Origin of the sequence: Pseudomonas sp. S31 (assembly GCF_016648105.1) — a bacterium.
In the GTDB taxonomy this organism is placed as follows: domain Bacteria; phylum Pseudomonadota; class Gammaproteobacteria; order Pseudomonadales; family Pseudomonadaceae; genus Aquipseudomonas.
Window position 1 is genome coordinate 115,344 of the sequence record NZ_JACVVE010000005.1, and the last position, 57,671, is coordinate 173,014.

Sequence of the window (57,671 nt, forward strand, 5' to 3'; positions counted from 1 at the left end):
TGCCCAGCTCCATGATCGCGGGAGGCATGAATGCTAATGCAACGGCTGATTTCATTTGACTAAAGCGAGCCATTGAGCGCGCCTGGAGTTCGGCTGCGGTGGTTTTTCGTTGATCCCAAGGCTTGAGCATGACAAACGCCATACCTGAGTTTTGCCCACGCCCAGCGAAATTCCAGCCATTTACGGCAAACACTGAATCAACAGTTTCGCCTTCTTCATTCAGAAGATAAGATGTTACCTCCTTCAGCGCGGCGTCTGTCTGATCTGCCGTACTGTTTGCTGGTAGCTCTACCTGAGCCAAGATGAAACCTTGGTCTTCATCCGGCAAAAACGAGGTAGGCAGTAGCGGGAACAGCAAGCCTAGGCCGGCAACGATTAGGATGAATGCGCTGAGTGACCGTTTTGGGCTTTTAAGGACACCAGAAATACCGCGCTCGTACTTATTGGCACTCTCTTCGAACATCCGGTTGAACCAACCGAAGAAACCTTTTTTCTCGTGATGTCCATGGGCAGGTTTCAATAGAGTTGCGCAAAGTGTCGGCGTGAATATCAACGCAACGAATACGGATAGGGCCATTGCAGTGACGATAGTGAGGGAGAACTGTCGGTAAATCACTCCAGTTGATCCGCCAAAGAACGCCATCGGAATAAATACTGCTGACAATACTAATCCGATGCCCACCAATGCCCCTGAAATCTGCTCCATCGATTTGCGGGTAGCTTCTAATGGTGAAAGACCTTCTTCCTCCATAATGCGCTCTACGTTCTCAACAACCACAATTGCGTCGTCGACTAGTAGGCCAATCGCTAATACCAGACCAAACATGGTCAAGATGTTAATCGTGAACCCAAATGCTGCCATTACACCAAATGTGCCAAGAAGTACGACAGGCACTGCCAGCGTAGGAATTATCGTGGCGCGAATATTTTGAAGGAAGAGATACATGATCAAAAATACGAGCACGATCGCTTCGATCAAGGTATGCACGACACCCTTGATAGATTCACTGACAACGGGAGCTGTATCATAGGGGTAGACGACTTTAACGCCGGCAGGGAGTGTAGGTGCGATCCGATCTAGGGTTTTTTTGACAGCAGCTACGGCGTCAAGCGTGTTACCCCCAGCTGCTAGTCTAAGGGCAATGCCTGCAGTAGGTTTGCCATTCGACATGGCGCTAATTGAGAAGTCATCAGCACCCAAGGCCACTTCGCCGACGTCTGCTAATGTTACCTGCGAGCCATCTGCATTCACCTTCAAAAGAATTTGTTTGAATTCTTCGGGAGTGCGCAGCAAGGATTTTCCAATGACTGTGGCGTTCAGCTGTACTTTACCCGCTAGTGGGCGGCTACCCAGTTGGCCGGAGGAAATTTGAACGTTTTGTTCTTGAATAGCCGCAATCACGTCGCCAGGCATCAAGTTATAGTTGTTGAGCTTAATAGGGTCGAGCCAAACGCGCATTGCGTTCTGAGCGCCCAGCACCATGAAGTCCCCAACCCCGGGCGTACGAGTCAGAGGATCTTGGAGTTGAGATACTACCAGATCACCAAGCGCGTAATTATCAAGGCGACCATCCTCGGACACCAAGGCTGCTACCATCATAAAGTTAAGCTTATACTTAACTACGCGCAAACCGATTTGCTGTACTGATGTTGGTAGCATCGGTGTAGCTAGCGCGAGCTTATTCTGCACTTGTACTTGAGCGGTATCCGGATTCACATTTTGCTCAAATGTGATTACGATAGTCGCGCTGCCATCCGTGTTGCTCTCCGAACGGATGTAGCGCAGCCCATCTAAGCCATTTAATTGCTGTTCAATGACTTGGGTAACAGTATCCTGAACGGTTTGTGCAGATGCTCCAGGGTAACTGGCAATAATCCCGATGGCAGGAGGGGCAACATCAGGATATTGATTGACGGGAAGCTTAAGAAGCGATAGCCCGCCGGCTAACATTACTACGATTGCAATGACCCAGGCGAAAACTGGGCGTTCAATAAAAAACTTTGACATGTAGTCCGCCGTTATTCACCGTATTGGGTGGTTGCCAGTTTACTTTCAAGGGCAGTATTCGAAACTTTCACTTTGATGCCGGGCTGAACGTGCTGGATCCCGTCGACCACCACTCTGGCGCCAGGGACTAGCCCACTAGATACAAGCCATTGTCCGTCAATCGACCTTTCAGTCTTGATGCCGCTTAATTTCACAGTGTCGTCAGAGTTGAGTTCATATATTGAAGCCATGCCTTGGCTGTCACGGGATACTGCTCGCTGCGGCACCAGTACTGCGTTTTCAAGAGTACCCTCTTCAAGCTCGGCACGTACAAACATCCCAGGCAGCAGCGTTCCCTTTGGGTTTGGAAAAATAGCGCGTAATGTGACCGAGCCCGTACTTTCGTTGACGCTGACCTCTGAAAATTGGAGTTTTCCTGTGTATTCGTACTTGCGACCATTTTCCAAGACGAGATGGATATTGGCTCGGTCTTCATCATCTGTTTTGAGAAGGCCGTCAGCAATGTCTTGCTTCAGTTGTAGAAGCGAAATCGATGGTTGAACGATGTCCACATAGATGGGGTCGAGCTGCTGAACGGTCGCAAGCGCAGCTGACTGATTGGCAGTAACAAGCGCTCCTTTAGTGACGGTTGATCGACCGATACGCCCAGAGATCGGGGCAGTAATGTCTGTGTACCCCAAATCGATTCGCGCGCTCTCCAAAGCTGCTTGCGCTTGAAGGAACTGCGATCGCGCATCGTCATATTCCTGTTGGCTGATTGCTCGAGACTTCACCAATGTCTCGTAGCGTCTCAACAGCGCTTTGGCAGATTCAAAGCTTGCCTGAGCTCGCAGCATCGCTGCGCGGTATGGAGCGGGATCAATTTTGTACAGCAGTTGACCTTGCTTTACTTCAGCGCCTTCTTGGAACGCTCGGTTCATCAGAACGCCACCAACCTGAGGACGGATTTCCGCAACAACGTTGGCGCGTGTTCGACCAGGGAGAGTCGTCGAGAGCTGGACTGGTCTTGCTTGGATGGTTATCGCATTGACCTCCGGCTCTGGTTGTCTAGCCGCCACGCTTTCGCCCTCACGACAAGCGGAGAGCATTACGCACGCTGCGATGCCGGTAATGCCGATGACCAGCGGTTTGTCGAATCTCATTTTATGTATCACCAGTCTAGGTGGCTTGACCCACCTATAATTTTTCCCTACACCCCGCTGCCTTTGATGGCAGCTTCGAGCGCACTCATAGGAGGAGAGCGGTTTTCAAAAAAAACTAGGTCGCCCGACCCACCTATTTTTAGTGTACACTGATCTGGTTGGTAGGAGGCAAGCTCAGAATCCGCTTGCAGGTCAATGACTGTTGGAGAGCTCAATGGTTGGTAAGAAATCCGGCGATTCCGCAGTGGCGTTGCGCCGTAAAGAGCAGGTGCTGGCCGCGGCGGCAGAGTGCGTGCGCCGAGAGGGTTTTCATCGGACGAGCATGTCCCAAATTTCAGCTGCGGCGGGCATGAGCTCTGGTCACATCCATCATTTTTTTGGAGGGAAGGAGGGCATTATCGAGGGGGTCGTTGCCCGAGAGCATAGTGAGCTCGGTGATTTCGTCGATGAGGTGCGTGTAGCAAGTGATGGGAATGACCCGATCACGGCCCTGGTCAACCTTGTGCCGAAGTGCGCTGAGCGCTACATGGATAGTAGCAATGCAGCACTGGCGATTGAGATCCTCGCAGAATCTACTCGCAACCCCAAGGTTGCGTCGCTCCTCAAAGAGAACGATGTGAGCGTGAGTGCGTCTTTCAATGAACTATTTGGTGGTAGTTCTGCCGAGGTAAAATCTAGCTGCGAAATCGTTGCCGCACTTTTCGAGGGGCTATCAGCCCGAGCGCTTCGAAATCCTGAGTCGAAGAGGCGGATCGACATGTCCATGCTGCAGCGAGCGGTTGAGCAAATCATGAGGGTTAGCTGAATGTCTATTCCGAATTTGCGGCATGCCGTGTCTTGATTGCCGTTTAGGGAGGGGTGCGGCTCGGCTCACTCCGCCGTACCTGAGTACCACACCCCTTCGGTTCAATCAGTGTTGGTGCGCTTCTCCAACGAACGTGAGGGTAGTGGACAAGCTCGTTTGTGAGACCTGATTTTCGCCCTCATTCGGTAGTTTGGCTTGTGCTGCTATCACATTAAGGCCGGCATTGCGAACAGTGACAGTCGCTCGACCTCTTGCATCTGTTTTTACTGGTGTAGCATCTGGCATGCCTCGATAGTCATCAAACAGTGCTAAGTCTGCAATTGGCTTCCCATCAATGGTTACCTCGACGGGAAGGCTATGTCCTACGCCCACCTCGGTTGGGTCTCGCAAGGGGCGAATGACCATCCTCAGACGCAGGTTGGCAGGGATATCGGCATGCGGCTGCAAAATTGCCAAGCTGTATTTGAAGCTGTGCGAGGTGCTGATCGCACCTGGAACCTCTGCTTTAGAGGCGTCAACGGACTTACCGTCTTTTGTTTGACTCCAGACGCCGTTGTCCAACGTGACTGTTAAAACCGCGGGCTTGCTGAGGGGGGACAAGCGCGCGTGATCGCTTTCGCGCTGTACAGTAACGGGGATAGTTTTGCCCTTCAGATCATATGCCCAGACTTCTTTGATTTTTTCCGCCGCGTACGGGTCATCTTCAGCACCATGGCCGTAAATCACTTCTAGCTGGCCGTAGCGTTTTTCAGTCCAGATGCCGTGGGCTTCCACTGCCTGGATGCTGAGCAAACTGATGGTGGTTGCGAGGGATAGGGGGAGTCTCATGGAGCTACCTTGTCGTGGTTGGGGAAGGCGTTCTACCTATGAGCGACATCACGCCCCTAAGAAATCAGCCGCTTAGCTTGAAGCATGGATTCGATGGTGCTGCACACTGCAATGTTGTATGGTTAAAGATACACTATAACATAGCATTTGGATGTCATTATGTATCGTTCCAGACGCCCCGCTTGGGCTTGGGCTTTTATCGGTGCCGCGTTGAGCACAGGTTTAGGCGTTTCCGAACCGATTTCGGCTGAAGAATTGGAAGCTGCAAGCGGGATCACAGAGCTCGAGGCGATCCAGGTTACTGGTGAGGGAGGAAGCAGAAAGCACATCGAGCCGCTATCGCGCGGGAAGGTGAGCAATGCTGTTGAGAGTCTGCCAGCGGGGGTGACTTCAATCACGCAGGAGGACATACAAACGCTCAACGTTGACCGAGATATTTCCAATATTTACCGGCGTGTACCCGGAGTAGTGGCCAACAACATCGATCAGGGCGATACCGGTAATGGATTTCGCATGCGAGGCTTTGCTACCAATGGTACGCACGGTGCCGACGTCGCCGTTTACGTTGATGGTATACCTCAGAACATTCCCTCCAGCCAAGGCGGAGCAGGTCATGGCCCCGTATTTCTGGAATGGTTGACTCCCCAAATGATCAGGAGCGCTAATGTCATTAAAGGGCCGGTGTCTGCTCTGTATGGTGATCAGAATCGGGCTGGAGCGGTGGAAATCGAGACACTGGATGGTGGCAGCGTGGCTTCCAGTATCGGTTTGGACGTTGCCAGTTTCGATGGGCGTCGTACTAACCTGGTGTTGGGCGGTGAATATGAGGGCTTAGAATCGCTGTTCATCGTCGACATTTACAAAACTAACGGATACCGAAAGGCCGCTGAAACCAATCGGGACAATTACTTCTGGAAGTTGAGTAAGGTTATCGACGACGTTAAATATTCTGCGCGCTTCAGTCATTACGAATCGGACTTCAAAAATGACGGCTATCTCAACTTGCCCGCGCTTCGAGCAGGTACGATTGGTCGCCGAGATACCGATAATCTGTATGGCTTCGGCAACGCTAATAGGAACACCTACGTATTCAATCGTGCTCCGGCTTATGACGAAGCGGGCCTGTACTACACAGCGTATTACGAGGATTTTAGACGGGTTCGAGCAATTTCTAATGGTACCAATACTCATAATTACGGAAAAGATGATCGCGATATATATGGGGGTCGATTAGCTTATAACTTCGTTGCGAGTGAATCGGCATCATTGATGGTAGGAGCCGATGTCCGGCGCGACAAAGGAGTTGCGTTTCGCCAGCAGTATAGAAACTTTGAGCCTACACCAAATTTCTATTACGACTTCGATATGGATCTCATCACATATGGGGTGTTTGCACAAGGTCAATACAAGCCGATCGATTCAGTTAAGTTGATGGCAGGGGTTCGGTATGATCGGTTCGACTATGATATCGAAAATCTGAAATTCCGTGATGCTGACACGGGTTATAATAGTTCTGTTACGACACCTAAGTTTGGTTTGGCTTGGACACCCATTCGAGAACTGGAAATCTTTACGAATGTAGCTCAAGGGTTCCGCTCACCTGCGGCTGAGTATATTAGCTCTGGCAGCAGCAGTGCCTTAGCGCCTAGTGAAACTGGAGGCCAAGTCAATAGCAGTGTTCGGCCAAGCAAGGTAAAGTCCTACGACATTGGATTCACTGTACGTCCTTCTGACCGTTTATCGAGCACCACAGAGTTTTACTACATCGAGAACGACAATGAAACTGTTCAGACCTCAGCAGGTGTTTACGAGCAGGTCGGCAGTACTACCCGCAGGGGGGCAGAAACTAGCTTCAATTACCAAGCAACATCGACAGTCAGTGCGTATGCCAGTTACGGGCGCATAATTGACGCGAAGATTAATAATCCTTCGCCGGGTACCGGTGCACTCCTTTCAGTCCCAGAGCACACCTACAAGGCAGGGGTTCAGTACCGCAACAGATTCATGGCGGGTCAAGTCACTCTTAACGCCGACGTTTATCACCTGGATGGCATTCCCTACTACATAGGGACTGACAAAAATGAGATGCCGCCTTATACCCGTTACGATTTAAGGGCCAGCTACGACTATAGCGATTACCAGTTTAGCGTATATGGTACCTTCCAGCCGCATCGCTACGGGACTGAAGTTGCCTATGGTACGAGCGGTGGACTTGTGATTGTTCCGCAGCCCTCTACAACGCTTGGTGCTTCGATCAGGTACTTTTTCTGATTTCTCAAGGATCTAAGGTGGTGTCGGGAGCGCAGGGTTGAGTATCGCCTCTGCCCATAGCGACGGTGGAATTCATCATTTGGGGGCTGCAAATTCGTGATGGGAGTAGAATAGGCGGCGTCTCAGTTGGGAGAGCTCTGGGCTGTACATCCCTAACGTAACAACATGTTTTGTCTAATGGCTTAGAACGCTTCGTTAGCTATTAAGCTGTCTGAACTTGAAAAGGGGGGCTTCCAGTTGGATGTCCCTGCAAGGCAGGACTAAAAGGTAAGCGCGTCAGTTATGCCTAACCGGGCGTTGCCTGCAGAGCGAGAGAAAAAGTATTCAGCACGCTTATCACGATGCTTACGCTTTAGGAGGTTATGGATGACAATTTTTACTCTGAATTACCGCCTGAATGATGAACCTAAGGGCTATCAGGTGGTTCTCGAAGAAAAATTTCTTAGTGATCACGAGGCAGCAATTCATCTAATTGAGTTGCATTATGGTGATAGCGAAAGCTGGATAGTGATGCCTGATGCATCGCCAGAAGATATTCTCGCCCAGGCGGAGCTGCTTGGGCTGTGGGAGATCAATATTACTCTTGAGGCGGGGAACTCTCTCTCTCTCGATGAGAGTGCGGGAAGTTTCCCATGAGGAATTAGAGTTCAGTCGTGTGATCAGTACTCTCCATCAAGATCTAAAGTGGCTTAGGGCGAATTGATTAATGCTGATTTGTTAGGAGGTCAGTAGGTGTGTGTGAAGGCGCAGCTCAGTGGCTGAACTGCGCTTTTTTGTAAAGCGGAAAACTACAATCAAACGTCGCAGGTATTTAATGGAAGTCGGGACGCGATGCGGTTATGTATCTCTTCAACAATGTGATCAGACGAAAGCTCATCCGGCGAACTAGCTTCTTTTCGTAACCATTCAATTGCGGAGTTTAAGTCCATCACGCCAAGGTCTTTGCCGTCCCTGGTGCGCAGTGCGATGGTTCCTTGCTCCTGCTCCTTAGTGCCTGCGACAAGGAGGAATGGAATCCGTTGAAGTGTCATTTCTCGGATTTTGTAGCCGATCTTCTCGTTGCGGGTGTCAGTTTCAACCCGCAGGCCCTTGCAGCGCAGCAGTGTGGCGACATCTCGAACATAGTCGGCATGCTGTTGCGAAATAGAGCAAACGACCACTTGGATGGGTGAAAGCCAAGTTGGAAGCTTGCCAGAGTGATGTTCTAGCATGATGCCCGTGAAACGCTCCAGAGAGCCGAAGAGGGCACGGTGCAGCATGACTGGTCGCTTGCGAAGGCCGTCTTCGTCGACGTACTCGATACCGAATCGTTCAGGAAGGTTCATGTCGACTTGAAGTGTGCCGCACTGCCAGTCCCGGCTAATAGCGTCGCGCAGCACGAACTCAAGCTTGGGCCCGTAGAACGCCCCCTCACCTGGATTGACTTGGTACTCGAGGTTCATTTCTTCGAGGGAGTGGATAAGCGCTCCTTCGAGTTGATCCCAGGTTGCGTCACTGCCGATTCGGTTGGCGGGTCGAGTAGACAGCTTGATGCGCACGTCCTCGAAGCCAAACTGGCGATAGATGTCCAGTACTAGACCCACGACGGATCGGCATTCTTCGTTCATTTGTTCGGGGGTGCAGAAGATGTGCGCGTCGTCTTGGGTGAAGTGACGCACCCGAAGCAACCCATGCAGAGAGCCTGAGGGCTCATACCGATGGACTTTGCCGAATTCGCCCATGCGAATCGGCAAGTCGCGATAGCTCTTGAGGCCGTGTCGATAGAGGAGGGTGCCGCCGGGGCAATTCATCGGCTTAAGAGCTAGGGCTCGACCATCCTCGGTTTCGGTCGTGAACATGTGATCACGATAGTTATGCCAGTGTCCGGACGTTTCCCACAGGCTGCGATCCATGACGTCTGGCGTGTTCACTTCGACATAGCCCGCGTCATTCTGTCGGCGTCGCATGTAGGCGATGAGAGACTGAAACACCGTCCATCCCCGCGGGTGCCAGAAAACTGATCCTGGTGCGTCATCCTCGAAATGGAAAAGGTCGAGTTCTCTTCCGATCTTGCGATGGTCACGCTTCTCGGCTTCCTCAAGTCGAACGAGGTGGGCTGACAGCTGCTTTGCATCGGCCCAAGCCGTTCCGTAGATGCGCTGAAGCTGCTCGTTTTTTGCATCACCGCGCCAATAAGCGCCCGCTAGCTTGGTCAGTTTGAATGCCTTCAAGAAGCGAGTATTGGGTACGTGAGGGCCGCGGCACATGTCCACGTATTCTTCGTGGAAGTAGAGCCCCATCTCCTGGGTATCTGGCATGTCCTCGATTAGCCGAAGTTTGTAGTCTTCGTGTCGTGCCTTGAAGATCTGGATGGCCTCATCGCGCGGCGTCATGCGCTTGACGACATCGTACTCTTTGGCGATCAGCTCGCGCATGCGAGCTTCGATGGCTTCGAGGTCTGCCGGGGTGAATGGCCTTTCAAACGCTACATCGTAGTAAAAGCCCTCATTGATCACCGGGCCAATGACCATCTTTGCGGTCGGGTAGAGTTGTTTGAGTGCATGGCCAACCAGGTGGGCGCATGAGTGACGGATGATGTCCAAGCCTTCATCATCTTTAGGGGTGATTACCTGCAATTTAGCATCGCGGTCAATCATCTCGCAGGCGTCCACCAAGCGGCCATCAACCCTTCCTGCCACCGTGCTACGTGCCAAACCGGCGCTGATGGATGCTGCTACGTCGTGGACAGTGACGGGGTTATCGTAGGTACGAATTGATCCATCTGGCAGCGTGATGGAAACAGGGGAGGGGTGTGCGTTATCTGGCATCGTCACAGGCTTCTCGATCTTAAAATACTGTGGGTCGTCCGCTAGCGGACGACCTGGTCATAAATTGGGTGGGCTGCAAGTTCTAGCTGCGAGCACGGCTACTCGCGCAGGGCATCAGCTACACAAACCTTCCAGCTCGGTCTGGATCATGGTGGGCTTCGACTTCACCCGTTCGTACAGCTTGGGGTCAGTCCACTGGGCAGTGATCGCGGGAGAGAACTCAATGAGGTCGAGGTCAATCAAGCCCATACGGGGGTTCACAACATCCTCGCGAAAGCACTGCGCATACCCCGTCTCGGTTTCGTGCACGATCACTGAGTGGAGCTGAACGCCGGATTCACCGTTCTTCATTTCGGTGTTCTCCAAAGCGGCTTCCACCAAGCGGAAGATCAATCTGGAGAACTGCTCAGCACTCGGTGACACGGGGATGAGTACCCAGCGCTCTGAATGCCTGCGAATGGACGCAATGTAATCAGGATCATCCTGTGACCAGATCGCGACGGCGTGATCGAAGGCGTCGATCAATTCACGAACGTCCCCTTTAAGCAGCCCAAAGTCATACACCATCTGCCCGTGATCCAGGGCGTCAGCTTGCAAGAGCAGCTCCACTTTGTAGGAGTGCCCATGAATCGAGTGAGAGCAGCGACGGGTGCTGCAGCCTCGCACGATGTGCGCGTTCTCGAATTTGAATAGCTTACGGATCAGCATGAACCACCTTTTTCTTTGCTGCCTTTCGACGGTACAGGGTCAAATCCACCGGGATGCAGTGGGTGGCAACGCAAGAGCCGGCGTAGCGTCAACCAGCTTCCCATCAGCGCGCCATGAGTTCGCAGTGCTTCTATCGAGTACTGGGAGCATGAAGGGTGAAATCGGCATCGATTGCCTAAGGCTGGGCTGATGAACAGTTGGTAGCCGCGCACCAGTGCAATCAAGATCGCGTTCGGCCATCGCTTCATATCACGCTCCTTGCTACCGGGCGCAGCTTGGAGCCTCCTGGGCTGTCCTCGATGCTGAAGCCAGCTTCTAGCAACTCGTCACGTAGGGCGTCGGCTCTGGCGAAGTCGCGCGCACTACGTGCTTTGTTTCTTGCTTCCAGCAATGACTCAAGATGCTGTCGATGACTCGGGGGTTGTTCCAAAGGCGCTACTGGCGGGCTCAAGGCAGCGAGGGCGGCGTGAGGCTCTTGCTGCAGTAGGCCGACCAGTCCAGCAGATTTGAGCAGCCGTGCTTTACTGAGTGACCGCATTTCATCTGTCTCCGCCTGATCAAGCTCCGCCCTGATTACATGCAGCCGGGCCAGTGCCTCGGTCACGCCCAAGTCATTCTTTAGCGAATTCAGCACTTGGTCGTCCGGCGCCACATCAGCAGGGGCGGCCAGCGAACTGACCTTCGACAGGGAGGTATAGAACCGAATCAGGGTTTGGACAGCAGACTGCAGGCGCTGCGTATTCCAGTCCATCGGGCGGCGGTAGTGGGTAGACAGCAGGGCAAATCGAATCGCTTCTCCAGGTGCCTGAGCAAGCAGGTCTCGGACTAGCAATACGTTGCCCAGTGATTTGGACATCTTCTGACCATCGACGGTAACGAAGCTGTTGTGCACCCACGTGCGGCAGTAGAGTGTACCGTTCGAACAAGCGCCCTGAGCAATCTCATTCTCGTGGTGAGGGAAAATGAGGTCTTGGCCTCCACCATGAATGTCGATGGTATGGCCCAGGTGTCGACCAATCATGGCAGAGCACTCTACATGCCATCCTGGTCTACCTCGTCCCCAAGGGCTGCTCCAGCCGGGCATTTCAGAGGTCGAAGGTTTCCAGAGAACGAAGTCCAAAGGGCTGCGCTTATATGGAGCTACCTCGACCCTTGCCCCCGCCAACATGTCTTTGGGTGAACGCCCTGATAGGTGGCCGTATGCGGGGTACGAGGGGACATGGAAGAGCACATGCTCTTGCTCGACGTAGGCATGGCCGCGATCAACGAGTCGTTTGATCAGCGCGATGATCTCTGGAATATGGTCGGTAACACGTGGTTCCAGGTCGGGCGAGGCGACTCCAAGGGCTGCCATGTCTTCATGGTAGGCATCAATGAAGCGGCTAGTGATGTCCGCTATGGGAGAGCCTGACGCGATTGCTGCCGCATTGATCTTGTCGTCCACGTCCGTGAAATTTCGCGCGTAAACGACCTCGTTAAATTCGTGGCGCAGGACTCTGGCAAGGATGTCGAAAACAACTGCAGGTCTGGCATTCCCGATGTGCGCGTAGTTGTAGACGGTAGGGCCGCATACATACATGGTCACCCGATCAGGCTGCTCTGTGCGCAACGCTTCTTTCTGGCGGGTGAGGGTGTTGTGAAGGTGGATGCTCGACCTCATACGCTGATGCCTTCGATATGTCCTGCCTTGTCTTTAAAGGCTCTGAACGTCGCCTCGATCATCTCTCGTGTCACGTCTTGAGTGATGAAGACCAAGCGGGAACGCCGGTCGTCTGTCGGCCAGGCGGGTAGCGGCGCGGACGGATGGAAGATGTGCTGGACGCCGTGCAGGGCGATCGGCGTGTCGCGCCCTTCGATGTTGAGGATGCCTTTGACCCGGAGAATGTTGCTGCCCAGCAAGGTCATCAACACTTCTAGCCAGCATTCCAGAGCAAGCTCGCTGATGGGGTTGTCGATGGTGAAGCAGAACGCACGAATTCGGTCGCCGTGGCGGTTTACGTCCTGCTGAGGTGCTCGCAAGCCTGCAGAGAGCAATCCTCGACTCATGATGTTTTCGGGTTGAGGCGAGACCTGGAATTTAGGGGCAGAGGTGGCCTTGTATGCGTGCTCGTTTAACCAGCCTTCAACATCGGGCGATTTACCCTCGTGGGTGAACAGGCCGAGGCCCAGAATTTTGCACGCCTCTAAATGACCGATCTGGATTTCCCAGCGAGGTGCTGCAGGGTTGATGTCTGAAAGTCGTTCTAAAAGCTCTGCCCGATGTTCAGGGCTAACAAGATCGCCTTTGGTCAACAGCAATACATCAGCCATGGCGGCTTGCTTGATAGCCTCCTGATGGTGATCAAGCGTAGCCATGCCGGTGGCCAGGTCTACTGTCGCTACTACACCATCAAGGCGATATTTGGTGGCGATCTGTGCATGCGTCATGAGCGTGTGGATGATCGGCGCTGGATCGGCCAGGCCTGTCGTTTCGATCAGCACACGGTCAAACTGGCGGTTGCCCTCCCGCGAGAAACGCCATGTGATGTCTCGCAGTGTCTGGACAAGGTCTCCACGAATAGTGCAGCAGACGCAGCCGCTCCCCATTTCCATGACGATGTTCTCGTTACTGTGGGTAACGAGAAGATGGTCGAGAGCCATCTCACCAAATTCGTTGATGATGATCAGCGTGTTGGCAAATGCTGGCTGTCTCACCAATTGATTTAACAACGTCGTTTTGCCGCTGCCGAGAAAGCCTGTCAGCAGTGTGACGGGGATCAGCGATCTACATGCTTCACCGCTCATGGTGCGAACTCTGTTCAAAAGGTGTAGACCAGGCAGCTGCATCATGAGGATGCAGGCTCTCCAGGTGCCGCACATGAACTTTAGGATTGTTGTACCCCGCGAGTGCTACGCGAATCCGTCGAGCGGCATCCTCGACGAACATCAGGTTCTGGCCATTCAGTGCTGCGAATGCCTGCTCATCAGCCCGTTTGACTGCGGTTTGGACTGGAGTACCTAGTGCACTCTCAACAGCTTCAATCAAAGACAGCAACCCCAGGTTGGGGGAGGTGCGCTCAACCGAAACGCATACGTGTGCTTCGCTGCGCTGGCTGTGGGGTGTTGCGAGAGATGCGTTTACTCGTAGCCAGCTTGCGACAGTGGCCGGATCAACCAATGGCTGTTTTGAAAATGATTGGAGGAAACTTTCCTCGATCAGCTGGCGAGACAGCGCCGCGGAGCAAGGGCATGTCGATGAGTAGTCGACAGTGCACTCAACGCTCAGCGTGAACTCATCGTCCACTAGCGATGCGTTCAGTTGTACAGGGTATGACTTCCACCCCGATAGACCTTCCGTGACGAGAGCTGGGCGACGGATGAGTAGATCAAAGTCGAGCCGAAGCCTTGCACTACGGCTATCACAGTCGTGGTGGCTGTCGACCATGCTGCTCAGCAATGTATGCACATGCATCGGCGAGATGTGTGCCTCTTGTCCCCAGCTGTCTAACAGCCGATAGAGTCGGGACATGTGGATGCCTTTCACCTGGGGCGCAGGTAAGTCGACTTGCACATCTGCTTTGGCGTGAAGCTCACGATGATAGCCCGGCTCGTCAATCGTGACTGGGAGGTCGATTCCTTGCATGCCAACCCACTCGAGGGGGCCAAGCGTCGGAGCAATGTCGGTGACGGAAACGTCGGGAAGTACTGCACTCATGTTCATTATCCGTAGGTTTCTGGCCCTCCCAATCACGGGAGGGCTCTTACAATTCAGTTCCAGCCAGGAAGCGGGTTTTTAAGCTTCATCCAGCCTTTCGGGCCTTGAGCCATCTCATCGTCTGTGAGGAGGCATGCATCAAAGCTGGCTCGCAGCGCGGGCTCATCCATGTCCATGCCGATCAATACGAGCTCTTGTCGTGCATCGCCCACATCTTCGTGCCACTTAGCGCGAATTTGCTCGACAGATTCGGTATCAGTTGGCCAGCGATCTTCTGGGATAGCTGCCCACCAGTATCCGGCGGGGCCGTGGCGTGCTACCGCGCCTGCCTGCGACCAGTTACCGGCCATAGCTGGTTCGCTGGCTAGCCAGAAGTAGCCTTTGGAGCGCACGACCCCCGGCCATTCACTCTCAACCAGCTCATGAAAACGCTCGGGATGGAAGGGGCGGCGAGCGCGGTATACGAAGCTGCTAATTCCATACTCTTCCGTCTCCGGCGTATGGGTGCCACGCATTTCCTGCAGCCAGCCAGGGGCTCGAGAAGCCTCGTCGAAATCGAACAAGCCTGTATTCAGCACGCGATCCAGTGGGACTTTGCCGAATTCGGAGATCTCAATCTTCGCTCGAGGATTCAGGCTATTGAGGATGGCGATCAGTTGCCTATGCTCGTCCTCACTGACCAGATCAATCTTGTTGAGGACGATCACATCGCAGAACTCGATCTGCTCAATCAGCAGATCTACAACTGTGCGGACGTCCTCTTCTCCCAGCGACTCACCCCGCGCCTGCAAGCTATCGCGCGAGCTGTAGTCTCGGAGAAAATTGAACGAGTCCACGACGGTAACCATGGTGTCTAGACGAGCTACCTCGCCCAGGCTGCGACCATCATCACCCTCAAAGGTGAATGTCTCCGCCACTGGTAGTGGTTCAGAAATGCCGGTGGACTCAATGACCAATTGATCGAATCGCCCCTCCTTGGCGAGGCGATCCACTTCGACCAGGAGATCCTCCCGCAGCGTGCAGCAGATGCAGCCGTTGCTCATCTCAACTAATTTTTCATCCGTGCGTGAGAGCTCTGCGCCCCCGTCTCGCACCAGAGAGGCATCGATGTTGACGTCACTCATGTCATTGACGATGACGGCGACGCGTCGGCCTTCGCGGTTGTTCAGGATGTGGTTGAGTAGCGTAGTTTTGCCTGCTCCTAAAAAACCGGACAAGACAGTTACGGGAAGCTTTTTGGCTTCGCTCGGGTTCGTTGGGGCGGTCATCAGGGGCCTCACGGTAATTTATGGCGTAGGCGTACTGCTTGTAGTAGCTAGCCTTTAGAGGTGTGTTCGAGCTTGCAGCAATTGGCACATTTTCCGTGCAGCTCTATCGTTGAGCTGCCGAGCGCAAACACGTTCTGCTTCACCCAGGTACCCAAATACCTGTTAAGCGAAGGCACGATGAACTCATCGACCCGTCCACATGAGTCGCATATCGCAAACGCTCTCACAGCTTTCTCGCAGGTCGAGGACGGATCACATTTCACGTACGCGTTCAGAGATTCCAGGCGTTGAACCAGGCCGCGCTTGGTAAGGTTTCCGAGTGCCCGGTAAATCTGTGTGGGGGCTTTGAAGCCTTCACTCTTCAAGCTTTCAAGGATTTTGTACGCGCTCAGTGGCGTACTTGATTGCTGAAGGGTGGCCAGAACCAATTGCTGATTAGTGGTGAGTCGCATGCAGGCCTCGCGTCGAACGTGAAACTTGAGTCATGTCATCCATAATGTTTACGTTATAACGTAACATAGCGCCCCACGCCACAAAAAATGTCGCGAGCATGCGCGCGTTCTGGGCGGACAGAGGTTGAGAAATGCCGAGTTCCCGCGTGGTTGGATGAGGAAAATGAAGAAATGGAAGGGTGTATGGACAGACGCAGCTTGCTCAAATTTCTACTGGCTGGGTTGGCGCTGCCGGCTTCGCTGACTGCACATGCAGCTCAGGCGGTGAGCCGGGTGAGTGTTAGTCAGTCAGGAGGTGCTACTCGGTTTTTGCTCGATCTGAGCGGCCCGGTGATAGCCAACAGCTTCAGCTTAGAATCTCCGCCGCGCCTAGTGCTTGATCTTCAACAGGCCGTACTAAACGTGCCATTGAGTAACCTAGCGCTTGACGGTACTCCTGTTCGAGCAATTCGGAGCGGGAAGACGCCTACAGGCGATCTGAGGATTGTTCTGGATCTGGCTAATTCCGGAGTTCGTGGAGAGCTACGACCTGTCTCTGCTGGAAGCCACAGATTGGAGCTGGAGTTGGTTGATCCCTCGTTCAGGGTTGCCGCGGCAGCTGGTGCGACCCAGGCTGCACTAGAGCCGCCGAAGGGTAAGTCCAATCGCGATTTACTGGTAGTGATCGATGCTGGGCATGGAGGGAAGGATCCGGGCGCGGTGGGCGCCAAGGGTGAACAAGAGAAGATTGTTGCCTTGCAAATTGCGACATTGCTGGCTAAGCGAGTCAATGCGCAAAAGGGTTATAAAGCTCGGCTGGTGCGCACCGACGATATCTTCATCCCGTTGCGTAAACGAGCTGAGCTGGCGCAGCGATTGAATGCCGATCTTTTCGTGTCTGTGCATGCGGATGCCGCGCCTAGATTGACCGCGTCAGGTGCATCAGTCTTTGCGCTTTCGCAGGGTGGTGCTACCTCCTCTATGGCTCGATGGATGGCTGAGCGAGAAAATGGCGCCGACTCCGTTGGGGGTGGTCTGGCTGTGAAGCTTCGAAAAAACGACCCGATGGTCGCTGGCGTTCTGCTCGATATGTCAATGAATGCGACTATCTCAACGAGCCTGGATCTTGGGCATCAGGTTCTTTCGCAATTGGGAGAGGTGTCGGGCTTGCATCAGTCGAAGGTCGAGCAGGCAGGGTTCGCGGTGCTCAAGTCTGCTGCTATCCCATCAATCCTGGTCGAGACCGGATTCATTTCCAATGCGGGTGATTGTCGTCGACTGCATGACGTGCGGCATCAGCGCAAAGTGGCTGACGCGATATTTGCTGGATTGGAAGGGTACTTCCGCCAGCAGCCGCCGCCAGGCAGCCTGATCGCGGCGATGGCTCGTTCGGGAACGGCCTAAATGTGGCGGAGAGAGCCGTAGTGTGCGCTGTTAGACATGATGGCGCACGATTAGGCTGCTCTCCGCGGGCCTCAATCGCGCTGCAAGCGCTCGGCGGCTTCAATGGCGAAATAGGTCAGCACACCGCTGCAGCCAGCACGCTTGAAGGCCATGAGTGACTCCAGCACGACCTTGTCCGGATCCAGCCATCCGTTATCGATGGCTCCTTTTATCATCGAGTACTCGCCGCTTACCTGATAGGCAAACGTCGGCACGGCAAATGTCGCTTTCACCCGCTGGATAATATCCAGGTAGGGCATGCCTGGCTTGACCATGACCATGTCTGCGCCTTCTTGGAGATCCAGTGCAACTTCCCGTAATGCCTCGTCACTGTTGGCGGGATCCATTTGGTATGTGCGCTTGTCGCCCTTTAGCGCGCTGGATGAGCCGAGCGCATCTCTAAACGGGCCGTAGAATCCAGATGCATACTTAGCTGCATAGGACATGAGTCGCACGTCTGTGAGGCTGGCAGAGTCCAGGGCGGCTCTCAACACGCCGATGCGTCCATCCATCATATCTGACGGAGCAAGCGTATCGATTCCCGCCTGTGCTTGAACTACTGCCTGGCGCGCCAAGACCTCAAGGCTTTCATCGTTAGCCACTAAGCCGTTACGCAGTACCCCGTCATGACCATGGTCGGTATAGGGGTCTAGAGCTACGTCGCCTATAAGGCCCAGTGTAGGGTAGGTCGACTTCAGCAATCGGGCGGCTCGGCACACCAGGTTCTCTGGGTTTGTTGCTTCACTGCCTTCGCTATCTTTGCGATCGGGCGCTGTTGCGGGAAAAAGCGCGATGGCTGGAATGCCCAGGTCTACTGCCTTTCCCACATGGTCGATGAGTTCGTTGAGTGTGACTCGCACCTGGCCCGGCATCGAGGCAACGGGCTCGTGTTTTCCTGAGCCCTCTTTGATGAAGATTGGCCAAATCAGGTCGTTTGCAGTCAGCGTATTTTCGGCTACTAGCCTGCGAGTCCAGTCGTCAGCGCGGTTGCGACGAAGACGTACTGCAGGGAAGTTTCCGAGGCTTGAAAATTGATTCATAGACTTCGCAATTTATGGATAACCGGGGTGAGCATGTTCAACCGCTTCGAGTGGCGAACCTTGGCTCTATCAGGCTTCGATTGACGAGTGGTGACCGGTGATCAGCCACTCTTCATTGATACGTTCGAACGTGAAGAGGAATCGTGCGGGTACAACCCGTTGCTCGCCGCCGTCACGGTAAACGAAGGTATAGAGCCCTCCGACTACGACGGTGCCAAGCTTCCGGCTGACGCGTTTTTTGAAGACCTGGATGTCACACACCAAGCCGTCGTTCGCCAAGAAATTCTCGAAGTAGTTACGGCGGCTGTCGTCGCAATCACGCACTTGGTTCGACAGGGTAGGTACCAAGATGGCGTCAGGGGCGTAGAGCTCGAGAACCTTGTCGACATCTCGAGTGGCCACGGTTGCAGCCCACCGATAGAGAGCGGCCTTTGCGCCGGCGAGGCACGCCAGTTCAGTATCGGCATAGGGTTCGGTGGTGAGGGGTGTGGCAGGGGCTTCGTTCATGACTGCTTACCTATAGGGTTCAAAATTGTGAGGCAGATGCTCAGATTACAGAAAAATCATGATATGTTATAACATAACTAATAGATCATGGGTCATAGATCATGTTCCTCAAGCTCGAGCGGGCAGAGGCGGGAACCCGCTTTGCTCTCAGCGACGTACTCAGTCAGGTGCCATGGAGCCCACAAGGGCTCATAGCGGCGATCGCCCTGCAGCACGACAGCGGGGAGGTGCTGATGCTCGCCTGGATGAACGAGGAGGCTCTTCGGGAAACTTTGGATACCCACCGGGCCTGTTATTGGTCACGTTCCCGAAATGGTCTGTGGCGCAAAGGCGAGACCTCGGGAAATGTGCAGCACGTGAAGGAGATTCGTTTGGACTGTGATGGCGATGCTCTGCTGCTGCTCGTCGACCAGGTGGGAGCTGCGTGCCACACCGGGCGGCGCAGCTGTTTTTATAACGTCATCGAGGGCGACCAGGTCGTGGTAGAGAGCAGCCCGGGAGCAATCAAGCCATGAATCGTATCCTCATCAGAAACGCGCGCTTGGTGAATGAGGGAGAGGTGTTCGATGCCGACGTACTCGTTGCTCATGGTCGAATCGAGAAAATTGCAGGCAGTATCGACGGTGCGAATGCATCCGTAGAAATTGATGCGCAGGGTTGCTGGCTTGTACCTGGAATGATCGACGATCAAGTGCATTTTCGTGAGCCTGGCGCTGCTCACAAGGCAACCATCGCGAGTGAGTCCCGAGCCGCTGTTGCCGGTGGTATTACCAGCTTCATGGATATGCCCAATACAAATCCGGCCACCTTGTCCCTCGCCGCGCTTCACGACAAGAAAGCCCGAGCCGCCGCTTCGTCAGTCGCAAACTTCGGCTTTCATTTTGGCGTCAGCAAGGACAACCTGGATGTGGTCGCCAGTCTTGACCCGCGGCAGGTCGCAGGTGTGAAGGTATTCATGGGCGCGTCGACCGGAGACATGCTCGTAGACGATCCTCGGGTACTCGAACGGCTGTTCGCCAATGTGCCTACTATCCTGCTCGCACACTGTGAGCATACACCTTCAATTTTGGCCAACGAGGCTCGTTACCGAGAGCAGTTTGGTGACTTCATCCCGCCGGCGTTGCACCCCGTTATACGAGATGCGGACGCCTGTTTTCGCTCATCCAGTTTGGCAGTGGAGCTTGCCAATAAATTCAGCACGCGCCTGCATGTCCTGCATCTGACCACGGCGAAGGAGCTCAAACTCTTTGAGCCTGGATCGGTGGCAGGCAAGAAGATCACCGCTGAGGTTTGCGCGCACCATTTGTTGTTCGATGACAGCGATTACGCAAGCCTTGGTAATCTCATCAAATGCAACCCCGCCATCAAAACACGAGAGGATCGTGATGCACTGCGAAAGGCCTTGCTGTGTGATCGCATCGATGTAATCGGTACTGATCATGCACCTCATACATTGGCGGAGAAGCAGAGAGCTTATGCTTCTGCTCCATCTGGGTTGCCGCTGGTTCAGCATGCATTCCCGGCCTTGTTTGAGCTGGTGGAAGAAGGCGTTCTTCCGATTACTCAACTGGTGCAGAAGACGAGTCATGCGGTAGCAGACTTGTTCGCGATTCATGAGCGTGGATATCTGCGAGAGGGGTACTGGGCAGATCTCGCTCTCGTTGAGCGTCTCGATAAGCCACGACCGGTCTCCCATGCCCCGATTCTCGCTCACTGTCAGTGGACTCCATTCCAGAATCATCAACTGCGACACCGAGTGACGACCACGGTGGTTTCCGGCCAACTGGCCTGGCATGACGGCTCCGTCAATGAGAGCTGCCAAGGCCTGCCTTTGGCCTTCGGTGCACAGCGATCCTGACTATCTAAAACTATCGAGTGAGAGTGACCGAGATGACGGAACAAGAGCTGCTTTCTCTGCCAGCTGACAATTACATGGATGCCGCGCAACAGGGCTTTTTCCGAGAACTGCTGCTCTCGCAGCGTACGGAGTTGCAGGAGCGGATATCTGGCGAGTTCCAGCTCATGCGAGAGTTCGAGCCTAGCAGCGATCCTTCTGACTTGGGCACAGTCGAGGAGCAGCGGCAGTGGCAGTTGCGCCTACTCGAGCGAGAGAAGAAGCTCCTCGACAAGATTGATGAGGCCTTGGAGCGGATTTCGCGAGGGGAGTACGGATGGTGCGAAGAGACTGGAGAGCCGATTGGATTACGGCGTTTGCTTTTGCGGCCAACGGCGACGTTGAGCATTGAGGCGAAGGAGCGGCAGGAGAGGAAAGAGCGGCACATGCGTGAAGATTGAGCCGCGTTGCTGCGCTTAAACCACCCGATTCTGAGGTCGTCGCAAGCCGGCTCTTAAATTTTGCGAAATGGGGTTCAATGTGCCACGAAACAAGATGATCTACCTCGATTACAATCTCTTCGAAAGCTACCGGCAGGATGATATCCCGGGCTTGCGAGAAGCTGTGGACGCGATCAAGGATAAGCATGTTCTGCCGTATAGCCCTGCCCACATGGAAGACCTCGCTTCTTCGTTGATGTGGAGTGAGCACCGCGAGGAAGAAATTAAAAGTCTGATGACACGCTGTGAGGATCGCCTGCAGAACATCATCAACATTTCTAAAATGGTTGAGATCTTTCCTGCGCCTAGCCATCAGCCCACGCGGGTCATCCAGGAGCATCCTGGCGAGTGCCTTCTTCGTGTTTTGAAGCATTTCGATCGTAATGAGTTTCTGGACGTTCGCGAGCACAACTTGCTCAAAAGGATGAAGGAAAGCGATGCTGACGGTAATCGTGCCTCTCAGATCTCCAACCTTCCAGTAGGCTTTCTTTCGAGTCCTGAGTACGACGCTTCGATCTTGGAGAAATACGCCGCGGAGCGGGCGCTCATGCAGAAGAAAGAAGAGGCTGGGCTTGCAAACCTCAAATGGCCAGAGATCTCCAAGTCACATGAGGTGCTGGAGCATGTGTTTGAAGTACTGATGAACTATCTGGAGGAGATCCGGTTCAGGCCTGAAGGCGTCAAACTGTCCCGCTCTCGGATGCACGATATTACTCACTCGATCTACGCTACCAAGGCTGATTATTTCATCACTGGCGATGAGCGCTTTTATCACAAGGTGCGAGCTGTCTATGACTATTTAGGCGTGCCAACCAAGGTCTTGTCCCGGAAGGAATTTCTCAATCCAGGCGGGCTGAGCTTCGAGTAATTAAAACGCCAGAAGGGGAGCTTGCTGATGCCGGTGAGGGTCTAGAAAAGCAGGTGGTGGGTCGGTTATCTAACGGCTCAACCCCGTGTCACCTATGGTAGGCCGTAGGTCTCCAAGCGCCCTAGGTAAAAGGTAATAACCTAGGGCGCTTGAACTCACTTCTTTGAAGTGATGAAACAAGGTGCTTGTAGTGTACCCTAGGCTTCGACTGATGCGCTGGTGTAGTGCGGTGGCGTCACGGCCATTTCAAGCGTAGACGCTGGATGTTCTGAGCTGCCAAGCCGAATCCGTTGATCAGAAACTGCGTCGATCAGGGCTTCATCATGGCTGACCAAGAGTACAGCGGTATCGCTTTCCTTTGCGGATTCGACAAGTAGTTCCAGCATCTCCTTTTGGGTAATGAGGTCAAGCCGAGAGCTTGGCTCATCCGCGAAAATGAGCACGGGGTCAATCAAAAGTACTCGCAGCAATGAGAAGCGCTGCAGCTCACCGCCAGATACATTTCCAGGCAGCCGATTTAGCAGTGACTGCTCCAATCGAAGTCGTTTCAGCAGAGGGCCTATGCGATTGGCATCAAGGCCATGGAGGTGTACGAGATCTGCCAGATTTTGGGCTAGTGTCACCGTCGGCGGGAAGGCGGCGACTGGATCTTGGAACAGCTTTTGGAACGCAACCCGAGAGATGCCGGCGCGCTTAACAATGCTGCCTTCGCTTGCATCTATCAGCCCCAGAATCACATCTCCGAGGGTCGACTTGCCGCACCCTGAGGGGCCGGTTACTCCAACGATTTCACCTGGGCGAACATCGAAGGACAGGCCCTGGAAAAGCGTGCGCCCGCTGCGCTCAACCCCCAGGTTCTTAACTTGTACCACTGGCTCGACTGTAGGTAGCGCAGGTTTATGAATCTTCCAGTTCAGTGGGTCAGCATCCAGTAACTGTCGCGTGTAGCTGTGCTGAGGATTGTTGAGCACCTGTTCGGCGCTACCTGCCTCTATGATCTTCCCCTTTAGCATGATCATGATGTCTCCACCCAGGCGGCGGGCAACCTCCATGTCATGAGTGATGATCAGCAGTGCGCCACCCTCAGTCAAGCCAGCTTTCAGGAGGCTGATCACCTCGTCAATCCGATCGCGATCAAGGCCTTTGGTGGGTTCATCTGCCACCATCAATTTTGCCCCACCTGCGTGTATCGCTGAGAACGCTAAGCGCTGCGCCATACCGCCTGAAAGCTGAAATGGGTACTTCGTTGAAGCATGCTCTAGCCCCAGTCGTACTAGGTCTCTCTGCGCCAAATCACGGGACTCAGATGGGGGTTTCCCCACCACATGCTGATAGGTCTCGGAAACTTGAGAGCTTGCACGCATGGTAGGGTCGAGGCTCAACCAAGGCTCTTGAGGGAGCACGGCAATTTCACGCCCCCAGAGCGATTGACGCCGATTGCTTCGTCCTTCTTCACTGAAGCCGCCTGCAAGCTCGATCCGGCCTTGCGCATGAAGTCCCGGTGGTAGATTACCAACCACACCTTGCGCGAAAAGGCTTTTCCCAGAGCCAGTCTCACCAATGATGCTTAACACTTTTCCTGGGAAGAGTTCCATGGACAGTGGCTCAACCAGGCGAGCTTCAGCTGTCCGGATCTCTAGATCTTCAGTTTTCAATAGAGGCTTCACGGTTTGCGCCCTCCAGCGATCAGCATGAGTGAAAGTACAATCAGGAAGACAACCATGATCGGCATCGCGATTACTGAAGGCGCTTCTGCAAAGTAGGGGAGCAGTTCTGTGATCATCAAGCCCAGCTCAGCTGTCGGCGGTTGAACGCCTACGCTGACAAAGCCCAAGGCTGCGATTGCCATGATCGCGGAGGCTGCTCCAAATGACGCTATGGTGAGGATTGCGGGGCCTAACTCTGGCCAAAGATGACGGCGGATGATGTACATGGGCCCGAAACCGAGTAGTCGTGTGGCGGCGACGGCTGGTGATGAGAGAACGGTGCGTGAGAGTGCGCGGCTCATGCGGAAATACTCAATCCAAAGCACCAGCGCGATTGCCCCATACAGGGCAACGAACGAGCCTGGAAAGATTGCTACGATTAGCAGAACCAGCAACAGGCCGGGTAGCGCCAAGACCAATTCTGTAAGAAGGCCAAGGGTTTTGTCGGTCAGTCCACCTTTCCAGGCCGCGAGTATGCCAAGCAGCACGCCAGGCACGGCTGCTGTAATTACGCTTACCAACGCTAGCCCCAATGACAAGCGCATTGCGTAAGCCAAGCGCGCGAGCATGTCTCGACCTAAATGGTCTGTGCCCAAAGGGTGTGCGCTTATTGAGCCCGACAGAATGGCGTTGTAATCCTGCTTGGCAATGTCCACGCCCCACAGAAATGGAACGAGGACGGCAAAGGCAACCAGAGCAAGTAGGATTGTGAACCCAGCTAGTCGAGGTAGGTGGCGAGGCTTCGGCGCCGCGTTTGCGATTTCGAGTTCAAGATTCATGCTTCACTCCGGCGCGGATCGATTAGATGGTTTGCCAGGTCGACACACGTGTTGAGTACGACAAACATGAGCCCCATTGCTAGCGCTGCACCTTGCACCATTGGCAGATCGCGCTGGACGATGGCATGCACCAGGCCATGGCCAATTCCAGGCCAGGCAAATAGCGTTTCTACGACGACCACGCCTTCAATCAGATACACCAGTTGAACACCCAGGTAGGTAACCACTGGTACACCAATGTTGCGTAAACCATGACGTGTGAAGACTTTCACTGCACGGAGCCCTTTCAGGCGGCCAAACGCATAGAAGGGGGAGGACGCAACCTTTACTGTCGCGTCTCGCGCCACGCGCGATGAGACAGCTGCGAGTCCCAGCGCGAGGGTGAGCGAAGGCAGTACGGTGTGCGCCCAGGTGCCGTGCCCCGCGGATGGCAGGATTGCGAGTGAGACGGAGAATACAAATACAAGAATCACTCCCAGCACAAAATGCGGGATAGCGCGCGTTGCTGTGCTTAGGATCAGTAGCCCTCGGTCAAGCAGGCCGCCCGGGCGCAACCCTGCAAAGATTCCGAGTGGTGGGCCGATGAGGAAGGAGAGAATTACTGCCCCAATAGCTAGGCGCACCGAACTCCCTAGCTCATGAAGTACAACTGCCGTGACAGGTGTGCCAGACACCAGCGATGTGCCGAGGTCAAAGCTAAGAAGGTCTTTAATCCAGGCGAGAAAGCGCCAGATTACAGGTTGGTCGAGACTGAGCTCTGCACGCACCGCATCGGCGGCAGCACCGTTCACCATGTCATAACCATAACGGCCTGCGGCAATTCGGTAAGCTGCGTCACCCGGGAGCAGTGTCATCAACATAAATGTTAGAGCACCGACGACGACGGCCACCATGACCGCCTGAAGCAGTCGAAAACCCAGGAGCTGTATCATTGGGCCCACCGCATTTTTGTCAGCCCGAACGTGCGCTCGAACGGATCGATTGCTGCCCCTTCAACTTGATTCGACACTGCGATTGTTTGGCGGTACCAGGCCACAGGAATCAGGGGGAGCTCGTTCTGGAACTGAGCGAGCATCTCGTTTCGAAGAGCTTGTTGGTCTTCTGGTTTCCTCCCGGACAACAGTGAGTTCATCGCGGAGTCAAAAGCAGGGTTCTTCCACCCCAGTGGCCCCCACTCGGCACCGCCATTTCCAAAGTCGCCGAAAATGGTTACGAGGGGGTCGGGCACGAGTGCATAAGCGCGGGAGAACAGCGCCATTTGAAGGGAGCCATCGTTGTATGCCGCGGGAATTGCGCTGACATTCTCCACTGCCACTTGAACCTCGACGCCAACTTCTCGCAATTGGGCTTGTAGGGCCGTGGCGATCAGTGCCAGTTCAGGGCGGTCACCGAAGGTGAGCAGCCTCATGCGGAAGCGCACACCGTCTTTCATCAAGATCCCATCTGGGCCAGCAACCCAACCATCATCGCTTAACAGCTTGCTTGCCGCTTTTGGGTCGTACTTCAAGAGGGGAAGGCTAGCGTCGTGCCAGGCACTTACGTTATCGGCAAACATTTGTGTTGCGCCGGTACCTGGTGCACGTAATACGGCGGCAGCGATACCTTCCCGTTGGATTGCCAGGCTCAATGCTTTACGGGTATCTACAGAGGCTGTCGGCCCTGCGCCTGAATTCACTGCCAGCATGACAACGCGCGGAACTGGCTCTTTCAGTACATGGACATCCTTGGAGCGTGAGAGTCGAGCAATGCTGGGAGGGTCGAGCTGAAACACAAGCTCAGCGCCGCCGCTCTCGGCCATCAGGGTTCGAGTTTCTCCGCGCCCTGCGCCCAAGTAGGTGGTTTTCTCGATGCTTGGTTTAGTGCCCCAGTATTCTTCGAATCTTTGCGTTGCAAGACGTTGAGGAGGCTCTACCAGGGTTGTCTTGTAGGGGCCGGTGGCAATGATCTTTTGAACAACATCCTTCGAATCATACGCAGCCGCGGCCAAGATGCTAGTGGACGAGTGAGCCAACAGCGCGGGCAGAGGGGCGAAGGGTTCCTTAAGTCGAATGACAACTTCGTTGCCTTCGGCTGTAATCGATTCAATCTTGGCTTTGCTCAGAATGCCCGCCTTGTTCCGAGCGACATTGAGTGAATGAGCCGCTACAACTGGGGTTAATTCGCTTCCATCATGAAATTTCACACCGGGTCGGATTGCCAGGTGCCACACTTTTCCGTCATCCGTGACACTCCACGTCTCAGCAAGCGCGGGTTGGGGCTGTCCTATCGGGTCGGCTTCTAGCAGGGTTTCAGTGATCTGCATTCGCTGAAAAATGAATCCGGATACGGACGGATCCAGGCCCACGATCTCGAAGGGAGCAACGACGTCAAAGACTTTGTCATCAGCGTTGACGTTTGCGTAGGCGAAGGTCGCGCAGACGGCAACTGCTGCCGCGAGTAGCTTTAGCTTGGGCTTGAGTACCACATTACATTCCTTTTGCTCGACACCCGACGGCAACGTTGAAGCGACCTGTCTAGGCCGAGCGCTTCAGAGTTGTTCGTCCTTGTCAGTTTCGGTGAAAAAAAATCATCCAGTGCGGAAGTCGCGCATGGTAGGCAATGTGATGATATAACGTCCATTATTGAAATATCTTGTTACGTTCCCGCTCAAGCCATGCGTTTCGTAATTGGGGCGGTTCGCATTTTTCATCCCAAGGCAGCAGTTGATCACCGCCTGTCGCTTGGGGTACGCATTATGATGCCGCTGAAGGAAACCCAAGATCTGGGGCTCTCATCGAGAACCTCCTAGGGGTCGCTAGGCAGCTGTGCAGGCGTGTTCCGTGAGTGTCTGCGCCGGGCAATACTTGTACATCCGTGAGCAGTCGGCTGTTTCGGGAACTGAGTCTTCGTTGCATGACAAGTCGCTTGGCCTGTAGTAATCAGAACCGATTAGGGGGATGAGGGTGAGGCTTGTAGTCGAGAATGATTCGCGTTAACATAATGTTATCACATAACAGGAGTGGCGCCATGCAAGTTCTTTCATCGCTCAAACAGGCCAAAAATCGCCATCGTGACTGCCAGATCGTGAAGCGTCGAGGCAGGATTTACGTGATCTGTAAATCCAACCCGCGGTTTAAGGCTAGGCAAGGTGGTGTGAAGAAAAAATAAATTCTTGAAAAATGTCGAGCCTCGTTTTTGTAGGCTGACAACCGCGCTCGCTGTTAGCTTCGAGCGCGGTTGTCGGTCAACTGCAGTGTGCTGCGGCTCCATCAGCTGGGCGGCGGGTGATCAGTTTCTGATGTGATCTGTTTTAGTGGTGACGCGCTTAACCGACAAAGCTCAGAGAGCAGGTTAGCCGCGAGTATCGGAAAGCCGTTGCAGTAGAAATCTCCGGTCGTAAAACCCCGCACGGCAAAGGTCGTCAGGCCCTGGCCACCAAAGTTAGCTCGACCAACCCCACCCGCTAGTACAGAGATTCTTGCAGTGGTGTTGCACCTATGTCCTGCGCTACGTTTTAGCGTGGAGCTTCGCCCTAAATCATCCTCTTGGTGACGCCCTGATCGCGCTCGACGGATCGAGTATCCCGTCCCGATAGAGCCCCTAGACACGTAGCAATCATCTTTTTAATAGACGGTTTAGGTCGCATCTCTACGAGGACACCCTTAGAAAGTTATTTGGTGGCGGCTAGAGGGCGATGGCGCTCGGCGATAGGCTTTCGAGTCGACGAGTTTCGGCTGCGTACGCCTCATCGCCTGTCATCGTGTACAGCAGCTCCTTCTGTAATCGATGAAATTCAAATGAAGTGCGCTCTCTTGGGTGTGCTTCACAAACCTTTATCACCTTCTGAATCCTTCCCGGGCGAGGGGCCAGTAGAATAATCCTGTCGGCGATATAGATAGCTTCCTCTATATCATGGGTCACCAGAATGGTGGTAATTCGAGACTCCGCTCTGATCCTAAGAAGTTCTTGCTGCATTTGCGTGCGAGTATTGGCGTCTAGGGCACCAAATGGTTCATCCAATAGCAAGATGCGCGGACTGCTCACAAGTCCTCGTGCGATGGATACGCGCTGAGCCATCCCCCCCGAGAGCTGGTGGGGATAGCTGTCTGCGAATCCATCCAGCCCAACTAGCCTCACATGATCAGCAATTTTCGACTGTCGTTCTTGTGTACTCAGTTGCTCATTCAGCAGTCCCAACTCGATGTTCTTGGCTACAGTTAGCCATGGAAACAAGCGGTGCTCTTGAAAAACCATGCCTCGCTCTTGCTCGATGCCCTTAACCGGGCGGCCTTTAACGCAGATTGACCCTTCGTAGTCAGTATCCAGTCCAACGAGCATCCTCAAAAGCGTAGACTTACCGCAGCCACTTGATCCTAAGAGAGCAATCGACTCACCTTCAGCGATGTCCAGCGTGAAGTCATCAAGCGCTAACAGATCACCTTGGATGGTCTTGAATTTTTTTCTGACATTTTTGAAAGAAACAATAGCCGTTTCGCACGCAGCATTGAGTGATGAATTCATTTAAATCTCCAGCGCGATACTAGCTTCTCAATTTTCATGCCTAGCTTATGAATTGCGGCACCCGTTAATCCGATTAAGATCATTGCTGCCATGACATCGTCCATTCGGAATAGCTGTTGTGCGGCAATCATGTAACTTCCTATTCCAGAGGTCGTGGTAATAAAGTACTCCGCGCCGATAGTGGCAAGCCATGCATAAATCAAAGATACCCGGAGTCCGCTGAATATGCTGGATAATGCACCTGGAAGAATGAGCTTGGTCATTCTATGCCACAAACCCAGCCGCAGAACGCGAGCAGCCTCATTCAAGTCCATAGACAGGTTCGCGATTCCAGTCTGAGTGGCTACATAGAGAGGAGAGAAGCACGCGAGTGCTATGAAAGCAATTTTTGATGTATTTCCTAGGCCGAACCACGCGGTAATTAAAGGAATCCATGCGAAAATTGCGACGTGACGGATAACCGAGAGCGTTGGGCCGCAGGCATGTTCTACTACCTGCTTCATGCCCAATAAAACCCCAACGATAATTCCGAAGCTACCACCAACGGTTAGGCCAATTAGCGAGAAGCGCAAGCTCTGAGCAAGCGATGTGGCCATACTCCCCTCGGTAAGCCCATGCCACAAGGTGATAAAAACCTTGTTGGGGTGGATAATGATGTTAGAGTTGACTGCACCTGCAGCCGACACGGCGTACCATGCTGTTAGCATTAAAACAGGAATAATCCAAGGCTCTAAATTTTCAATACCAATCAGTGGTCGCCGTTTTAACTCTAGCGCACTCGGTTGAGGCCAGTGTATGCAATGGTGATCAATCCAACGGATTCCACGATCCATTACTATACCGATCACTGCGACTACGCAGATACATACCAGCACAATGTCCAGCATAAACAATTGGCGGCCCCACACCATGAGGTAGCCCAAGCCGTCGCTTGAGGCTAGTAGCTCTACTGCAAGCAGTGACGACCATGCGGTGCCAAGGGCCGTCTTGCATCCTGCGAGGACGGAGGGCGCCATCGCCGGAATGATGAGATACGTTAGTCTTGCCCACGGCGATAGGCGAAGGACTGCTGCCGCCTCTTGGAGTCGTGAAGGGATGTCCCGCACTCCCATAGCGGTATGGAATGTCATGGGCACAATCACCGCCTTCATGACGACGACTATTTTGAGCGTCTCTTCGATGCCGAACCACAGCATGAAAAGTGGAATCCACGCCAGCGTTGGCACTTGGGCCAGTGCTGAAAACGTGGGGAGAAACAAGCGTTCTGCTCGTTCACTCAGACCTATCAATGTACCCAGAAGTACACCCACCAAGAGGCCAGAGGTCAGGCCTAAAACCAGTCTACGAAGACTGATCAAAATGCTGGCCACCAGGTCTTGTTGTGCAAGATCCAGTGCTGAACTCCAAACCACGGACGGTGAAGGTAGAACCTGGCTGTTCAACCAATCGTAATGTGATGCCAGGTGCCAGAGTATTACTATGGCTAGCGGTAGTATCAAGGGGGACAACGAGTGCGTGCATGCCCCGAATTTGAACAACCTGCTTCGAATGGGTTGGTCTTGCGGTATTGAAATAGACATCTTTGCTGCCTGTCTGACTAGGCGGGCGACTGAGAAGTCGGGCCGAGAAGGTGATCGAACACTGTATGGCGCGATGCTCTGGTGCTCAATTGCCTTCAGCGCATGTTGATATGCACGGCTTGCATAAGTCTTCAGTGCGGAACTTGGTCGTAATCTTGCAATAGTTGTATGAATGTCTGTCTGAGAGGAGTCGTCATTGTTCCCTTCAGTGAAATAATTCCATTTAAGATATTTCTGTCCTGCTGCGCCCCCTGGAAATCACTAGGCTCGATAACCCGGAGTAATCTTTTTTTAATATTATCTTCTATCATAGGGAGCAGGGCTGAGCAGCCAATGGTGTGTGAGTTTAGACTGATATCCATAATGGAGTAGCCGTTCTCGCAAAGTAAGCTCGGTATGTAGTCCGGCTCCGATAGGTAGCTGGACAGTAACTCCCTAACGCCAAGCGTACAGCCAATTGGATATTTTAAGATGTTGTATCTGTTTGGCGTTTCTTTGAATACTGGATGTTCAGCGTGAGCGTATAAGCACCACTTTCTTGGCGCGAGAGGAACTATTTGGTGGTTCTTGTCATCTTCAAAATAAAGTGTATTGCTTATGAAAAAGTCTATTTCGCCGCGGTTAAGTTTTAAGCTCAGTTCATTCCATTTGTCTACAACAAATCGAGTTTTGGCATGTGGGTGGTTCTGCAAAAGTTTTGCGATTGCTTTAGGTACTATTGAGGCAGCCGCTACTGGGCCGCAACCGAAATTCAAAACGGATTGAGCATTGCTGTTAAAGGCAGCAATCCTAAATGTCAGTTCGTCTGATTTTCTTAGAATCTCATTGGCGTAATCCAGCAGAACTTTGCCTTGCTGGGTAGGTGGAAGCCCTTTCTTTTCTCGGTGAACAAGTTCACAACCCACTTGATGCTCTAAAGCCTGGATGCTTCGGCTGAACGCGGGCTGTGACAAATTAACAGAATGGGCTGCAAGCACAAAGCTTCGGTGATTAATTAACGCAACGAAATGCCGCAAGTTTCTCAGTTCGAAATGCATCGTGTGCATACCCCTATAAGCCATACGCATTTGCGCGGGAATTGCTCGAATTTTAACCTCAAATAACAAATATTCACAACGACCATCTTTTTTATTCCCTGGGGATATATGTATATGCAGCATCGGTTTAAGTGTCATCTGCTTTACTGGTCGGTCGCACTGGCTTACACATGGCCAGGTGCTCCTGTGTACGCGGACGATCTACCGATTTCAAAGCCAGAGGAAAGAGATGACTCCATGCTGTCCACGGTGGTGGTGAACGCACGGCGCCGTGAGGAGGCGGCTCAAGACGTGCCTGCCCCGATGACGACGCTGACCGGCGAGCATCTTCAGGACAATCGTGTGTCTGCGATACAGGACATTCAGCAACTGGCTCCTAGCGTCAACATGCCATTTTGGCACGCAGCGCAGAGCAGTCTGTCCATTCGTGGTATTGGCAACAACCCGAGGAACGACGGACTGGAAGGTAGCGCAGCCGTCTACATCGATAACGTGTATCTCAGTCGAACAGGCATGGCCGCTTTCGACCTGCTGGATATCGAACAGGTGGAAGTCCTGCGGGGAGCGCAAGGTACGCTGTTTGGCAAAAACAGCACGGCGGGCGTTGTGAACATCCGCACCAAGGCCCCGACCTTCTATCCCGAGAACCATCTCAGTGTGTCCACGGGCCAATATGGATTGAAGGAGTATCGAGGAAGCTTCTCGGGGCCACTCACAGATGCTGTTGCTGGTCGCATTTCCCTTAGTCGCAGCGAGACCGATGGTTTCATCAAAAACGTCCACGACGGAGATTACCAAGGCCGCACCCGGCAGGGCATTCGAGGGCAATTGCTGTTTGAGCCTGACGATGACTTCAGCTTGAGGCTGATCGCTGAGTACAACGATGAAGACCTCGACCTCACTCGTTCATTTTTGAGTTTTGGGCCACTGGCGAGCACCCGGGCACGATACGCCAGGGTAGGTGCGCAAGACCCCATCACCGACCCTAAGAAGCTAAAAGTCAATACGGACGGTAGAAACGGGAGCAAGGTATATCAGAATGCTCTCTCGGCTGAAGCCAACTGGAAGCTTGACGGAGGCTACTCTCTGACTTCTATCAGTGCTTGGCGGTTGTGGCAGTTCGATCCCTACAACGACGACCTTACCACCGCACCGGTATGGACGAACATGGGAGCGTCCGTCAATGCATCGCAGTTCTCCCAGGAAATCAGGCTCGCCTCGCCAAAGGACGACACGTTCGAATACGTCGTAGGTGCTTACTATCTCAAGGGTAACGTCGGAAACAATTTGTTTTACAACTACGGCCCTCAAGCAGATGCCTGGTTTGGGCTACCTGCCGGGGCGCTGAGTAATGTCAGTTCTAAAATGCCTTCGAAGGTGTCCACGGACACCTACGCCGTATTTAGCCAGGGAACTTGGCACTTGAATCCCCAGTGGGACTTGACGCTTGGATTACGAGGTACCTATGAAGAAAAGACGGGGAGGGTCAAACGTTATGAGCCCACCGGCGATTCGGTAACCGGTGCTGCGCTGGCTGCGAGGAATGCACGATTAGGGGCTTACGACTCCGGAAATCTGAAGATCTCGGGCAGCAGTCCATCTGTGATGGCATCGATAAGCTACAAGTTTAACCCGGATCTGATGGTTTACAGCAGCCTCACGCATGGCGAGAAATCAGGGGGCATCAACCCTTCAGTACCTGGCAACGGCGCCTCTTCACTGCTAATCGGCCCTGAGCGTGCCAACGATGCGGAGCTAGGCTTCAAAAGCACGCTTTGGGGTGGGCGAGTGAGCTTCAACGCCAATCTCTTCTGGTCATGGATCACTGGTTACCAAGCGACTGCTTGGGATCCTGAGGCCAACACCAGCTATTTGAGTAACGTAGGCAGCATGCGAAGCAGGGGCATCGAGTTCGAGACCACCGTCATGCCAATCAAAGGCTTGACGCTCAATGCCAATGGTTCGTTTATCGATGCCATTTACATGGACTACCAGGACGGCCAGTGCCCGCCGGAAACGCCAGGTACTACCTGCAACCTGACTGGCAAGCGTGTATCCGGATCCCCCCGTCAGATATTCAACGCCAATGCTCGATACCAGTGGGCGCTCGACTCCGGTATCAGGCCCTATCTGAATGCCTCGTATTCATACAGGGCGAAAAGCTTCGGTACCGGCGACGATTCAGATTATGGCGTGATCCCGTCCTATAGCCTGACCAACCTATCCGGAGGTGTTCGTATTGATGACGGGGGCGCTCAATGGGATGTCTCGCTGTGGGTGCGAAACGTGTTCGACAAGTTCTACTACACCAGCGTGGCGACTGGGGCAGGCAATATCTTTGCGGGTACGATAGGTGATCCTCGCACCGTCGGTGCCACCGTGTCTTACGATTTTTGAAAAGTAGTGAATCGACGATGAAAAAGTATGTGTTGAAATCAAGAAAGCTTATGGTCGCAAGCCTACTCATCCTGTTGAGCGGCTGGCTCTCTCCCGTAGCGTCTGCTGCGCCACCACCAACGGTCATTAGGCTCGCGGCTCCGGACAACGGTCTCGGGGGTAAAGAGCACTTCAACGGTGGTGTCGCGGATGTGCTTGTCTGGCGACAATTGTTGGAGAAGGAGTTTCAGGAGGATGGCATCAAGGTGGAATGGCAATTTTTCAAAGCTGCCGGCCCAGCGATCAATGAGGCCTTGGCAAACAAGCAGGTTGATTTTGCTTTCTACGGTGACCTTCCTGCGATCATTGGTAAAGCAAACGGGTTGGATATCACTCTCCTAGCGGCGACTGGCCGCCAAGGGAATGCTTATCTAGGGGTACGGCAAGGACTTGATGTTAAGTCATTGCAAGACTTGAAAGGCAAGACACTTGCGGTTTTTCGAGGCACCATCTTCCACCTGTCTCTGGTGAATGCTTTGGCATCCGTGGGGATGACCGAGCGTGACCTGCGAGTCGTCAACATGGATCTTGCCGCGTCCACTGCAGCACTCTCCACCGGTCGGGTTGATGCTGTATGGGGTTCAAGCAATTTGTACGAACTGCAGGACAAAGGGCTTGCCTACGTTGCGCTGTCCAGTGGAGATCTCGGTGGAGTAGGGGGCGTACAAAGCGTTCTGGTTGGGAGCAAAGAATTCTTGGCCAGCTATCCCGATATCACTCGACGCTTGCTGAGAGTCTTCGCTGGTGCTTACGACTGGATCAGCGTTCCATCGAACCGCCAAGTCTACCTGAGCGAGGCTGCACGTCGATCCGGGTTTACGCAGGAACAGGTTGATCGCGCAATGGGCACGCTGAGCTTTGGGGATATTCTTCAACCAGATCTGGATGCGCCATTCATGGAATCGTTAGATAAGCAGGTATCGCTTGCCAAAGAAATGCGCTTGATCAGGAAGTCGTTCAATGCCGCAGATTGGGCTGACACAAGACCACTACTCGAGGCCAAAGCGCTGCCGAGCGCTGACATCGTCAAGGCGATATCTCAATAGGGGGTAGAGGGGCCCCGAAGGGGGCCCTATCTATCAGCTGACCACGCACCTGAAACCAATATGACTTGTGGGGCTATCGATTGACTGCGGGTGTCGCGCTGCGGGTCGATACCTCTTGCAGTAATTAGGTGCGCACAGATGCGATCCGCCTTTGAGTACTTTCCTGGGCACCGGCGCAGGGTCGAATGGGTCAAGGCTTCTCCGTTTTAGCACTTCCTCTGTCGAGCAGCATGATCGCATGGGCTGGGCGGTGGGAATGTTCCACCAGTCACTCGTCCACTCCCATACATTCCCAATCATATCGACCAGGCCATAGCCGTTAGTGGGGAAACTGCCAACAGGCGATGTTCTCAGCCAACCATCGGTCAATTCATTTTCATGAGGGAAGGCGCCTTGCCAAAAGTTCGCCATCATCGCGCCGCCTGGGGCTAGCTCCCCCCCCCAAGCGTACTCAGCGTCGGCCAAGCCACCTCGTGCCGCAAACTCCCACTGGTCTTCCGTCGGCAGGGTCTTCCCAGCCCACGTTGCATAGGCAAGCGCATCATCATAAGCGATGTGTACGACTGGGTGGTCGAGCAGGTCATCAATGCTACTTCCGATACCCAATGGCGCCTTCCAGCATGCACCGGGGCTGTACTCCCACCATGTGTCCGAGTTCGCAGTAGGTTGAACAAAAACAGCTGAACCCGCGCCCGGGTTTGAGTCACATGCATCGGTCGGGTTTTTCTCGGCAAGGGTGACAAAACCGGTGGCGGCCACAAACGCTTCGAAATCCCGATTTGTGACTGGACTGCGATCGATCCAGAACGCGGCCACTGTTCTTTCCTGCCGAGGGGCCTCTTCGGGGTAGAAACTGTCGCTGCCTTTCAGGAATCGGCCTGCTGGAATAAAGCGCATTCCCTCCGTCGACCCACGAGGAATGGATAACTCATCGCTTAGCGTCATATCGAATAACCTCAATCTAAACAGTTATTTGCACATACATATGCATCTGCATATATTTCTAACATAGCGGAATGGCCGTCGCGGGTGAAGCCCTAACAGCGCCGTATTCATAGTCACCTACCTGAGGTAAGCATGAGCGAAGTAAAGGACGCCCCTACATCCAAACGACCCAACGTGGTCATCATCATTGCGGACGATATGGGTTACGGAGATCTGTCTTGCTACGGCAGCAAGCTTGTAGAAACCAAGCACATCGATAGCATCGCTAAAAAAGGCGTAAGGTTGACCGCCGGATACGCCTCCGCTCCGCTTTGCAGCCCCTCGCGCGCGGGCTTGATTACCGGGCGTTACCAGCAGCGCTTTGGGTTCGAGCAGCAGGTTTCATCTGGAGCGTTCCCTGAGCGGCACCCTGTTCGAAATGCTGATGGTTCACTTGCGGAACTGCAGGGTGAGGCGGAGTTTTTGCGGCGAGGAATCCCTAAGTCGGAAAAAAACATCGCCGAGCTCTTCAAGGCAGCTGGCTATAAAACCGGTGCGATCGGGAAGTGGCACCTGGGACACGGAGCAGAATTCCTCCCGCAGAATCGCGGTTTTGATCACTCGGTAGTGTTTTACGGCAATACCAGCCTGCAATCTACAAATCCTGATGATCCAGACATGTTCAGCCTCAAGGTCGACTTTCACGACGAAATACCGGACACCGCCTGGACACGGGAGGGGCTGAATGAAATTCGCGAAAACGGCGAAATTATCGATATCGACCAGTACCTATTGTTCTACTTTCGAGACCGGGCAGAGCAGTACATCAACGAGAACAAGGATGAACCCTTCCTCCTATATTTCGCGATGAATTCGCCGGTACCTCCGCTTCAGGTACCTCGCCGCTACTTCGATTCATTGAAGGAAACGATCCCTAACATCGCCGTGCGTGGCTACAACGCCCTCTTGCTCGCGCAGGATGACGCCGTAGGGGCGATTTTGGAAACGCTTCGAAGAAATGGGCTTGAGGACGACACCATCGTGGTGTTTGTGAGTGACAATGGCACGGCCACGAGCCGCCCGGGCAGCAATGCTCCTTTCTCTGGGGGCAAGTTCTCTACGTGGGAAGGGGGCATTCGCATGCCATACGTCATGCAGTGGCCAGGCCAGATTCCAGCTGGCCTCATTTTCTCTAAACCAGCTTCTACATTGGACATTTTGCCGACGGTAGCAGCTGTGTGCGGAGTTTCGACTGAAAGCTCGCAGCCTCTCGATGGCGTAGATTTGTTGCCGTATTTCAAAGGTAATGTCGAGGATGCGCCCCACGAGGCCCTTTTCTGGAAGCTTGATGGCTATTCTGCAGTAAGGGTTGGTAAGTGGAAGCTCTATCTTGAGACGCTCGAAGAGGTCGCGATGTTGTTCGACCTCGAAGCAGATCCCCAGGAGCTGAACGACCAATCAGCAGAGCAGCCTGAGGTTTTCGAGGCCCTCAAAGCGCGCTATGAGGCATGGGAAGCCAGTTTGCCGCCCAGAGCTTGGACAAACTATTACGGGGGTTTCCGTCGCAAGATCGGTTTACAGGGGCGTTGAGTTATGAAGGCTAACACACTATAAAGGCTAGTTTGACCGATATGAGTCTGACAATGACTGCTAACCATGAAATCCTCAATGAGCTGCAAGGCCTCAATCTTGCTGAGTTCTTGCCACACCGGTTGGCTGTCTTGTCCAGGCTCGCGCAATCGCTCCTTGCCTCCGAGCTTGCCCAATTCGACATGTCTATCTCTCACTGGCGAATTTTCCTTTGCTTAGCGAAGAACGGGCCGTCAACTGTCAATGGAATCGCGGATTTCACCAAGATTTCTCAGTCTGCGTTGAGTCGCGCTATTTCAAAACTTGATGAGCGTGGATTCGTTTGCAAAACTAAGAATCCGGAGGATCGCAGGCTGGCCGCGATATCTATCACAGAAGAAGGGTTGCGTCAGCTGAACTTAGCGATCGCGACTATCACCGCGACTTGGGATTCTTTGCTCGTCGAGCGGGGCGTTAATAAAGGTGCTTTTCTCGATACGGTCAACGACATAATTGTTCGCCTTGGTGGCGACTAGATCGGGAACTATAGTAAGCACTTAATTTTTTAATCTTGCCGCTGGCCGATAGGTCGGTGGCTTTCGTTCGCCCGGAATTTGTTTGGCGAGCGGCATCGTTGGAACTCACATGTACCGTACCTTCCAATCTTTAACACGTTGCCTGCTTGTGTTTCCTTTATTTGCGCAAGCTGCATCTGCCGATACGTTCGATGACAGTAATCTAGTGTTGGACTTTAGAAATTTCTACATGAATCGAAATTTCGTAAATGATAAGGCGCCAATATCAAAACAGTATAGCTGGTCGCAAGGTGTGCTCGGAAAATTCTCATCGGGATACACTGACACTCCCGTTTCGCTTGGGTTTGACCTCAATGCTCAGTATGCACTTCGCCTTGACTCTTCGGGGAATGATGGCTCATTACCGTTTGGCAATGATTCAAAGAAGACCACGCCGAGTTATGGTAGGGCCGGTGCGACGCTCAAACTTAGGTACAATCAGACTGATGCTTGGATAGGTGATCAGCAGCCCAATTATCCAATAATGGGTAGTGAGACATCTCGACAATTGCCGTCAGTGGCGCAAGGTGCTGTGGTACAGAACCGCGACCTGGAAGGTCTGACACTCACTGGAGGGCGCTTCTGGTCTCAAGTAACCCGAGAGTCCTCAGAGCACGCAGAACTATATTTGATGAATCAAAGCAAAGGAAGTGCGAGTGATGATGGGCTGGATTTTTTCGGCGCTGACTACGATGTAAGCCAAAATTTTAGACTCAGCCACTGGCAATCTGTTTTGCATGATATTTATAAACAGCGTTATGTGGGGGTTCAGACCCGGACACACTTTGGTGAGGGGACGGTGCTGGGCTTTGACGTCCGACTCAACGATTTTCGCGCGGATGGAGATCGTCGAGGTGGGGATATCGATAATAGGAACTATGGTGTCGGGCTAAGCCTTACCCAGGGAAACCATCTGATTGGGGCAACGTATCAGAGGATGTTGGGACAAACGGGATACCCTTTACTCAGCGGTAACACAGATGTCACTGCTTTGGTAGGGTGGTCTTCACTCGGCTTCATCCGACCCAATGAGCACTCTTGGTCAATTCGTCATGTCTACAATATGGCTGGAATTGGCCTGCCTGGAGGTCGGTTTTTTACCCGCTTTAGCAAGGGCACGCAGATTGATCGCGGAGCTGGCTTAGCGAGGGACAAAGAGACGGAAACTGATTTTATTGCTGATTATGTATTTCAGACGGGGGCCTTGAAGAACCTAGCGATACAGCTTCGCTACATACCGATCAGACAAAAGTATGGATCGGATGTTGATACTATTCGCTTTAATGTCAATTATTCCTGGCATGTTTTTTGATGGAGCCCGGCTTGATACGCTCTCTGAGGCAGCAGGAGTTGAACACACTTTTGACCCAAGGCCATTGAAATCTCTGTCTACCACAGGATGGCGAGCGACATCTATCGGCTGTTGACGTGCCTAAGATCCTGGTTTAGATGCTCCAGCCTTAATGACCGCACGACCGATGCGAACTCGTTGGGTATTTCCATTGTGACTGCCAGGGCGTCAGCGTCGGGGCAGGATCATCGTAAAGGACACCTTCGAGCCTCACCGTTGCGGCACTGAATCGAGTATCGAACTAAAGACGGTCTGCTAATTGTCTCGCAACATTTTGATCACTTTGGAAGAGCCGGTCAGGGGGACGGCCCGCTAGGGGTGTTGCCTGCTGTATTTTTGTGGCCAGATAGGATGACTTCGACCCGGAGTTATACGCCCTTAGGCTTCTGGATAGCGACAGCCTGAAGATCTCAGCAAATCGCTTACTGTGCCCCGGGAGATGGCGCACTCTCCGTGGGGCCTTTTCAGCCCGATTTTCTCACTTATATGCGACATTACGGTCAAAAAAACGACGGCTTTAACCTTCACCCCCTATAAAAAATTTTTGCGGGACGGAGTTGTTATATTTGAAGGCAAACAAAAAAGCAGCGTCCTTCGATGCATCGTTTTTTCCCCAGAGAGAGATGCGATTTCTGACGCCTTTGCTGTTGCTGTTGCTGCTGCTCTGCTTCGAATCGTGTTGAACTGACCTTCTCCATGCCCTCCGGTGGGGGCATCGGGGAGTCGCCCTTTTGGCCGAAGGCCACTGCTTTGATTTTGCGTTCAAAAATTTTCTTTGAGTCACAAAAAATGAGTGAAGCTCACTGATACCTAATGGGGACAGCTACGTCCGGCGTATGTATGCCTAGGAATGTGATGGCTGACATTAAAGATTGGTAGCTCATGCGACACATTCTGCTGGGGGCGAGTGGGGTTCTGAGCTGTGCAGTTTCAAACCATCGATGAGTGCCAGGCTGCTCAGCGTTGACGCGGATGCATGCTCAGCAGATTCGTTGAGAGAGAGGTCGTCTGTTGACTAGGTGTGGGCCGTCTGGTGCAGCGATGGCGGCCCTGATTACATTCGTTGTCGAGTAGATACTAAGCCTTACGCCGACTGCTACAACTCCTCGGGCGCTACAAAGGATCAGTGATGTACGTCGAAAAGAGCTTCACTCCTCAGCAGCTATTCGAGATGGTCTGGGCGCGACCGGTTTTGATAGTCGCCAAGGAAATTGGCGTATCTGATGTAGGCCTGCCGCAAGGCCGGAATTACATTACCTGCCCGCGGCCACTGGGCTAAGCCAGAGTCGAAAAGGCCCCGGCGCCCAAAAGCGCCAGTCTCCACTATACCCATCACGTTCCATGTTCTGGATCTCCCAAAATCAGAGAAACCTAAGCCTGAGAGCCCAGTCAAAGACCTCGGCACGTTAATCGTTCCAACGGAATTGGTAGACCCGCATCCGTTGGTGAGCAAATGGCTCGCTGCAGCGAAGAAAGCCAAGGAGCTCAACGGCGCGCTAGTAGTAGAGAAGTCGCGGGTTTTGAGTTCCCACATTTCTTCGACGGAAATTGTCCGGTGCGCGATTCTGTACGACAGCCTGATCAGTGCGAGTGAGGCCGTGGGCTACACGTGGGGTGTAAATGACAATGGAAGCTTCGTACGCCTGGACGGTGAGGATTTACTGATCACGATACAAGAGTGGATTAAACGATACGATATCCCTCCGCGGCCCCCCAAGCCTTTCAAGCCTGGTCAGAGGTGGGAGCCTGATTTCACATCTATGAGAGCAGCCCGCTTTGGCTGGGAACCTACTGGCGTGCTATCCCTCATCGTGGACGCACGATCAGAGGTTTTGATCCGAAAAACTTGGACGGACAGTAAGACCGGTAAGCTTGAATCGAAGCTTGGTCAGATATTGACAGGACTTGTTCGAATTGCTGCCTCTGTGAAAATCCGAAGGTCATCTGACGAAACCAATCGGCGTCGTTGGGCCGAAGAGGAGCATGTAAGGAAAGAGAAGATTGATCAGCAGCGTCGTCAGGAAAAGCTGCGTCAAAATTTAATGAAAAACCTGGGAAATTGGGAGCGAGCTCAGCGACTGCGTGCGTTTATTCAGGCGACGATTGATGCGTCACCGCAGGACGTAGCATCTCAAATGGCACTGGCTATTTGGGTTAGCTGGGCTACGCAACAAATCGAGCTGCTCGATCCTCTAAAAGTAGATATTCAGAAGGTTGTCGACTTGTCTGTGGATTTGCCAAATTCTGAATATGGTTACTGGAGCAGTGGCAAAAAGCCCGAGGATTGGTGGCCCTGATTTTCATTTGGATTTGAACTTAAACTGCGTTAAGATTCTCTACAGATCACTCATCACATTTTGGAGTATTTACATGTCCCGTTTGGCGGAATTCAGACAGCTCGAGCAAAAACTCGCCGCACAATTGGCCGAATTGGAGGCCATGAAAGGTAGCAGCGAGCTTCAGAACGAGATCGAGTTTGAAACCAAATTGCGCGATTTGCTTGCAAAGTATGGTTACAGTCTGAGAGATATCATCAACCTGCTGGATCCGCAGGCTGGTCGCCGTGCTGCCCCGGTAGCTGCAGAGAAGGCTCCTCGCCGTGCCCGTCAGGTCAAGCAGTACAAAAACCCGCATAACGGGGAAATCATCGAAACAAAAGGCGGCAACCACAAGCTTCTGAAAGAGTGGAAAGCTGAATACGGTTCTGACGAAGTCGAAAGCTGGGTGTCGTAATTTGTCGCGTGCACCGGCGGTAAGCTAGAAACGGCCTTATGGCCGTTTTTGGTTCGTGCCAGTTCTTATTTGAGAGCTTGGCGCAGTCATGATTGACAAGCGCCCATCACTTTGTCCTCTACTGAACGGGCCCAAGCTTCCTCACTCATTCTCACTAATTTTTCGAGCTATTTTCACCGCACCTTGCAGGTCTAGGTGACTTGAGGCAAACGACCTCATCAGAAGCGGTCGAGGAAGAGCCCAGTCCCATTTCTCTCGGATCATGTTTTCCACGTTCTCGAGAATGGGCTCCAGATTAGAGACATCTAGCTGAGCGACGGTACGCAATGCTTTCAGTGAATCCTCCGCACCAAATGCGATGTCCAGAAAAAGTCCCGAGTTCTCACACTGGATGCCCACATGCCTCAGCAGCAAAGCCAAGGCATCATTGGTGTAGTCGCCTTGCCAAGTCACAAGATGGCTGGCGCTAGCCGATCCCACGATCGACTTTTCCCCGAGCCCGAGGGCATGAAATGATTGCCGCGCTTCCTGGAGCAACGATTGAGCCTGCTTGTCCAAGAAAGGGCAGGGTGCTGTTTCCAAAAGAACACTCCGCATCTCCATTCGAACGCGGTCATGTATCTGAGCGCCCAAGCCGTCAAATTGGGGTGGCTCGCCGCCGCGCGTTGGGGTGACCACGATGACTTTGGCTTCAAGATCTACATCCTGAACCTGCCAGCGTCGGCCACCAAAGATGATTCTCTGCCCCTTGGAGAGTGGCCGGCTAACGGGCAGAGATCCCAGTGGCTTGCCATCTCTGAGCAGTCGGAACTCCTCATCGCTGGTAAAGGCGGTGTAGAACTCATAGTGATTGATCAGACGCTCCCCCAGCGCACCTGGCAGGAGCAGACCAGAACTGTCCTGGACAATCAGCTCCTTCTCACCCATGCCTTTGAGCAGCAACATCAGATCGCCCTTCGTTACGCTCGCGAAGCTGCCGCTGGCAATGAGATCGTTCCACAGTTGGGCAGCGCTGGCGCCGCCCATTTGGGCAATGGTCGACAGGCATTGCTGAACGAGCGTGGAAGCATGCATTCCCTGCGAACGAGGGGGCTCAAACCAACCGGCCACCAGCAAGCGAATCATGGCAACGGTTTGCACCAACCCTTCACGCAGTTGATCGGAAAGGTCGGACTGATCCGTGAGCAGGCGCTCCCGGCAGTAGCCTCTCAGGATGGCAGGCTCGCCTGCGCGCCGTCCCGATCTTCCTAGCCTTTGTCGCAGGCTAGCTACGGAGGGAGGGCATCCCACTTGGGCAACAGTCCTGATGTTTCCGATATCAATGCCGAGCTCAAGCGTCGTCGTGCAGATAGCTGAAGCGGGTGGATCGCCGGCTTTCAGGGCACGCTCAGCATCTTCTCGCAGCTCTTTTGAGAGGCTGCCATGGTGTGGCCAGAACTCGCTGGGAACGCCATCGTTTTCGCACAGCGACCGCAGCCGATCTGCAAACCACTCCACCTCTTGGCGCCGGTTAGGGAAGATAAGGTTGTTGTGCCCGCGTAAAACCTTGTAGAGGTGCCCGGCGATCGCAACTTTGGAGCCTGACTCTTCGGTCTCCTCGCCTACTGCAGCGTCCTCAGAGGATTCTCGCTTACCATGGTCGGCAACCACCTGCTGCATTGGACGCTCGATGTAGCCGCGTACCTGAACTTGCAGCTCCTGGCCTGTCGAAGTCGAGTTGATGACGGTGATCTGCTCAGGGTTGTTCGGCCTTAGAAACACCTGAGCCAGAGACATCTCACCCAAGGTGGCAGATAGGCCCACACGTGGAAGCTGCCTGCCAACGACTGTCTCCACGCGCTGCATCAAAGACTGCAATTGCTTTCCACGCTCGCTGCCAATGAACGCGTGAAGCTCATCCACGACGATGTAACGTAGGTTTTGAAAAACACCTGGCAAGCTTGAGCCTCGGTTCACGAAGAGTGCTTCAAGCGACTCAGGTGTGATCAGCAGAATGCCTTCAGGTGATTTGAGAAAGCGTTGTTTCTTGCTTGCGGACACGTCCCCATGCCACGCGACGACTGGAATCTCCAGTCGTTCGCACAGTCTGCTCAGCCTGTCCCATTGATCGTTGATCAAGGCTTTCAGGGGGCTGATGTAGAGCACCGCGCCTGCGGTGCTCGTATCGTTCAAGAGGTTGCTCAGGACGGGGAGGAAAGCGGCCTCGGTTTTACCTGCAGCAGTCGAGGCCGCGATGATGACGTCCTGGTCGGCGCCAATTAGGGCCGGCACCGCCCACTCCTGCGCATCGCGTAGCGACGTCCAGCCCTGCGACCAGATCCATTGCTGAACCTCAGGGTGCAGACGCTCGAATGATGAAGAATCAGAGCTTGAAACTGGCGAGCTCATCATCGGCCTCGACTTCTAGATCCTGCTGGGCTCCTTCATCCTTGGCCAACTCCACAGCGCCGACCAGCGACCGCCAATCTGCTCCAGGGTTTTGCTCGATCACCGCAAGTAAGCTGATGAACGCTGTGATCGTAGTCCTCGGCGTGCGGAAATAAGCCTCCCCCAGTCGCTGATTGCAGTGAGCCATGAAGGCTGGGATCGCTTCATCCGGCAGCAGGAATTTCTCAGGTTCACCGTAGGCGTACACGTGCCTGAGCTTTTGCAGCAGCACGAAGAAATCTTCGGGTGTCAGGCTGCTCAGTCGAATGACCGGGCCAGACAAGTCAACCAGGCCAGACTTGGCAAAGGTGTTTTCTGCCAGACGGGACTGGAGCGCAGGGTAGCTGTACAAGCCGCGGCGAGTGTCCATCAAGAATTCTGGTGTGCCGCCTAAGACAAAGCCGAGACCTTCTGCAGAACCCTGCAACGAGTCATTCAGAATGCGCAGGATCTGTTCGTAGTTGGCGTTACGGGCTTGGGTGTTCGCAAGCTTGTAGAGGTTGACCAACTCGTCGAGGCAGACCATCAAACCGCCAAAGCCTGCCAACCGCACAAAGCGCGCAAGCAGTTTCAACTGGTCGTAAACCGATGCGTCATCGACGATCGTGCGCACACCAAGTGCAGCTCGCGCATCTGTCTTGGTGGAGAATTCGCCACGCAGCCAGCGGATGGCATCTGCTTTCAGCTGCTCATTTCCCTCTTCGAAACCACGGCAGTAAGCTGCGATGACCTCGGCAAAGTCGTAGCCATTAACCATCTCAGTGAGCTCTGCCAGGTACTCACGAATGACGGCTTCGCTTTCCACACCCTTGGCTTTGGCTTCAGACTTGGCCTGGGAAATGAATTTTTCGACGATGCCCTGGAGTGCACCACCATCGGGTTTCGTTCTTGTGGCCATGTTCTTGGCCAGCTCAGAATACAGCGACCGAGCTTGCCCACCGGAGGCATGGAGTCGACGATCCGGGTTCAGATCAGCATGCATGGTGACTAGCTTGCGCTCCATGGCGATACCGCGCACCAGGTTCAGGAAGAAGGTCTTACCTGCACCGTACTCACCCACGACCACACGGAAGGCCGAACCACCATCGGCCAAGCGATCAACATCCTTGAGCAGCGAGTCGAGCTCGCCGGCCCGGCCCACCTGAATCAAATGCTGGCCAACGCGAGGTACAACGCCTGCACGTAGTGACTGGATGACCGCGTCGCGATCCTTGGCACGTATCTTACTCATAGGGCTAATTCGTCCAGAATTTCGGGATTGATTTCGATCGGGTCGTCACCTTCGGTTACCGGCATGTCGAAGAGCTCGAAGGCGGTGTCGTTAATCCGTTCTAATGCGCCATCCAGCATGAGCTCCATGTCGCTCGCAGCGTCCTCAAGCTCGGCACGACTCCATTCGGTTCGTGAAACCAATAGACGTAAGAAGGCTGAGTGCTCCACGTCCAGGCCATGAACGGTGGCAAGCTGCTCCGCAGCGCTTTCTTCCGCTTCTTGAGTGACTTCAGGCGGGTGGGCATTACTAGTTTCAGCGGTGACCTCGTCGCTGAATACGCTGGCGAGCAGCGCTGATACTTCAGCCGTCTCCTGCTGCAGGCGAGCGACTTTGTCCATGTCCAGGACAAAGCCTGCGTCGGATGTCTGTGCCGGCTTGTTAGCTATCGTTGGGCTTGCCGTCCCTGTCACTGTATCCACCTGACGAGCAGGCAGTACCGCAGCACTGTGCAAATCGCTGTAGACGAACTGCGGATCCAGCGACAATGACTTGTAAACTCGCTCAAGCAGCTTCACTTCTTGCGGCGTGACCTCGCCGTCTGCCTGGGCCAGGTGGGCCAGGAAGCTCGCAATTTTTCGCTTAGCCTCTGCAGTCAAAGGCTCCAGCTTCTTCTTGAGGCTGGCCAGGGTAGGGGGCTGTTTCAGCTGAATTTGCAGGTGGGCTTTCAAGCGCTTGCGGTGGGCCACACAGAGGTGATCCCACGAGTCGATGTGCCCAGACAGTAAGCTCACTTCTTCAAGAGAGGTGTCACCATCTGCCGCAGCGACAGCGCTGGCCAGATCCAGGGTCACAGCTGCGGCGTTGTAGGCGTCCGATGAGCGAAGAGAGCCTTCCTCCGAGTCAGCGGCGAACAGAGCGATGGTGTCTTCAGCTTTAGGTGTGCGGCTACCGGAGAGCACATCGGGCTCCAAGCCAATGCGCTTGCTCTCCAGTGCCCGGGCCAGCGCGATCACCTTGTCACGTGAAAGCGCGCCGGCGGATTTGAATCGCCCGGCCAACTCCCCGAAGCTCATGCAAATACTTTCACCGCCCACACGATGCGCAAGCTGATCGAGCTCAGTTTGAGCCTCCGCAGGCCAGAGTTCAGTGGGTAGCTGAAGGATGGCTTCAAGCGAGCCCGCTGCATCCGGGTTGCGCCCCAAGTACCGACTATAAGGGTCGAGCACGTTCGTGCAGTCTTCAACGATGACCTGCAGCTTGTTTCGGGTGCCAGAGGTAGCACTCACGTCCGGTAAGTCACCCACGGATTCAGCCGGAATGTTCAGTGTGGCGGAGGCTGGGCGATAGGCCGTTTTGAGCTTGGTTTTGTTCTGAGCCAGCACGATCCCGTTGGGGTAGAGCTTTGCGAACTCGTTTTTGAAGAGTGCTGCAAACTGCTCCGGGCAACGAGTCACAGGTGTGCGTCTGGAGATGTTCGGCTCTGACTGCGCCCAAGCCAATGCCCAGCTTGGGTTCAGTGGGAATTTGTCCACGGCCATCTGACCCAGAGCGACGCGAAGTGACATCGGCAGTTCATAACCGTCGGCGCTCATCGTGGGCGGCTCGCTCAAATAGCTCTGAGCCTGGAGCGAGCCTGAGTCGAGATGAGCGAGGAAGCGTGTTGCGTAGCCGCGGAAGGAGGAGTTGCCGCCGTAGAGATCTATCAGACGCCTCACTTCGGCTTTGATCGCAGGCAGTTCAGCCTTCGCCTGTGGGTCGGTTGGCGCATCAATCAGCGCACGCCGTTCAAGCCCATAGAAGAACAGGAATACGTAGCCAGCATCGGCTGGCTGACGACGCCCGCCGGCCAGCCATTGCAGATAGGCCCGACGTGCCTCTGGCGTGATGCTCTTGTAGCTAGGCCAGTAGGGCATTTGCCGATCGGTGAGGCTCATAGGGGATCGTGCAACTCGAAGGGTTGCATCAATCAAAGAGGGCTCGGAATGACCGAATTGGGTTGCGCGTTCGGTGATGTAGAGCATACCGCCTGGTATGGCGAGACCTGCGACGTTGAAGGATTCGCCTTCGGCGAGCCAACGCACCCCAATCGGCTGCGGGGGCTTGGGAATGGTGAAGCCCTGATTGGATGGAGTGCCTACTTGAACTGTATGGAATTCAGGTTCGCTCGCGCGCGAGCTTGCTGCGCTGAACTGGGCGGGAACACTAGGTGAGTTTGCTTGCAGGGTAGCTGTGGCAATTTCAGCCATGAGCTCATCCTCTGCGTCATTGGGATTGTCGCGGGAAGGGCGTCTGATCGCCCATATCAACACCCCTATGCCCAGGATGACTCCGAGTGCAATCCATACCTGCTTCGGAATCTGCGCCAATAGGGCGACAACGAATAACAAGGCGTACAGAGCGATCGGCCCGCCGCCGCTCCCTTTTCGCTTCCGTGGCATACGAGTGTTCCATGAGGTGGGTAATGGCCAAATGACATTCTTACGGATTTTTTTTGGCCGGCCAAGCCTATTAGACGAAGGGAAGGGTTTTCTCCGAGGCCGCGTTCAACAGCTTCACGAGATTTCGAATGCGGTGGCACACCGGCTTCTGTATACAGCGTTACCCGCCGCCTACGTATGGCTATCTCAGTTCACTAAGCTAAGAATTCAGGGCGCTTGAGGTCGCTGATGTGCGTCAGATTTCCGCTTGGAGGTGTGTGTGAAGCAGGTCACCACGAGCGATATGTGAAAGGGTTCAAAAGTGAGCAGGCTTCGCGCCCATGCCTCCACCTAAACCCTTTGGGCAAGATCTATTGGCCCTACATCCTTGGTAACGTGGCAGTCAGAGGCATACAGAGGACGATGATTAATTACATTGATACCTTAACAAAACGGCCTTAAGTCCCGTTCAGGGCTGATCCATGAAAAAGGCGTTACAGGACTATCCAGTAGTATCCTTACTGCTGTTCGGATGGTTGATCTTCCTCTCTGCTAAGCTGCGCACGGAGCCTCAGCTTTTCTGCAACCTCGAATATTTTGTCTGCGGGGTCGGGTCGAGTAGAAATGTAGCCGTTCTCGGCGAGTATTCGAAATGCTTCTTCGACGACTCGCTCTTTAGGATTGCGCTCGATAAACGTGCTCATAGCTGCTTTCTCTTTAAGGTACTGCTCTCGATAACGACAGCATCACATGCAGGACAGGTTCAGTCACTGCGTTCTGCGGCTGGTCGCTCAAGCAATCTTACTCCGGTTACCATTTGTCGGATGCGTTTTTGAGAGCTGGTATCTTGTGTCATTAGAGCTTGTTCAACCTACTGGGCAGCAGGGAAATGGATCGTCTCGATGGGCTTGAAGTCGGTACTTGTCTTGCCCATCAGTCGATTCGGTTCGAAGCCTTTTAGTAAGGGCGACCGCTCACCATCAATCAACTCCTCAGCAGAGAGCTTTCCCAGCACTGGTGCCAGGGTCATACCGCTATGTGTTGCGATCACATACAGGCGCTCGTGACTTGATATATAGCCCACGACTGGCAAGCCATCAGCCGGACGTGCGCGTTGCCCCACAAGCAGACGCTCAAGGCGAACCTCCTGCGTGTTATGGAAGACACGGCCCAATCGAGCCAGCAACTCTCGTCCCACATCGCCGTCTAGTTCGTAAATTGTGCCCGGATCCGCAGCATGGTCAAGGTCAGGAGCCTGCAGCAGCAATCTTCCACCTCCATCCGGGCGTATGTTGAGTTCCGGGGTGATGAGGTTTGAGCGCAACTGGATTTGGGCCGGTGTGGTGTATCCCAAGAAACTACATCCGATCTTCCCAGGCTGGTCGGCATCGATCATTGCGATCTGAACGTTGGCCTTGGCTAGCACTGGTGCAGTCCATCGTCCGACTGCACACACAATGAAGTTTCCCTCCCAATTACCTCGTTGATTGATCGTCAGCGTTACTCCTCCGGCATGCTCTGCGATATCTGTAATTTGATGATGTTCGAGAATCTTCACGTCAAGGCGCACCAGCTCGCTACGCAAGAATGCGAGAAAAATTGACGGAGAAAGGACTGCCTCGGTTGGAAAGCTCCACACATCAATCCCATCCGCAGGTGCTACCAGCTCTGGAATGAGGCGCTTGATCTCATCGATCCGGAGTAACTGAACAGGGTATCCCTTGCTCTGCAAGGAAAGTACTCGAGCATTCAACCGCTTGGTACGCTCGCTATCCGTTGCCCACTCTAGCGTCCCGCTTTCGTCGAACCAGGGCGCGCGATCAGTGTTCTGCTTCTGAAGGCGCTGATGCTCCCGCATGCCTTCCACGTTCAAATGGTGGTAACCCAAAGGGGACTTCCCGTTTGAGTTGATCCACGCGTAGGTGGTCGAACTGGTTCCGCCTCCCACTGACCCAGCCTCAAAGAGCGTTACGTCAGCACCTTTGAGCGCAAGCTCGCGGGCAGTCGATAGACCAATGACGCCGGCACCAATCACACCAATTTTCAATTTCATATCTCTCCCTTGGACGTGATATGCCTAAGCAGGGTAACTACTTTCCCGTGAGGACTCACATTGGGTGTGAGGAAGTAGCCAGCTTCATCCTCACCACACCCGGAAAGTGCCCGAGCTACTAGCGTATTCAAGCCTACTGACTGGGCACCCTGAGACAACCGTACGAACTACTAGGTCTAAAAGTACTGCTTATAGGATAAGCAGGATTTACCAACGGTAATGGAGGTTGCCCAGCGGGGGGAGGGTTACGCTCCTAGATGACTGTGCACCATATCCAAGTCTTTCTTCAGCTGAATTCTCAGGTTGGAAATGAGCTTCTTCGAATTCTCTCCCAGCGGCATTCCGGGGCGGAAAAGCAGCAAACTGCTGAATTTGACGTCGATCCCGAACCGCCTTACCTCCAGGCCTCGATCCAGATAATCGACCACGGAAATGGGGCTCACAAAACCGACCCCCACTCCCCGAAGCGCTAACTCACAAATGGCGTGGCCATAGGGCGTTTCGATCCGAACGTTGAGTGCAACGTTAGCCGCTTGCAGTGCGTCCTCCAGACGCAGCCGGCTGCTATCTTCCGGATTAAGGGCTAGAAAATCATGGTCTGCCAGGTCAGTCGGATCGATCACGGTCTTGTGTGCCAATGGATGTCCCTTCGGCATCACAATCACCCCTGGCACGTCGAGAAACGCGGAGTGCTCCAGTCCCATCACTGGCATCTCGTCAGCCATCAGCCCGAAATCGCACTGCCCGGACGATACCTCCTGATGAACCTCGCGACTGCTGAGTACCTTCAGGGAGACGCGGAGGTTTCGAGTCGCTAGATCGAAGCTGGCCAGCGCACGAGGCATGAATGCGCTGCCTAGTGCAGGATGCGCAGCAACCGTAAGTCGATCCGTGCCGTAATTTCGCAAGCTCTTCATCCGGTGCTCGATTGCCTCCATGCCTACGAAAAGTCTGTCGACATCGACCATCAGGGCTTGGGCTTCTTGGGTTGGTACTAGACGCCCACGGATGCGATGGAACAGCGCAAATCCAGCATTGCTTTCCAGCTTACGAATGGCCTGGCTGACTGCTGGCTGGGAAACGCCCAGCATGCTGGCGGCTTTGCTAGTGCTGCCAGCATTCATGACAACCCTGAAGGCCTCGATTTCGCGGAGATTCATCGGAAGCTATAACCTTTGCTTATTGGCTTAATAATTCAAAATATAGCCACACCGTTATTCCTGTCGCAAGATGTGATCCACCAATATTGACATCGCAGGGCGCGTTGAATGAAGTATATGGATCACGCTGGAAACCCATTTGCCAGCCTATCACCCACAGTCTGGCGGGGCTCCACAGTCGTCTTCGACACCTTTGAAGACTTCGTCTCTCGTAAAGAGCGTCAACCCGACGGCTACAGTTACGGTATCACCGGCACCCCAACCGCTCGCGGCCTTGAGCGTCGAATCGCGGATCTTGAGGGCGCAAAGCACTGCGTGCTCATGCCTTCTGGGGCATCGGCCCTGATCACGACGGTCATGGCTTTTGTTAGGGCAGGGGATCACCTTTTAATCTCAGAGTCATGCTATGGCTCACTCAAAACCTTCTCCCGGCAGTGGCTTGCTAACATGGGTGTGGATGTGGAGTTTTATCCGCCCACCATCGATGCTGAAATTGAAGCGCTGATTCGTCCCAACACCAAGATGATCTGCATGGAAGCCCCAGGCACTGTCACGATGGAAATGCAGGACATTGCTGCGATCACCGAAATCGCCAAACGTCATGGTGTGCTGACCATGCTGGACAACACCTGGGCCAGCCCTTTGTTCTTCCGGGGCATTGAGCACGGTGTTGATTTTGTTGTTCAAGCAGCTACTAAGTACTTCAGCGGCCACTCAGATGTCCTCATGGGAAGTGTCAGCCTTGATAACTTCGAGCTCTACGGTGTGCTTCGGGAAGCGCAGAGCATTTTCGGTCAAGCTGTAAGCCCTGATGACTGCTTCTTGGTCGAACGAGGGCTGCAGACCTATGCATTGCGCCTCAAGGAGCAAGGGCAAAAAGCACTGCGCATTGCGAGATGGCTGGAGACGGTGCCTGAAGTCAAGGAGGTATTGTATCCCCCGCTAGAAAGCCATCCTGGGCATGAGATCTGGAAGAAGCATTTCAAAGGCCCCGGTTGCTTGTTCTCGTTTGTACTGCAAGCACCTCCTAGCGAAGAACAATTTGGTGTGTTCTTCAACGCATTGAAAGAGTTTCCGATTGGTGCAAGTTGGGGGGGCACGCACAGTCTGATTGCGTATTACCCAGCAAGCCAGCAAGCCACGAGGCGCTTCTCGCCTACCGATCAATCCATTATCCGCGTGTCCATCGGACTAGAAGACGAAGAAATTCTACGGGAAGACCTTCAACAGGCACTCGCTGCGTATTCCCGCATACTGTATTGATGCAAATCTTGCGACAGATAAGATTGCGATGAAATTTAATCCTGCCATAAGCAGCAGAGTTTCTGCAATATAATATAGGATGAATATTAATGAAGCAGTTCACTACGTGTGTCGTTTTGGGTGTTGCGATGTTGTGCGGTGTTTCGATGAGCGCTTGTGCTGAAGACTCGTTGAAGGTCATTAAAGAGCGTGGTGTCATTCGAGTCGCTAACACCCAGTCGAGTCCGCCTTGGAGCTACTTGGGGGAGGATAATAATGCTGCTGGCTATGATGTCGCCATTGCAAAAGAAGTGGCAAAGCGTATAGGGGTGCCGAAAGTCGAGTTTGTAGCGGACAGTTTTAAGAATTTTGTCGAGGGGTTGAAAACAGATAAGTACGATGTGGTCATGAACGACGTGACACCCACCGAAGAGCGTCGTAAGCAGGTCGATTTTGCAAACCCGTATGGTGTCGAGCAGTTCTATATTTTTGTCAAAGAGAACAATGACTCCATCAAAAGCATCAAGGACATGCCAGGGAAGTCTGTAGGCGTGACCTCTGGCAGTAGCAACGAAACATGGGCCCGCAAGCATATGACGTCGTCCGATATTCGTGCGTATGAAAATGGCGGTCTACTGTTCAACGATTTGGCCATTGGCCGAGTTGATGGCGTGCTCTCTTCCCTTTTTGGTGGTGAGAAATTCAAAAAAACCAATAATTTACCCATCAAAGCGGTTGGTGAGCCGCTGACCTATCAGTTGTCGGCACCCGTAGTCGCGAAGGGTAAGGATTCTTTGCGAGATGCCATCAGCAGTGCTATCGATAGCATGGTCAAGGACGGCACGGTTGACGCATATTCAGCCAAGTGGATTGGTACGGACTACCACATGACTAGAGGCATCGATGCAGCACTGGCTGAGCTAGCCGAGGACAAGTGATATGTGGGATCTGTTCCTTCGCTCGTTGCCTCTATTGCAGACGGCGTTTCTAATGACGCTGGGTTTGGGCTTTGCTTCGTTCGTGCTTGGCTGCGTGCTGGGCTTGGCCATCGCGCTGCTCCGAAACTCCCAGGTTCGGATACTGAGAACCATTGCATTCGCTTATGTATCCATTTTCCGTGGTACACCGCTGCTGGTGCAGATGCTGCTGATCTACTTCGGTCTACCTCATTACGGAATCGTCGTAAGCCCTATACCCTCAGCCTTGATTGCACTGAGTTTATTCGCAGCCGCTTACCTGAGTGAGATTTTTCGCTCGGGTATCAACTCCGTCGATCCTGGGCAGTGGGAAGCTGCCGACTCCATGAGCATGGGCTATTGGGTTTGCTTACGTAGAATCATTCTCCCGCAGGCATTTCGAATTGCGCTCCCGCCGATGGGCAGCCGGCTGATCGCGCTTATTAAGGACACGTCCCTGGCATCAACGATCACCGTTATGGAACTCACTCGTGTGGCGGAGCAGGTAGGTGCCGCTACCTTCAAATACATGGAAATGTTTGTGATGGTTGGCGCCATGTACTGGGTAGTGAATCAGCTACTGACAATTCTACAAACCTGGCTGGAAGGTCGCTGGACGAGGCATATGCGATGAGCAATTCGAAAATACGTGTCAGTGGTCTGCGTAAGTCGTTTGGCTCACTGAATGTCCTTCATCAGATTGACCTCGAAGTGAATAGCGGCGAGGTTGTGGTAGTTCTGGGGCCATCCGGATCGGGTAAAACTACGTTGCTCCGCTCGCTCAATTTGTTGGAGAAGCCAGACGGAGGGAGCCTCGAAGTCTGTGGCCATCGTGTCGAAGTTGGGGTGGGCGGTAAGCTCGATAGCGAGTCCAAGCGCCAGGTAAAGCTGCTCAGACTAAAAACCGCGATGGTCTTTCAATCCTTCAACCTTTTTCCGCACATGACGGCTCTGCAGAATGTGGCCGAAGGCCTCATCAGTATCAAGAAAATCGCAAAAGCTGAGGCTTATGCGCGTGCACGGACATTGCTCGCAAAGGTAGGCCTTGAAAGCAAGGAGCAGAGCTATCCTGCAAAGCTGTCTGGAGGGCAGAAGCAGCGGGTGGCCATTGCGCGCGGCTTGGCAATGGAACCGGAGGTAATTTTCTTCGACGAGCCCACATCTGCGCTGGATCCCGAACTTCGAGATGAAGTCCTTTCGGTCATGAGGTCATTGGCTAGCTCAGGGATGACAATGCTGGTGGTAACCCACGAGCTTCGTTTTGCTCGTGAGGCTGCTGATCGAATCGTGTTCATGGAGCATGGAGTAGTGGTGGCAGACGAGCCACCCGAAAGCTTCTTCAACAGTCCTAATGAGCGGATCCAGAAGTTTCTCTGCCGGTACTGACATCACAACGCAATTGCTCGAGCTCAGGGCCCACTTACAGTCTAGCGATTGTGAGGAGGCCCCTCATTGCTGCCTAGACCTTTCACCCTGCGTCAATCGACTAGGGCTGGCGGGGCTTAATCAACAGCTTCGACGCTCATGAGGCATTTGAAGGCTGGCTGTTGAGGTCGTGCCTGAGCAGGTTGATCAGTGAGCAAGATCGTGATGATCCTTGCGCCTCCCCGTCTTCAACAGACGCCCCTCTGATGCATCCCCCAGCCAATTCCACCGAAAAATCCGCACGGCTCTACCAGTGGCGCGCAGCCGTCGACTTTGAGATACCCAGCATCCTGGAGGTCTCCGCTTTCGAGTGGCCAAGGGATTTCAATCGCTGAACTTCATCGCGCAATTTTCCCGCTTCGATGACACGAGGATGGGGCGCGGTTTGATCGTCAATCGAGAGCGGCTGCTCAAGCGCATCAACAGCCTCTAGCTCATTACGGACAAGCTCCAACAGCTCCGCCGGAGGCATTTTTTCACTAGCCCCATACGTCAATGCGATCAGGGTGAGGGGATGGATTTTCAGCAGGCCGGCGATCTCATCGAGCCGTTGCAATGTGACGCTCGATTCGCTCCTTTCCAGGCGAGAGACGTGCGACTGGGACACGCCGCCCTCGAAATCGGTTTGAAAGACTTGGCGTCGAAGGCGCATGAATTTGAGTGCTGAAGCAAAAGCTTGCCGGAGCATGAGCATCCCGTACCGGAAATCCCACTATATGCCGCGTTTGCGCAGTTCGACTCAAACCCTTATAGTAATTCCAGCGGCACCTCTGTTTGTGTGTGCCCTTGCGTTCACCTGGGCAGCAGCTTCATCACTGTCTAAGGCGTGTCGCATCACATGATGCGCGCTCAATACTCTGCTAAATCCTCCTTAGAGGTGGCGAGTGGCGAGTACGTTCTCAAGCGACGTCAATTTTCTGGGAAAACGTTTAGTCCGTTCCTGCCAGCCTGATCCGGAGAGCCGTTGTTGACATGAGAGTGAAAAGCTACTCAGACCTGCACTTAGAGTTCTCGAAAGGGCCTCCACTCGACGTGGACGACGCTGACGTAGGTCTCGTGATCCTGGCGGGCGACATACATACCAACGGGAGGGGCATGGCTGGGGCCCAGAACACCTTCACGTCGCGTATGGCCGTCAGCGGCAACCATGAATTCCACAGCTCGGTGGGTCTTTGGGCGTACGCATAGCCATGTTGAAGTGACTTTTGATGGCTGTCGAATAGTGAGTAATCCTCGAGGCTACCCAAAGGAAGGCTGTGGTTTCCAGTTTTTACTGTTGAGATTTAAATTAACGCTGAGAGCGCAATGTATAACTATCGGGAAAAATTAGCTGAGGCGGCTCAGCAACAATTCAGCCATCCAGTGACGGGCTTTTTATTAGATGCACGCCTGAAGGATAAGGGCGTGAGGGGTGCGGTTTTTAATGACGCCTGCAATCGCTATGAAGACGGAGATACCTTTACAACAAGCGCAGTTCAAGAGGTGCGTCAAGAGCATGGTTACACTTTGTACATTACGGAAAATGGTTCCTGTTACGTAGCCGTGAGCCACATGCTCTTCATTGAAGATGTTATCGACGGCGTGCCCCAGGCTTTGATCCTGCGTGCAGGCTGACCGGGGCTCCCGACCTAATGCCCAAGGCTCCGGGAAAAATCGCAGCTCTGCATGATTAAGGAAAAATGCATGTCTGATCTAAAAAAAATGGTTGTCACTATCAAGAACTATGATCTCCAAGCTATCGGTGATCTTGATGAGCTTTATAGTCGCGTGCGGCTGGAGGATGAGCAAGGCAATACGTTCTACTTTAAGCAAGTTGTAGTACCTAAGTATCTTAGAGGGCACGGAGCTATGGCTAAAGATGTCCCGCGAACCTGGTATTTCAAGCATGTGGCAAAAAAATCTATTGTCCTAATCGCTTATGAAAAAGTTAATGGTAAAGTTGAATATGATCTCGATGATTTTCGGGTGATTGCACGGGCGACGGTCTTAAAAGGAATTGTGGTTGCGCTGCTCTCTATTCCTGGCGGAGTTATCGCTGCTACAGCGACATTTGGGCTAGGTTTGATAATCATCCCGATGGGGGTTTATTACGGCTATCGCAATGTGTTCAGGCTTCCAAAAATGTTGAGTCGGAAAAAGTTGATTGATGAATTCTCAGCGTTTGGTATCTCCGTACGCTGATAGCCTAGGGAAGCAGCTATTTCCTGCAGGGCCCCCGCTTCGCTGGATGCACCAGAGAGCCAATTAGCCTGTCGATACGGAGACCTGGCGATACGATGCGAATCACAATCTACTCAGATCTTCATTTGGAGTTCGCTGAATTTCATCCTCCCGCCACGGGTGCTGATCTGGTCGTATTGGCCGGCGACATCTCAGTGCGTGGCCGCG

Annotated in this window: 51 protein-coding genes (2 of these 51 cut by a window edge); 23 read left to right on the forward strand and 28 right to left on the reverse strand. The window is 53.6% G+C overall.

What is annotated here, in order from left to right; genetic code table 11:
* Together IAE37_RS06075 and IAE37_RS06080 are read right to left on the reverse strand one after the other, a co-directional pair.
* Positions 1-2,008: the 5' portion of an efflux RND transporter permease subunit gene (locus IAE37_RS06075; RefSeq protein ID WP_201170931.1), read on the reverse strand. The gene continues 1,121 nt to the left of window position 1, outside the view; only the first 2,008 of its 3,129 coding nucleotides appear in the window; it begins with the start codon at positions 2,006-2,008; its stop codon lies beyond the left edge, outside the window.
* A gap of 11 nt (positions 2,009-2,019) precedes the next feature.
* Positions 2,020-3,150 carry an efflux RND transporter periplasmic adaptor subunit gene (locus IAE37_RS06080; protein WP_201170933.1) on the reverse strand — a complete coding sequence of 377 codons (1,131 nt, stop codon included), beginning with the start codon at positions 3,148-3,150 and terminating at the stop codon, positions 2,020-2,022.
* A gap of 214 nt (positions 3,151-3,364) precedes the next feature.
* Here IAE37_RS06080 and IAE37_RS06085 point away from each other — a divergent pair, with 214 nt between their 5' ends.
* Positions 3,365-3,955 carry a TetR/AcrR family transcriptional regulator gene (locus IAE37_RS06085; RefSeq protein WP_201170939.1) on the forward strand — a complete coding sequence of 197 codons (591 nt, stop codon included), beginning with the start codon at positions 3,365-3,367 and terminating at the stop codon, positions 3,953-3,955.
* Between the two features lie 105 nt (positions 3,956-4,060).
* On the opposite strand, the gene IAE37_RS06090 is transcribed toward IAE37_RS06085, so the two are convergent.
* Complete coding sequence (locus IAE37_RS06090) at positions 4,061-4,783, reverse strand: DUF4198 domain-containing protein (protein ID WP_201170940.1); 723 nt, start codon at positions 4,781-4,783, stop codon at positions 4,061-4,063.
* A 159-nt stretch (positions 4,784-4,942) separates the two neighbouring features.
* On the opposite strand from IAE37_RS06090, the gene IAE37_RS06095 reads away from it, so the two are divergent.
* The gene (locus IAE37_RS06095) at positions 4,943-7,054 is read left to right on the forward strand and encodes a TonB-dependent receptor (RefSeq protein ID WP_201170944.1); all 2,112 of its coding nucleotides are present in this window, start codon (positions 4,943-4,945) and stop codon (positions 7,052-7,054) included.
* 366 nt (positions 7,055-7,420) lie between these two features.
* The gene (locus IAE37_RS06100) at positions 7,421-7,690 is read left to right on the forward strand and encodes a hypothetical protein (protein WP_201170946.1); all 270 of its coding nucleotides are present in this window, start codon (positions 7,421-7,423) and stop codon (positions 7,688-7,690) included.
* A 158-nt stretch (positions 7,691-7,848) separates the two neighbouring features.
* On the opposite strand, the gene thrS is transcribed toward IAE37_RS06100, so the two are convergent.
* The 8 genes from thrS to IAE37_RS06140 form a co-directional block, all read right to left on the reverse strand.
* Positions 7,849-9,861, reverse strand: a complete 2,013-nt coding sequence (gene thrS / locus IAE37_RS06105) for a threonine--tRNA ligase (RefSeq protein WP_201170957.1) — start codon at positions 9,859-9,861, stop codon at positions 7,849-7,851.
* Between the two features lie 114 nt (positions 9,862-9,975).
* Positions 9,976-10,569, reverse strand: coding sequence for a 6-pyruvoyl trahydropterin synthase family protein (locus tag IAE37_RS06110; protein ID WP_201170960.1), 594 nt, complete (start codon positions 10,567-10,569; stop codon positions 9,976-9,978).
* Positions 10,563-10,817, reverse strand: a complete 255-nt coding sequence (gene yidD, locus IAE37_RS06115) for a membrane protein insertion efficiency factor YidD (protein ID WP_100851716.1) — start codon at positions 10,815-10,817, stop codon at positions 10,563-10,565. Before yidD ends, IAE37_RS06110 begins: the two co-directional genes overlap by 7 nt.
* Positions 10,814-12,229 carry a cysteine--tRNA ligase gene (cysS, locus tag IAE37_RS06120; protein WP_201170964.1) on the reverse strand — a complete coding sequence of 472 codons (1,416 nt, stop codon included), beginning with the start codon at positions 12,227-12,229 and terminating at the stop codon, positions 10,814-10,816. The genes yidD and cysS overlap by 4 nt, the downstream gene beginning before the upstream one ends.
* On the reverse strand, positions 12,226-13,353 hold the full coding sequence (locus tag IAE37_RS06125) for a CobW family GTP-binding protein (protein WP_201170966.1): 1,128 nt from the start codon (positions 13,351-13,353) through the stop codon (positions 12,226-12,228). Before IAE37_RS06125 ends, cysS begins: the two co-directional genes overlap by 4 nt.
* Positions 13,343-14,263 (reverse strand): GTP cyclohydrolase FolE2, encoded by a 921-nt coding sequence (folE2, locus tag IAE37_RS06130; RefSeq protein ID WP_201170968.1) that lies wholly within the window; start codon positions 14,261-14,263, stop codon positions 13,343-13,345. Before folE2 ends, IAE37_RS06125 begins: the two co-directional genes overlap by 11 nt.
* Before the next feature lie 53 nt (positions 14,264-14,316).
* On the reverse strand, positions 14,317-15,531 hold the full coding sequence (gene zigA / locus IAE37_RS06135) for a zinc metallochaperone GTPase ZigA (RefSeq protein WP_201170970.1): 1,215 nt from the start codon (positions 15,529-15,531) through the stop codon (positions 14,317-14,319).
* A 47-nt stretch (positions 15,532-15,578) separates the two neighbouring features.
* Positions 15,579-15,983, reverse strand: coding sequence for a Fur family transcriptional regulator (locus IAE37_RS06140; RefSeq protein ID WP_201170973.1), 405 nt, complete (start codon positions 15,981-15,983; stop codon positions 15,579-15,581).
* Positions 15,984-16,166: 183 nt separating this feature from the next.
* Here IAE37_RS06140 and IAE37_RS06145 point away from each other — a divergent pair, with 183 nt between their 5' ends.
* Positions 16,167-17,366, forward strand: a complete 1,200-nt coding sequence (locus tag IAE37_RS06145; RefSeq protein WP_201170976.1) for an N-acetylmuramoyl-L-alanine amidase — start codon at positions 16,167-16,169, stop codon at positions 17,364-17,366.
* A gap of 71 nt (positions 17,367-17,437) precedes the next feature.
* On the opposite strand, the gene hemB is transcribed toward IAE37_RS06145, so the two are convergent.
* Together hemB and IAE37_RS06155 are read right to left on the reverse strand one after the other, a co-directional pair.
* Positions 17,438-18,445 (reverse strand): porphobilinogen synthase, encoded by a 1,008-nt coding sequence (gene hemB / locus IAE37_RS06150; RefSeq protein WP_201170978.1) that lies wholly within the window; start codon positions 18,443-18,445, stop codon positions 17,438-17,440.
* 69 nt (positions 18,446-18,514) lie between these two features.
* On the reverse strand, positions 18,515-18,952 hold the full coding sequence (locus tag IAE37_RS06155) for a DUF4440 domain-containing protein (protein ID WP_201170980.1): 438 nt from the start codon (positions 18,950-18,952) through the stop codon (positions 18,515-18,517).
* A gap of 101 nt (positions 18,953-19,053) precedes the next feature.
* Here IAE37_RS06155 and hisI point away from each other — a divergent pair, with 101 nt between their 5' ends.
* From hisI to IAE37_RS06175, 4 genes are all read left to right on the forward strand, one after another.
* On the forward strand, positions 19,054-19,467 hold the full coding sequence (hisI, locus tag IAE37_RS06160) for a phosphoribosyl-AMP cyclohydrolase (protein WP_201170990.1): 414 nt from the start codon (positions 19,054-19,056) through the stop codon (positions 19,465-19,467).
* Positions 19,464-20,810, forward strand: coding sequence for a dihydroorotase (locus IAE37_RS06165; protein WP_201171000.1), 1,347 nt, complete (start codon positions 19,464-19,466; stop codon positions 20,808-20,810). The genes hisI and IAE37_RS06165 overlap by 4 nt, the downstream gene beginning before the upstream one ends.
* Positions 20,811-20,842: 32 nt before the next feature.
* The gene (dksA, locus tag IAE37_RS06170) at positions 20,843-21,247 is read left to right on the forward strand and encodes an RNA polymerase-binding protein DksA (RefSeq protein ID WP_201171156.1); all 405 of its coding nucleotides are present in this window, start codon (positions 20,843-20,845) and stop codon (positions 21,245-21,247) included.
* A gap of 94 nt (positions 21,248-21,341) precedes the next feature.
* The gene (locus IAE37_RS06175; protein ID WP_201171003.1) at positions 21,342-22,154 is read left to right on the forward strand and encodes a hypothetical protein; all 813 of its coding nucleotides are present in this window, start codon (positions 21,342-21,344) and stop codon (positions 22,152-22,154) included.
* Between the two features lie 197 nt (positions 22,155-22,351).
* Here the strand turns inward: IAE37_RS06175 and IAE37_RS06180 are convergent, their stop codons facing one another.
* Genes IAE37_RS06180 through IAE37_RS06195 form a run of 4 tightly spaced genes read right to left on the reverse strand, consistent with a single transcriptional unit; the run spans position 22,352 to position 27,103 of the window.
* Positions 22,352-23,821 carry an ABC transporter ATP-binding protein gene (locus tag IAE37_RS06180; RefSeq protein ID WP_328822700.1) on the reverse strand — a complete coding sequence of 490 codons (1,470 nt, stop codon included), beginning with the start codon at positions 23,819-23,821 and terminating at the stop codon, positions 22,352-22,354.
* Entirely contained in the window at positions 23,818-24,639 is an 822-nt protein-coding gene (locus tag IAE37_RS06185; RefSeq protein ID WP_201171006.1) for an ABC transporter permease, read from the reverse strand. The genes IAE37_RS06180 and IAE37_RS06185 overlap by 4 nt, the downstream gene beginning before the upstream one ends.
* The gene (locus IAE37_RS06190; protein ID WP_201171008.1) at positions 24,636-25,571 is read right to left on the reverse strand and encodes an ABC transporter permease; all 936 of its coding nucleotides are present in this window, start codon (positions 25,569-25,571) and stop codon (positions 24,636-24,638) included. Before IAE37_RS06190 ends, IAE37_RS06185 begins: the two co-directional genes overlap by 4 nt.
* Entirely contained in the window at positions 25,568-27,103 is a 1,536-nt protein-coding gene (locus IAE37_RS06195) for an ABC transporter substrate-binding protein (protein ID WP_201171010.1), read from the reverse strand. The genes IAE37_RS06190 and IAE37_RS06195 overlap by 4 nt, the downstream gene beginning before the upstream one ends.
* A gap of 542 nt (positions 27,104-27,645) precedes the next feature.
* On the opposite strand from IAE37_RS06195, the gene ykgO reads away from it, so the two are divergent.
* Positions 27,646-27,786, forward strand: a complete 141-nt coding sequence (gene ykgO / locus IAE37_RS06200) for a type B 50S ribosomal protein L36 (RefSeq protein WP_117139605.1) — start codon at positions 27,646-27,648, stop codon at positions 27,784-27,786.
* 516 nt (positions 27,787-28,302) lie between these two features.
* Here ykgO and IAE37_RS06205 read toward each other — a convergent pair.
* The 3 genes from IAE37_RS06205 to IAE37_RS06215 form a co-directional block, all read right to left on the reverse strand.
* Positions 28,303-29,139 carry an ABC transporter ATP-binding protein gene (locus tag IAE37_RS06205; protein WP_201171012.1) on the reverse strand — a complete coding sequence of 279 codons (837 nt, stop codon included), beginning with the start codon at positions 29,137-29,139 and terminating at the stop codon, positions 28,303-28,305.
* A complete protein-coding gene (locus tag IAE37_RS06210; RefSeq protein ID WP_201171014.1) occupies positions 29,136-30,719 on the reverse strand; it encodes an ABC transporter permease in 1,584 nt (527 codons plus the stop codon). Before IAE37_RS06210 ends, IAE37_RS06205 begins: the two co-directional genes overlap by 4 nt.
* A gap of 131 nt (positions 30,720-30,850) precedes the next feature.
* Entirely contained in the window at positions 30,851-31,894 is a 1,044-nt protein-coding gene (locus tag IAE37_RS06215) for a LysR family transcriptional regulator (protein WP_201171016.1), read from the reverse strand.
* Here IAE37_RS06215 and IAE37_RS06220 point away from each other — a divergent pair.
* Both IAE37_RS06220 and IAE37_RS06225 read left to right on the forward strand, forming a co-directional pair.
* Entirely contained in the window at positions 31,865-34,153 is a 2,289-nt protein-coding gene (locus IAE37_RS06220; RefSeq protein WP_201171018.1) for a TonB-dependent receptor, read from the forward strand. The two genes, IAE37_RS06215 and IAE37_RS06220, sit on opposite strands and share 30 nt — an antisense overlap.
* A gap of 17 nt (positions 34,154-34,170) precedes the next feature.
* On the forward strand, positions 34,171-35,238 hold the full coding sequence (locus IAE37_RS06225) for an ABC transporter substrate-binding protein (protein WP_201171033.1): 1,068 nt from the start codon (positions 34,171-34,173) through the stop codon (positions 35,236-35,238).
* Between the two features lie 33 nt (positions 35,239-35,271).
* Here the strand turns inward: IAE37_RS06225 and IAE37_RS06230 are convergent, their stop codons facing one another.
* The gene (locus IAE37_RS06230; RefSeq protein WP_201171036.1) at positions 35,272-36,135 is read right to left on the reverse strand and encodes a formylglycine-generating enzyme family protein; all 864 of its coding nucleotides are present in this window, start codon (positions 36,133-36,135) and stop codon (positions 35,272-35,274) included.
* A 180-nt stretch (positions 36,136-36,315) separates the two neighbouring features.
* Between IAE37_RS06230 and IAE37_RS06235 the strand changes: the two genes are divergently transcribed.
* From IAE37_RS06235 to IAE37_RS06255, 5 genes are all read left to right on the forward strand, one after another.
* On the forward strand, positions 36,316-37,752 hold the full coding sequence (locus IAE37_RS06235; protein WP_201171039.1) for a sulfatase-like hydrolase/transferase: 1,437 nt from the start codon (positions 36,316-36,318) through the stop codon (positions 37,750-37,752).
* A gap of 53 nt (positions 37,753-37,805) precedes the next feature.
* Positions 37,806-38,267, forward strand: a complete 462-nt coding sequence (locus IAE37_RS06240; RefSeq protein WP_157973387.1) for a MarR family winged helix-turn-helix transcriptional regulator — start codon at positions 37,806-37,808, stop codon at positions 38,265-38,267.
* A gap of 109 nt (positions 38,268-38,376) precedes the next feature.
* Entirely contained in the window at positions 38,377-39,618 is a 1,242-nt protein-coding gene (locus IAE37_RS06245) for an OprD family outer membrane porin (protein ID WP_201171041.1), read from the forward strand.
* A gap of 1,484 nt (positions 39,619-41,102) precedes the next feature.
* Positions 41,103-41,954, forward strand: a complete 852-nt coding sequence (locus tag IAE37_RS06250) for a hypothetical protein (RefSeq protein WP_201171043.1) — start codon at positions 41,103-41,105, stop codon at positions 41,952-41,954.
* Between the two features lie 73 nt (positions 41,955-42,027).
* The gene (locus IAE37_RS06255) at positions 42,028-42,390 is read left to right on the forward strand and encodes a histone-like nucleoid-structuring protein, MvaT/MvaU family (RefSeq protein ID WP_117139596.1); all 363 of its coding nucleotides are present in this window, start codon (positions 42,028-42,030) and stop codon (positions 42,388-42,390) included.
* Between the two features lie 141 nt (positions 42,391-42,531).
* Here IAE37_RS06255 and IAE37_RS06260 read toward each other — a convergent pair whose 3' ends face one another.
* The 6 genes from IAE37_RS06260 to IAE37_RS06285 all read right to left on the reverse strand — a co-directional run bounded on the left by IAE37_RS06260 (position 42,532) and on the right by IAE37_RS06285 (position 51,660).
* Positions 42,532-44,709 (reverse strand): DEAD/DEAH box helicase, encoded by a 2,178-nt coding sequence (locus IAE37_RS06260; protein ID WP_328822702.1) that lies wholly within the window; start codon positions 44,707-44,709, stop codon positions 42,532-42,534.
* A 43-nt stretch (positions 44,710-44,752) separates the two neighbouring features.
* The gene (locus IAE37_RS06265; RefSeq protein WP_201171045.1) at positions 44,753-46,048 is read right to left on the reverse strand and encodes an ATP-binding protein; all 1,296 of its coding nucleotides are present in this window, start codon (positions 46,046-46,048) and stop codon (positions 44,753-44,755) included.
* Positions 46,045-48,468 carry a tellurite resistance TerB family protein gene (locus IAE37_RS06270; RefSeq protein WP_201171046.1) on the reverse strand — a complete coding sequence of 808 codons (2,424 nt, stop codon included), beginning with the start codon at positions 48,466-48,468 and terminating at the stop codon, positions 46,045-46,047. The genes IAE37_RS06265 and IAE37_RS06270 overlap by 4 nt, the downstream gene beginning before the upstream one ends.
* Positions 48,469-48,965: 497 nt before the next feature.
* Positions 48,966-49,151 (reverse strand): hypothetical protein, encoded by a 186-nt coding sequence (locus tag IAE37_RS06275; protein ID WP_201171047.1) that lies wholly within the window; start codon positions 49,149-49,151, stop codon positions 48,966-48,968.
* A gap of 167 nt (positions 49,152-49,318) precedes the next feature.
* Entirely contained in the window at positions 49,319-50,500 is a 1,182-nt protein-coding gene (locus tag IAE37_RS06280) for an NAD(P)/FAD-dependent oxidoreductase (protein ID WP_201171049.1), read from the reverse strand.
* A 245-nt stretch (positions 50,501-50,745) separates the two neighbouring features.
* Positions 50,746-51,660, reverse strand: coding sequence for a LysR substrate-binding domain-containing protein (locus IAE37_RS06285; RefSeq protein WP_201171052.1), 915 nt, complete (start codon positions 51,658-51,660; stop codon positions 50,746-50,748).
* Between the two features lie 108 nt (positions 51,661-51,768).
* On the opposite strand from IAE37_RS06285, the gene metC reads away from it, so the two are divergent.
* The 4 genes from metC (at position 51,769) to IAE37_RS06305 (ending at position 55,244) form a co-directional block, all read left to right on the forward strand.
* Positions 51,769-52,923, forward strand: a complete 1,155-nt coding sequence (gene metC / locus IAE37_RS06290; protein ID WP_201171055.1) for a cystathionine beta-lyase — start codon at positions 51,769-51,771, stop codon at positions 52,921-52,923.
* 89 nt (positions 52,924-53,012) lie between these two features.
* Positions 53,013-53,840: a transporter substrate-binding domain-containing protein gene (locus IAE37_RS06295; protein ID WP_201171058.1), complete on the forward strand. Its 828-nt coding sequence runs from the start codon at positions 53,013-53,015 to the stop codon at positions 53,838-53,840.
* Position 53,841: 1 nt separating this feature from the next.
* The gene (locus tag IAE37_RS06300) at positions 53,842-54,492 is read left to right on the forward strand and encodes an amino acid ABC transporter permease (protein ID WP_117139587.1); all 651 of its coding nucleotides are present in this window, start codon (positions 53,842-53,844) and stop codon (positions 54,490-54,492) included.
* Positions 54,489-55,244: an amino acid ABC transporter ATP-binding protein gene (locus IAE37_RS06305; RefSeq protein ID WP_201171061.1), complete on the forward strand. Its 756-nt coding sequence runs from the start codon at positions 54,489-54,491 to the stop codon at positions 55,242-55,244. Before IAE37_RS06300 ends, IAE37_RS06305 begins: the two co-directional genes overlap by 4 nt.
* A gap of 286 nt (positions 55,245-55,530) precedes the next feature.
* Here the strand turns inward: IAE37_RS06305 and IAE37_RS06310 are convergent, their stop codons facing one another.
* Positions 55,531-55,971, reverse strand: a complete 441-nt coding sequence (locus tag IAE37_RS06310) for a helix-turn-helix domain-containing protein (protein WP_201171063.1) — start codon at positions 55,969-55,971, stop codon at positions 55,531-55,533.
* 617 nt (positions 55,972-56,588) lie between these two features.
* On the opposite strand from IAE37_RS06310, the gene IAE37_RS06315 reads away from it, so the two are divergent.
* The 3 genes from IAE37_RS06315 to IAE37_RS06325 all read left to right on the forward strand — a co-directional run.
* The gene (locus IAE37_RS06315; RefSeq protein WP_201171064.1) at positions 56,589-56,897 is read left to right on the forward strand and encodes a hypothetical protein; all 309 of its coding nucleotides are present in this window, start codon (positions 56,589-56,591) and stop codon (positions 56,895-56,897) included.
* Between the two features lie 69 nt (positions 56,898-56,966).
* A complete protein-coding gene (locus IAE37_RS06320) occupies positions 56,967-57,464 on the forward strand; it encodes a hypothetical protein (protein WP_201171065.1) in 498 nt (165 codons plus the stop codon).
* A gap of 95 nt (positions 57,465-57,559) precedes the next feature.
* Positions 57,560-57,671, forward strand: the 5' portion of a protein-coding gene (locus IAE37_RS06325; protein WP_201171066.1) for a metallophosphoesterase family protein. The gene runs 617 nt beyond the window's last position; the window shows 112 of its 729 coding nt (coding positions 1-112); it begins with the start codon at positions 57,560-57,562; its stop codon lies off the right edge, out of view.

Excerpts from the sequence above, each read along its gene's own strand:
- IAE37_RS06280 (WP_201171049.1), bottom strand. The coding sequence starts at position 50,500 with ATGAAATTGAAAATTGGTGTGATTGGTGCCGGCGTCATTGGTCTATCG.
- metC (WP_201171055.1), top strand. The coding sequence starts at position 51,769 with ATGAAGTATATGGATCACGCTGGAAACCCATTTGCCAGCCTATCACCC.
- IAE37_RS06085 (WP_201170939.1), top strand. The coding sequence starts at position 3,365 with ATGGTTGGTAAGAAATCCGGCGATTCCGCAGTGGCGTTGCGCCGTAAA.
- IAE37_RS06305 (WP_201171061.1), top strand. The coding sequence starts at position 54,489 with ATGAGCAATTCGAAAATACGTGTCAGTGGTCTGCGTAAGTCGTTTGGC.
- IAE37_RS06145 (WP_201170976.1), top strand. The coding sequence starts at position 16,167 with ATGGACAGACGCAGCTTGCTCAAATTTCTACTGGCTGGGTTGGCGCTG.
- IAE37_RS06310 (WP_201171063.1), bottom strand. The coding sequence starts at position 55,971 with ATGCTCCGGCAAGCTTTTGCTTCAGCACTCAAATTCATGCGCCTTCGA.
- IAE37_RS06285 (WP_201171052.1), bottom strand. The coding sequence starts at position 51,660 with ATGAATCTCCGCGAAATCGAGGCCTTCAGGGTTGTCATGAATGCTGGC.
- IAE37_RS06255 (WP_117139596.1), top strand. The coding sequence starts at position 42,028 with ATGTCCCGTTTGGCGGAATTCAGACAGCTCGAGCAAAAACTCGCCGCA.
- IAE37_RS06165 (WP_201171000.1), top strand. The coding sequence starts at position 19,464 with ATGAATCGTATCCTCATCAGAAACGCGCGCTTGGTGAATGAGGGAGAG.
- IAE37_RS06240 (WP_157973387.1), top strand. The coding sequence starts at position 37,806 with ATGACTGCTAACCATGAAATCCTCAATGAGCTGCAAGGCCTCAATCTT.
- ykgO (WP_117139605.1), top strand. The coding sequence starts at position 27,646 with ATGCAAGTTCTTTCATCGCTCAAACAGGCCAAAAATCGCCATCGTGAC.
- yidD (WP_100851716.1), bottom strand. The coding sequence starts at position 10,817 with ATGAAGCGATGGCCGAACGCGATCTTGATTGCACTGGTGCGCGGCTAC.
- IAE37_RS06270 (WP_201171046.1), bottom strand. The coding sequence starts at position 48,468 with ATGCCACGGAAGCGAAAAGGGAGCGGCGGCGGGCCGATCGCTCTGTAC.
- IAE37_RS06125 (WP_201170966.1), bottom strand. The coding sequence starts at position 13,353 with ATGAGCGGTGAAGCATGTAGATCGCTGATCCCCGTCACACTGCTGACA.
- IAE37_RS06315 (WP_201171064.1), top strand. The coding sequence starts at position 56,589 with ATGTATAACTATCGGGAAAAATTAGCTGAGGCGGCTCAGCAACAATTC.
- IAE37_RS06210 (WP_201171014.1), bottom strand. The coding sequence starts at position 30,719 with ATGTCTATTTCAATACCGCAAGACCAACCCATTCGAAGCAGGTTGTTC.
- hisI (WP_201170990.1), top strand. The coding sequence starts at position 19,054 with ATGTTCCTCAAGCTCGAGCGGGCAGAGGCGGGAACCCGCTTTGCTCTC.
- hemB (WP_201170978.1), bottom strand. The coding sequence starts at position 18,445 with ATGAATCAATTTTCAAGCCTCGGAAACTTCCCTGCAGTACGTCTTCGT.
- IAE37_RS06090 (WP_201170940.1), bottom strand. The coding sequence starts at position 4,783 with ATGAGACTCCCCCTATCCCTCGCAACCACCATCAGTTTGCTCAGCATC.
- IAE37_RS06185 (WP_201171006.1), bottom strand. The coding sequence starts at position 24,639 with ATGAATCTTGAACTCGAAATCGCAAACGCGGCGCCGAAGCCTCGCCAC.
- IAE37_RS06080 (WP_201170933.1), bottom strand. The coding sequence starts at position 3,150 with ATGAGATTCGACAAACCGCTGGTCATCGGCATTACCGGCATCGCAGCG.
- IAE37_RS06100 (WP_201170946.1), top strand. The coding sequence starts at position 7,421 with ATGACAATTTTTACTCTGAATTACCGCCTGAATGATGAACCTAAGGGC.
- dksA (WP_201171156.1), top strand. The coding sequence starts at position 20,843 with ATGACGGAACAAGAGCTGCTTTCTCTGCCAGCTGACAATTACATGGAT.
- IAE37_RS06320 (WP_201171065.1), top strand. The coding sequence starts at position 56,967 with ATGTCTGATCTAAAAAAAATGGTTGTCACTATCAAGAACTATGATCTC.
- folE2 (WP_201170968.1), bottom strand. The coding sequence starts at position 14,263 with ATGAGTGCAGTACTTCCCGACGTTTCCGTCACCGACATTGCTCCGACG.
- IAE37_RS06235 (WP_201171039.1), top strand. The coding sequence starts at position 36,316 with ATGAGCGAAGTAAAGGACGCCCCTACATCCAAACGACCCAACGTGGTC.
- cysS (WP_201170964.1), bottom strand. The coding sequence starts at position 12,229 with ATGAGGTCGAGCATCCACCTTCACAACACCCTCACCCGCCAGAAAGAA.
- IAE37_RS06275 (WP_201171047.1), bottom strand. The coding sequence starts at position 49,151 with ATGAGCACGTTTATCGAGCGCAATCCTAAAGAGCGAGTCGTCGAAGAA.
- IAE37_RS06245 (WP_201171041.1), top strand. The coding sequence starts at position 38,377 with ATGTACCGTACCTTCCAATCTTTAACACGTTGCCTGCTTGTGTTTCCT.
- IAE37_RS06095 (WP_201170944.1), top strand. The coding sequence starts at position 4,943 with ATGTATCGTTCCAGACGCCCCGCTTGGGCTTGGGCTTTTATCGGTGCC.
- IAE37_RS06300 (WP_117139587.1), top strand. The coding sequence starts at position 53,842 with ATGTGGGATCTGTTCCTTCGCTCGTTGCCTCTATTGCAGACGGCGTTT.
- zigA (WP_201170970.1), bottom strand. The coding sequence starts at position 15,531 with ATGACCGCCCCAACGAACCCGAGCGAAGCCAAAAAGCTTCCCGTAACT.
- IAE37_RS06230 (WP_201171036.1), bottom strand. The coding sequence starts at position 36,135 with ATGCGCTTTATTCCAGCAGGCCGATTCCTGAAAGGCAGCGACAGTTTC.
- IAE37_RS06155 (WP_201170980.1), bottom strand. The coding sequence starts at position 18,952 with ATGAACGAAGCCCCTGCCACACCCCTCACCACCGAACCCTATGCCGAT.
- IAE37_RS06220 (WP_201171018.1), top strand. The coding sequence starts at position 31,865 with ATGTATATGCAGCATCGGTTTAAGTGTCATCTGCTTTACTGGTCGGTC.
- IAE37_RS06190 (WP_201171008.1), bottom strand. The coding sequence starts at position 25,571 with ATGATACAGCTCCTGGGTTTTCGACTGCTTCAGGCGGTCATGGTGGCC.
- IAE37_RS06140 (WP_201170973.1), bottom strand. The coding sequence starts at position 15,983 with ATGCGACTCACCACTAATCAGCAATTGGTTCTGGCCACCCTTCAGCAA.
- IAE37_RS06295 (WP_201171058.1), top strand. The coding sequence starts at position 53,013 with ATGAAGCAGTTCACTACGTGTGTCGTTTTGGGTGTTGCGATGTTGTGC.
- IAE37_RS06225 (WP_201171033.1), top strand. The coding sequence starts at position 34,171 with ATGAAAAAGTATGTGTTGAAATCAAGAAAGCTTATGGTCGCAAGCCTA.
- IAE37_RS06175 (WP_201171003.1), top strand. The coding sequence starts at position 21,342 with ATGATCTACCTCGATTACAATCTCTTCGAAAGCTACCGGCAGGATGAT.
- IAE37_RS06265 (WP_201171045.1), bottom strand. The coding sequence starts at position 46,048 with ATGAGTAAGATACGTGCCAAGGATCGCGACGCGGTCATCCAGTCACTA.
- IAE37_RS06215 (WP_201171016.1), bottom strand. The coding sequence starts at position 31,894 with ATGACACTTAAACCGATGCTGCATATACATATATCCCCAGGGAATAAA.
- thrS (WP_201170957.1), bottom strand. The coding sequence starts at position 9,861 with ATGCCAGATAACGCACACCCCTCCCCTGTTTCCATCACGCTGCCAGAT.
- IAE37_RS06110 (WP_201170960.1), bottom strand. The coding sequence starts at position 10,569 with ATGCTGATCCGTAAGCTATTCAAATTCGAGAACGCGCACATCGTGCGA.
- IAE37_RS06205 (WP_201171012.1), bottom strand. The coding sequence starts at position 29,139 with ATGAATTCATCACTCAATGCTGCGTGCGAAACGGCTATTGTTTCTTTC.